The sequence below is a fragment of the Streptomyces sp. NPDC101194 genome, assembly GCF_044767885.1.
Classification (GTDB): Bacteria; Actinomycetota; Actinomycetes; order Streptomycetales; family Streptomycetaceae; genus Streptomyces.
On sequence record NZ_JBIWOS010000006.1, the window covers coordinates 113,192 to 170,587 of the forward strand.

At 71.4% G+C, this 57,396-nt stretch carries 48 protein-coding genes (1 of these 48 running past the window's edge); 24 read left to right on the top strand and 24 right to left on the bottom strand.

What is annotated here, in order from left to right; translation table 11 throughout:
• Window positions 1–199, bottom strand: partial view of an Lrp/AsnC family transcriptional regulator gene (locus ACIRP2_RS23030; protein WP_404253120.1) — the start only. Its footprint begins 278 nt before the window's first position; only the first 199 of its 477 coding nucleotides appear in the window; the start codon lies at window positions 197–199; its stop codon lies beyond the left edge, outside the window.
• Window positions 200–444: 245 nt separating this feature from the next.
• On the opposite strand from ACIRP2_RS23030, the gene ACIRP2_RS23035 reads away from it, so the two are divergent.
• The 7 genes from ACIRP2_RS23035 to ACIRP2_RS23065 all read left to right on the top strand — a co-directional run bounded on the left by ACIRP2_RS23035 (window position 445) and on the right by ACIRP2_RS23065 (window position 7,385).
• Entirely contained in the window at window positions 445–1,365 is a 921-nt protein-coding gene (locus ACIRP2_RS23035; protein ID WP_404253729.1) for a polysaccharide deacetylase, read from the top strand.
• Window positions 1,362–2,435, top strand: a complete 1,074-nt coding sequence (locus ACIRP2_RS23040) for a C45 family autoproteolytic acyltransferase/hydolase (protein ID WP_404253122.1) — start codon at window positions 1,362–1,364, stop codon at window positions 2,433–2,435. Before ACIRP2_RS23035 ends, ACIRP2_RS23040 begins: the two co-directional genes overlap by 4 nt.
• Window positions 2,436–2,455: 20 nt before the next feature.
• A complete protein-coding gene (locus ACIRP2_RS23045; RefSeq protein ID WP_404253124.1) occupies window positions 2,456–2,914 on the top strand; it encodes a VOC family protein in 459 nt (152 codons plus the stop codon).
• The gene (locus ACIRP2_RS23050) at window positions 2,911–3,699 is read left to right on the top strand and encodes an SDR family NAD(P)-dependent oxidoreductase (RefSeq protein ID WP_404253126.1); all 789 of its coding nucleotides are present in this window, start codon (window positions 2,911–2,913) and stop codon (window positions 3,697–3,699) included. The genes ACIRP2_RS23045 and ACIRP2_RS23050 overlap by 4 nt, the downstream gene beginning before the upstream one ends.
• 73 nt (window positions 3,700–3,772) lie before the next feature.
• Window positions 3,773–4,816 (top strand): Rieske 2Fe-2S domain-containing protein, encoded by a 1,044-nt coding sequence (locus ACIRP2_RS23055; protein WP_404253128.1) that lies wholly within the window; start codon window positions 3,773–3,775, stop codon window positions 4,814–4,816.
• Window positions 4,813–5,766, top strand: a complete 954-nt coding sequence (locus ACIRP2_RS23060) for a PDR/VanB family oxidoreductase (protein ID WP_404253130.1) — start codon at window positions 4,813–4,815, stop codon at window positions 5,764–5,766. Before ACIRP2_RS23055 ends, ACIRP2_RS23060 begins: the two co-directional genes overlap by 4 nt.
• A 125-nt stretch (window positions 5,767–5,891) precedes the next feature.
• Complete coding sequence (locus ACIRP2_RS23065) at window positions 5,892–7,385, top strand: APC family permease (RefSeq protein WP_404253132.1); 1,494 nt, start codon at window positions 5,892–5,894, stop codon at window positions 7,383–7,385.
• On the opposite strand, the gene ACIRP2_RS23070 is transcribed toward ACIRP2_RS23065, so the two are convergent.
• A complete protein-coding gene (locus ACIRP2_RS23070; RefSeq protein ID WP_404253134.1) occupies window positions 7,367–8,101 on the bottom strand; it encodes a siderophore-interacting protein in 735 nt (244 codons plus the stop codon). The genes ACIRP2_RS23065 and ACIRP2_RS23070 overlap by 19 nt on opposite strands.
• Window positions 8,102–8,198: 97 nt before the next feature.
• Between ACIRP2_RS23070 and ACIRP2_RS23075 the strand changes: the two genes are divergently transcribed.
• On the top strand, window positions 8,199–10,988 hold the full coding sequence (locus tag ACIRP2_RS23075; protein ID WP_404253136.1) for a GNAT family N-acetyltransferase: 2,790 nt from the start codon (window positions 8,199–8,201) through the stop codon (window positions 10,986–10,988).
• 24 nt (window positions 10,989–11,012) lie between these two features.
• Here the strand turns inward: ACIRP2_RS23075 and ACIRP2_RS23080 are convergent, their stop codons facing one another.
• Together ACIRP2_RS23080 and ACIRP2_RS23085 are read right to left on the bottom strand one after the other, a co-directional pair.
• On the bottom strand, window positions 11,013–11,735 hold the full coding sequence (locus tag ACIRP2_RS23080; RefSeq protein WP_404253731.1) for an endonuclease: 723 nt from the start codon (window positions 11,733–11,735) through the stop codon (window positions 11,013–11,015).
• Complete coding sequence (locus ACIRP2_RS23085) at window positions 11,726–12,370, bottom strand: DNA polymerase ligase N-terminal domain-containing protein (RefSeq protein ID WP_404253138.1); 645 nt, start codon at window positions 12,368–12,370, stop codon at window positions 11,726–11,728. The genes ACIRP2_RS23080 and ACIRP2_RS23085 overlap by 10 nt, the downstream gene beginning before the upstream one ends.
• A 228-nt stretch (window positions 12,371–12,598) precedes the next feature.
• Here ACIRP2_RS23085 and ACIRP2_RS23090 point away from each other — a divergent pair, with 228 nt between their 5' ends.
• Window positions 12,599–13,966, top strand: coding sequence for an MFS transporter (locus ACIRP2_RS23090; RefSeq protein WP_404253140.1), 1,368 nt, complete (start codon window positions 12,599–12,601; stop codon window positions 13,964–13,966).
• Window positions 13,967–14,226: 260 nt separating this feature from the next.
• Here the strand turns inward: ACIRP2_RS23090 and ACIRP2_RS23095 are convergent, their stop codons facing one another.
• Window positions 14,227–15,663, bottom strand: a complete 1,437-nt coding sequence (locus ACIRP2_RS23095) for an amidase (protein WP_404253142.1) — start codon at window positions 15,661–15,663, stop codon at window positions 14,227–14,229.
• A 91-nt stretch (window positions 15,664–15,754) separates the two neighbouring features.
• Here ACIRP2_RS23095 and ACIRP2_RS23100 point away from each other — a divergent pair, with 91 nt between their 5' ends.
• The gene (locus ACIRP2_RS23100; protein ID WP_404253144.1) at window positions 15,755–16,378 is read left to right on the top strand and encodes a TetR/AcrR family transcriptional regulator; all 624 of its coding nucleotides are present in this window, start codon (window positions 15,755–15,757) and stop codon (window positions 16,376–16,378) included.
• Window positions 16,379–16,430: 52 nt separating this feature from the next.
• Here ACIRP2_RS23100 and ACIRP2_RS23105 read toward each other — a convergent pair whose 3' ends face one another.
• Window positions 16,431–17,921: a CehA/McbA family metallohydrolase gene (locus tag ACIRP2_RS23105; RefSeq protein WP_404253733.1), complete on the bottom strand. Its 1,491-nt coding sequence runs from the start codon at window positions 17,919–17,921 to the stop codon at window positions 16,431–16,433.
• Window positions 17,922–18,135: 214 nt separating this feature from the next.
• Between ACIRP2_RS23105 and ACIRP2_RS23110 the strand changes: the two genes are divergently transcribed.
• Together ACIRP2_RS23110 and ACIRP2_RS23115 are read left to right on the top strand one after the other, a co-directional pair.
• Window positions 18,136–18,981 (top strand): LLM class F420-dependent oxidoreductase, encoded by an 846-nt coding sequence (locus tag ACIRP2_RS23110; RefSeq protein ID WP_404253146.1) that lies wholly within the window; start codon window positions 18,136–18,138, stop codon window positions 18,979–18,981.
• A gap of 73 nt (window positions 18,982–19,054) precedes the next feature.
• Entirely contained in the window at window positions 19,055–20,539 is a 1,485-nt protein-coding gene (locus ACIRP2_RS23115; RefSeq protein WP_404253148.1) for a peptidoglycan D,D-transpeptidase FtsI family protein, read from the top strand.
• A 162-nt stretch (window positions 20,540–20,701) separates the two neighbouring features.
• Here ACIRP2_RS23115 and ACIRP2_RS23120 read toward each other — a convergent pair whose 3' ends face one another.
• A complete protein-coding gene (locus tag ACIRP2_RS23120; protein WP_404253150.1) occupies window positions 20,702–21,487 on the bottom strand; it encodes a hypothetical protein in 786 nt (261 codons plus the stop codon).
• Between the two features lie 394 nt (window positions 21,488–21,881).
• Between ACIRP2_RS23120 and ACIRP2_RS23125 the strand changes: the two genes are divergently transcribed.
• A complete protein-coding gene (locus ACIRP2_RS23125; RefSeq protein ID WP_404253152.1) occupies window positions 21,882–25,379 on the top strand; it encodes a hypothetical protein in 3,498 nt (1,165 codons plus the stop codon).
• A 225-nt stretch (window positions 25,380–25,604) separates the two neighbouring features.
• Here ACIRP2_RS23125 and ACIRP2_RS23130 read toward each other — a convergent pair whose 3' ends face one another.
• Both ACIRP2_RS23130 and ACIRP2_RS23135 read right to left on the bottom strand, forming a co-directional pair.
• Complete coding sequence (locus ACIRP2_RS23130; protein ID WP_404253154.1) at window positions 25,605–28,376, bottom strand: hypothetical protein; 2,772 nt, start codon at window positions 28,374–28,376, stop codon at window positions 25,605–25,607.
• A gap of 320 nt (window positions 28,377–28,696) precedes the next feature.
• Window positions 28,697–29,368, bottom strand: coding sequence for an HAD family hydrolase (locus ACIRP2_RS23135; RefSeq protein ID WP_404253156.1), 672 nt, complete (start codon window positions 29,366–29,368; stop codon window positions 28,697–28,699).
• 180 nt (window positions 29,369–29,548) lie between these two features.
• On the opposite strand from ACIRP2_RS23135, the gene ACIRP2_RS23140 reads away from it, so the two are divergent.
• Window positions 29,549–30,403, top strand: a complete 855-nt coding sequence (locus ACIRP2_RS23140; RefSeq protein WP_404253158.1) for an NmrA family NAD(P)-binding protein — start codon at window positions 29,549–29,551, stop codon at window positions 30,401–30,403.
• A gap of 208 nt (window positions 30,404–30,611) precedes the next feature.
• Here ACIRP2_RS23140 and ACIRP2_RS23145 read toward each other — a convergent pair whose 3' ends face one another.
• The 10 genes from ACIRP2_RS23145 to ACIRP2_RS23190 all read right to left on the bottom strand — a co-directional run bounded on the left by ACIRP2_RS23145 (window position 30,612) and on the right by ACIRP2_RS23190 (window position 39,707).
• On the bottom strand, window positions 30,612–31,793 hold the full coding sequence (locus ACIRP2_RS23145) for a hypothetical protein (protein ID WP_404253160.1): 1,182 nt from the start codon (window positions 31,791–31,793) through the stop codon (window positions 30,612–30,614).
• 184 nt (window positions 31,794–31,977) lie between these two features.
• Entirely contained in the window at window positions 31,978–32,268 is a 291-nt protein-coding gene (locus ACIRP2_RS23150; RefSeq protein ID WP_404253162.1) for a DUF397 domain-containing protein, read from the bottom strand.
• Window positions 32,269–32,294: 26 nt separating this feature from the next.
• Window positions 32,295–32,711: an RNHCP domain-containing protein gene (locus ACIRP2_RS23155; protein WP_404253164.1), complete on the bottom strand. Its 417-nt coding sequence runs from the start codon at window positions 32,709–32,711 to the stop codon at window positions 32,295–32,297.
• Window positions 32,712–32,750: 39 nt separating this feature from the next.
• Complete coding sequence (locus tag ACIRP2_RS23160; protein WP_404253166.1) at window positions 32,751–33,152, bottom strand: RNHCP domain-containing protein; 402 nt, start codon at window positions 33,150–33,152, stop codon at window positions 32,751–32,753.
• A 455-nt stretch (window positions 33,153–33,607) separates the two neighbouring features.
• The gene (locus tag ACIRP2_RS23165; protein WP_404253168.1) at window positions 33,608–34,489 is read right to left on the bottom strand and encodes a phosphogluconate dehydrogenase C-terminal domain-containing protein; all 882 of its coding nucleotides are present in this window, start codon (window positions 34,487–34,489) and stop codon (window positions 33,608–33,610) included.
• Window positions 34,489–35,286 (bottom strand): sugar phosphate isomerase/epimerase family protein, encoded by a 798-nt coding sequence (locus tag ACIRP2_RS23170; RefSeq protein ID WP_404253170.1) that lies wholly within the window; start codon window positions 35,284–35,286, stop codon window positions 34,489–34,491. Before ACIRP2_RS23170 ends, ACIRP2_RS23165 begins: the two co-directional genes overlap by 1 nt.
• Window positions 35,286–36,107 (bottom strand): triose-phosphate isomerase, encoded by an 822-nt coding sequence (locus tag ACIRP2_RS23175; protein WP_404253172.1) that lies wholly within the window; start codon window positions 36,105–36,107, stop codon window positions 35,286–35,288. Before ACIRP2_RS23175 ends, ACIRP2_RS23170 begins: the two co-directional genes overlap by 1 nt.
• The gene (locus ACIRP2_RS23180) at window positions 36,107–36,583 is read right to left on the bottom strand and encodes a ribose-5-phosphate isomerase (RefSeq protein ID WP_404253735.1); all 477 of its coding nucleotides are present in this window, start codon (window positions 36,581–36,583) and stop codon (window positions 36,107–36,109) included. The genes ACIRP2_RS23175 and ACIRP2_RS23180 overlap by 1 nt, the downstream gene beginning before the upstream one ends.
• A gap of 14 nt (window positions 36,584–36,597) precedes the next feature.
• Window positions 36,598–38,334, bottom strand: a complete 1,737-nt coding sequence (locus tag ACIRP2_RS23185; protein WP_404253174.1) for a dihydroxyacetone kinase family protein — start codon at window positions 38,332–38,334, stop codon at window positions 36,598–36,600.
• Window positions 38,334–39,707 carry an MFS transporter gene (locus ACIRP2_RS23190; RefSeq protein WP_404253176.1) on the bottom strand — a complete coding sequence of 458 codons (1,374 nt, stop codon included), beginning with the start codon at window positions 39,705–39,707 and terminating at the stop codon, window positions 38,334–38,336. The genes ACIRP2_RS23185 and ACIRP2_RS23190 overlap by 1 nt, the downstream gene beginning before the upstream one ends.
• A 246-nt stretch (window positions 39,708–39,953) precedes the next feature.
• Here ACIRP2_RS23190 and ACIRP2_RS23195 point away from each other — a divergent pair, with 246 nt between their 5' ends.
• Together ACIRP2_RS23195 and ACIRP2_RS23200 are read left to right on the top strand one after the other, a co-directional pair.
• Window positions 39,954–40,697, top strand: coding sequence for a FadR/GntR family transcriptional regulator (locus ACIRP2_RS23195; protein ID WP_404253178.1), 744 nt, complete (start codon window positions 39,954–39,956; stop codon window positions 40,695–40,697).
• Between the two features lie 91 nt (window positions 40,698–40,788).
• The gene (locus tag ACIRP2_RS23200; RefSeq protein ID WP_404253180.1) at window positions 40,789–43,371 is read left to right on the top strand and encodes a bifunctional FO biosynthesis protein CofGH; all 2,583 of its coding nucleotides are present in this window, start codon (window positions 40,789–40,791) and stop codon (window positions 43,369–43,371) included.
• A gap of 116 nt (window positions 43,372–43,487) precedes the next feature.
• On the opposite strand, the gene ACIRP2_RS23205 is transcribed toward ACIRP2_RS23200, so the two are convergent.
• On the bottom strand, window positions 43,488–44,378 hold the full coding sequence (locus ACIRP2_RS23205; protein WP_404253182.1) for an alpha/beta fold hydrolase: 891 nt from the start codon (window positions 44,376–44,378) through the stop codon (window positions 43,488–43,490).
• A gap of 272 nt (window positions 44,379–44,650) precedes the next feature.
• Entirely contained in the window at window positions 44,651–45,037 is a 387-nt protein-coding gene (locus ACIRP2_RS23210; RefSeq protein ID WP_404253184.1) for a MerR family transcriptional regulator, read from the bottom strand.
• Between the two features lie 58 nt (window positions 45,038–45,095).
• Here ACIRP2_RS23210 and ACIRP2_RS23215 point away from each other — a divergent pair, with 58 nt between their 5' ends.
• The 7 genes from ACIRP2_RS23215 (at window position 45,096) to ACIRP2_RS23245 (ending at window position 53,001) form a co-directional block, all read left to right on the top strand.
• Window positions 45,096–46,199 (top strand): alkene reductase, encoded by a 1,104-nt coding sequence (locus ACIRP2_RS23215; RefSeq protein ID WP_404253186.1) that lies wholly within the window; start codon window positions 45,096–45,098, stop codon window positions 46,197–46,199.
• Window positions 46,200–46,554: 355 nt separating this feature from the next.
• Window positions 46,555–47,826 carry a hypothetical protein gene (locus ACIRP2_RS23220; RefSeq protein ID WP_404253188.1) on the top strand — a complete coding sequence of 424 codons (1,272 nt, stop codon included), beginning with the start codon at window positions 46,555–46,557 and terminating at the stop codon, window positions 47,824–47,826.
• A gap of 70 nt (window positions 47,827–47,896) precedes the next feature.
• Entirely contained in the window at window positions 47,897–49,162 is a 1,266-nt protein-coding gene (locus tag ACIRP2_RS23225; RefSeq protein ID WP_404253190.1) for a DUF4145 domain-containing protein, read from the top strand.
• Window positions 49,159–50,016 carry a carbohydrate kinase family protein gene (locus tag ACIRP2_RS23230; protein ID WP_404253192.1) on the top strand — a complete coding sequence of 286 codons (858 nt, stop codon included), beginning with the start codon at window positions 49,159–49,161 and terminating at the stop codon, window positions 50,014–50,016. Before ACIRP2_RS23225 ends, ACIRP2_RS23230 begins: the two co-directional genes overlap by 4 nt.
• Entirely contained in the window at window positions 50,013–50,639 is a 627-nt protein-coding gene (locus ACIRP2_RS23235; protein ID WP_404253194.1) for a 2'-5' RNA ligase family protein, read from the top strand. Before ACIRP2_RS23230 ends, ACIRP2_RS23235 begins: the two co-directional genes overlap by 4 nt.
• Window positions 50,640–50,734: 95 nt before the next feature.
• Window positions 50,735–51,409 carry an inositol monophosphatase family protein gene (locus tag ACIRP2_RS23240; protein ID WP_404253196.1) on the top strand — a complete coding sequence of 225 codons (675 nt, stop codon included), beginning with the start codon at window positions 50,735–50,737 and terminating at the stop codon, window positions 51,407–51,409.
• Between the two features lie 416 nt (window positions 51,410–51,825).
• A complete protein-coding gene (locus tag ACIRP2_RS23245) occupies window positions 51,826–53,001 on the top strand; it encodes a serine hydrolase domain-containing protein (protein ID WP_404253198.1) in 1,176 nt (391 codons plus the stop codon).
• A gap of 19 nt (window positions 53,002–53,020) precedes the next feature.
• Here the strand turns inward: ACIRP2_RS23245 and ACIRP2_RS23250 are convergent, their stop codons facing one another.
• The gene (locus tag ACIRP2_RS23250) at window positions 53,021–53,629 is read right to left on the bottom strand and encodes a MerR family transcriptional regulator (protein ID WP_404253200.1); all 609 of its coding nucleotides are present in this window, start codon (window positions 53,627–53,629) and stop codon (window positions 53,021–53,023) included.
• 105 nt (window positions 53,630–53,734) lie between these two features.
• Here ACIRP2_RS23250 and ACIRP2_RS23255 point away from each other — a divergent pair, with 105 nt between their 5' ends.
• The gene (locus ACIRP2_RS23255; protein ID WP_404253201.1) at window positions 53,735–54,994 is read left to right on the top strand and encodes an MFS transporter; all 1,260 of its coding nucleotides are present in this window, start codon (window positions 53,735–53,737) and stop codon (window positions 54,992–54,994) included.
• Between the two features lie 237 nt (window positions 54,995–55,231).
• On the opposite strand, the gene ACIRP2_RS23260 is transcribed toward ACIRP2_RS23255, so the two are convergent.
• Both ACIRP2_RS23260 and ACIRP2_RS23265 read right to left on the bottom strand, forming a co-directional pair.
• Window positions 55,232–56,503, bottom strand: a complete 1,272-nt coding sequence (locus ACIRP2_RS23260; protein WP_404253203.1) for an MFS transporter — start codon at window positions 56,501–56,503, stop codon at window positions 55,232–55,234.
• Window positions 56,500–57,084 carry a winged helix-turn-helix domain-containing protein gene (locus tag ACIRP2_RS23265; protein WP_404253205.1) on the bottom strand — a complete coding sequence of 195 codons (585 nt, stop codon included), beginning with the start codon at window positions 57,082–57,084 and terminating at the stop codon, window positions 56,500–56,502. Before ACIRP2_RS23265 ends, ACIRP2_RS23260 begins: the two co-directional genes overlap by 4 nt.
• Window positions 57,085–57,396 lie beyond the last annotated feature (312 nt).

Genomic DNA, 57,396 nt, shown 5'->3' on the forward strand with positions numbered 1-57,396 from the left:
CCAGGCGGCCGGCGCGCAGGCGGCCCGGGTCCGCGAACGCGGCGATCTTGAGTACGCCGGTCTCCTCCAGGCGGCGGAACCGGGCCCGTACGGTCCCTTCGGAGACGTTCAATGAGCGGGCGATCTCGCGGAAAGCGCGGCGTCCGTCCTCTTCCAGGGCCGCGATGATCGCGTGATCGAGGTCGTCCAGGTCGGTCATGGTGTCGATCCTAGGCACTCCCGGCGCGGCGGTCTGCCGCGCATTGCGCAGGGATGAGACGCGTGCGGTCGCGCAATGCGTAACCCCACATGAACATCCTCTGTATTTCGCGCCCCTCAACCTCTTGTGGTGCTGTATTGCGCACCGTACATTGGCTCGCGCATGGCAACGCGTAGTCATGCCTCTTCAGAGCTACGCGATGCGTAGTTGTCCGTTGTGGTCGCGTACGAAAGCGAGTCGTGACGATGCATCCGGCAGATCAGGCCCCAGGGCCGTACGAATTCCCCCGGCCCGAGGCCCCCGGGCTCGCGGAGTCCCCGGACTTCGCCTGGCCCGGCGGCGCCGATGCGGCGGTGTCCCTCACCTTCGACGTCGACGCCGAGGCCGGCTGGCTCGGCGAGGGGCCCTCGTACGCCCGCCGGCTGACCACCCTCTCCGAGGGGCGCTACGGCGTGGTCCGGGGCGTGCCCAGGATCCTGCGGCTGCTGGCCGCGCACTCCATCCGGTCCACGTTCTTCGTGCCGGGCCACACCGCCGAGCTGTACCCGGACACCGTCCGCGCGATCCTGGACGGCGGTCACGAGGTGGCGCACCACGGGCATCTGCATCTGCGCAGCGACAAGGTGGGCGCCGAGGAGCAGCGCCTGGAGATCGAACGCGGTCTGGACGCGCTGGACCGGGCCGGCGCACCCGTACCGACCGGGTACCGCTCCACCTCGTGGGAGATGACCCCGGAGACCTTCGAACTGCTGCTGGAGCACGGCTTCGGCTACGACTCGTCCTGCATGGGCGACGACCGCCCGTACTGGGAGAGCTGGGAGGGCCGCTCGCTCCTCGAACTTCCCGTCCACTGGTCGCTGGACGACTGGCCGCGCTACGGCTGGAACATCGACACCGGCGGCAACACCGCGGCCCCCGGCGAGCTGTACACCTCATGGCTCACCGAGTACATCTGCGCCCGCGCCGAACGCCGCCATGTCACGTACACCATGCATCCCGAGGTCATCGGGCGCCCGCAGCGCTTCGCCGAACTGGTGCGGCTGGTCGAGGAGATCGAGCGGCAGGGCGGCGCCTGGCACACCACGCTCGCGGACGTCGCCGCCCATGTCCGCCCGCTGCTCCCGGCCCCGCCGCAGTCGGCCCGGCCGGTCCAGGACCCGCGGTGAACGCCGTGCCCGCGCGGACCGCGCACACCCGGTTCACCTCCGCCGTCGCCGGATCCCGGGAGCGGGGGCGGGAGTTCGGCGAGACCTGGCGCGAGCGGGTACGGTCCACCGCCGACGCCTACGGCGAGCTGTTCGGCCGGGCGGGAGTGCCCGACACCGACGCCTCCGGCGCGCTGGCCCTGGCCCGGATCCACACCTGGGCGCCGGAGCTCGCCGACGAGATCCGGGGCATCGCGGACGGCGCCGGACTGCCGGTCAACGGGGTCGCCGCGCTCAACGCCCGTACGGAGATCCTCGCTTCGGGCGGTCGGCCGGGTCCCGGGGAGTGCACCACTCTCGTGGCGCTCGGCGGCCCCGGCGCGGAGCCCGTCGCCGCACAGAACTGGGACTGGTACGCGTCGCTGGCCGACCACTGGCTGGAATGGGAGATCCCGCACCCCGACGGGCGCGTCACGCGCACCCTCACCGAGTTCGGTGTCGTCGGCAAGATCGGCGTCAACGACCGGGGTGTGGGCTGCCTGTTCAACATCCTGCACCACCGGCGCGACGGCTCCGGCATGGGCGTGCCCGTCCATGTGGTGGCCCGCAGACTCCTCGACGAGGCGGCCACCGTCACCGACGCCCTGAGGATCGCCGGGAGCGCCGGGTCCGTGGGCACCACCGGATCGACCACGCTCACCGTCGTCGGCGCCCTCGCCGCGGGCAAGACGGCCGTCTCCGCCGAGCTGTGGCCCGGCGGCATCGGGCACGTGCTGCCCGATCCGGACGGTCTGCTGCTGCACACCAACCACTTCCTGACCCGTCCCGCCGCCGACGGCGACACCGAACCGGTCACCGACCCCGACACGATCGTGCGGTACGAGGTGCTGCGCCGAAGGCTCCACGGCCGGGGCGCCGACCTCGCCGCGGCCGAGGCGCTCGCCGCGCTGGCCGATCACACCGGTGGCGTGTGTGTGCATCCCGCCACCGAAGGACCCCATGAGTTCCGGACCCTGGCGACCGTCTTCCTCGACACCGCCGCCCGCGCCCTGCGCGTGCTCCCCGGACCGCCCTGTACCCACCCGCAGTGAACCGACGAAGGAGTGCTCCCGTGCTGCGACTGAAGCGCATCGACAACATGGACATCCTCAGCCACGACGTGCCGCGACTCGCGGACTTCTACCACGGCGTCCTGGGCCTGCCCTTCCATCTCCCCTACGAACCGGAGGAGGGCTGGGCCGCCATCGACCTGGGCAACGTCACGCTCTACCTCTTCACCTCCGAGACCGGCGAGCACGCCCCGCGCCGCACCGAGATCAACGCCGAGAACGCGCCCGGTCTGGACTCCTTCGCCTTCGAGGTCGACGACCTCGACGCGGCCGTCGCCGAGCTGGACGGCAAGGTCGAGTGGGTCACCGAGGAGCAGATCGTCTGGAAGCACCCCAGCGGTGTCTGGTACCGCTACCGGCCGTTCTACGACCCCGACGGCAACATGCTGTACGTCACCGAGCCGCACCCGCAGGACGGCGCTGACGCGCGGACCGCCTCGGACCCGGAGACCGCCGCGTGAGCGCCGCCGCCCACGGGGAGGTCCGGGCCCCCGCGTCCGTGCACGATCTGACCGGCCGGGCCGCGCTGATCACCGGCGCCGCCCGCGGCATGGGCCGCGCCCACGCGCTCACCCTGGCCGGCCGGGGCGCCAAGGTCGCCCTCGCCGACCTCGACGCGACCGAGCTGGCCGAGACCGCCGCCGCCGTCGAGAAGGCGGGCGGCGAGGCGTACCCCTTCACCGTCGACATCACGTCCCGCGAGGGCGCCGAGACGCTGATCGAGTCCGCCGCGGCGGCGCTCGGCGGACTCGACGTCCTGGTCCACAACGCGGGCCTGATGTTCTCCATGACCGGCCTCGCCGACACCGACGACGCCGACTTCGACCGGCTGCTCGCCGTCAACGTACGGGCCCCGCTGTACCTGACCCGGGCCGCCCTGCCCCATCTGCGTCGCAGCGCCGCCGCGCGGGTGGTGTTCGTGTCCTCGCAGTGGGGCCAGGTCCCCGACGGGCACAGCTACGGCTACATGGTGTCCAAGGCGGGGCAGCTGGGACTGATGAAGACCCTGGCCAAGGAGTTCGCGGCCGAGCGGATCACCGTCAACGCGGTGACCCCCGGTGCCGTCGCCACGCGCATGGTCCCGGCCGAGAACTACGAGGCCGAGGTCGCCGCCGTGCCCGTCGGCAGGCTCGCCCAGCCGTACGAGATCGCGGAGGCGGTCGCGTTCCTGGCCGCGGACACCGGGGCGTTCGTCACCGGGCAGACCATCCCCGTCAACGGCGGCGCACTCCTCGTCGGCATCTGATCCGGCGTCGTCCCCCTCCCGACCATGTTTCCGGGCCGCTGTTCGGCTCCCTCGCGAATCAGGACGTTGCCTCATGTCCACTTCCCCCCTCACCACCCAGACCCCCGCGACCAAACGGGAACAGGCCGAACGCGCCATGCGTCACAGCTGGTTCCCGGTGGCCCGGTCCGTCGATCTGGACACCCCTGAGCCCGCCGTGCTCCTCGGCGAACAGCTCGTCGTGTTCCGGGACGCCGACGGCGTCGCCCGGGTGACCGCGCGTCGATGTCCGCACCGCGGCGCCGACCTGTCGCAGGGCGCGGTCACCGGCGGATCGATCGGCTGCCCGTACCACGGCTGGCGGTTCGACGGCGCCGACGGCGGCTGCACCTACGTGCCCTCGCTGCCCGACCAGTCGAAGATCCCGCCGAAGGCGGCGATCCGCACCTACCCGGCCGTGGAGCGGTTCGGGCATGTGTGGACCGTGCTGGAGAAGCCGGTCGCCGAGCTGTACGACCCGCCGGAGTGGCACGGCCACGACCTGGTCTGGCTGGCCGCGAACCCGCTGAACTCGCCGACCGGGGTCGCCGCCGCGATCGAGAACTTCCGCGACGTCGCCCACTTCCCGTTCGTCCACCAGGTGTCGATGGGCCCGACCCCGGAGGTCGTCGAGCCGCTCCAGGTGCGGCGCGACGGCATCGACGTCCGCATGGAGCGTCCGCTGGACGCCGGTGAGGGCGACTGGGCGAACCAGGGCGACTGCATGATGTCGTACCACTGCACGGCCCCCGGCTTCGCGAGCATCAGCTACCACTACGAGCAGGCCGGGCTGCGCGTCGTCGCGGGCTTCCCCTCACCCGTCGACTACGAACAGGTCAAGATCTTCTGGGGCGTCGCCAACGACCGCGACTTCAAGGGCGACTCCCTGGAGGAGTGCCTGCGGGTCGAGGAGATGGTGTACCTGGAGGACATGCCGGTCGTCGAGAACCTCTCGCCGCGCGAGGTCCCGTGGGACGCGGAGGTGCCGGAGTTCTCCGTGCCGGCCGATCTGTTCACCCTCAACTACCGTCGCGCGTTCGTCGAGTTGATGAACCGCACGGCGGAGCAGGCCGAGTCGGCGGGCGGCACGCCGTCATGACCGGGGTGCGCGACGCGGCGGCGCCGCCCGGCACCCGGGTGCTGGAGGTGCGGGAGGCGGAGACCGTCGCCGACGGGGTGCTGTCCCTGACGCTCGCCGACCCCTCCGGCGCACCACTGCCGCCCTGGACGCCCGGCGCCCATGTGGATCTCCACGTGGCGCCGGGGCTCGTACGGCAGTACTCCCTGTGCTCGGACCCGCAGGACACCGGCCACTACCGGATCGCGGTGCTCCGGGTGCCGGACGGGCGCGGTGGCTCGGCGGCGGTGCACGAGACGCTGCGGGCGGGCGGCAGGGTCGCGGTCTCGGCGCCCCGCAACCACTTCGAACTGGTCGACGCCCCCGAGTACCTGCTGGTGGCGGGCGGTATCGGGATCACCCCGCTGCTGGCGATGGCCCGTCGGCTGACCGCCGTGGGCAAACCGTGGCGGATGCTGTACGGCGGCCGTTCCCGAGCCACGATGGCGTTTCTCGGCGAACTCCCTGCGGACCGGGTCACCGTCGTCCCGCAGGACGAGGCCGGCCACCCGGACCTGGCCGGATACCTGGCCGCGGCTCCGGCCGCCACGGTGTACGCGTGCGGGCCCGGCGGGCTGCTCGACGCCGTACGCGAACTGCATCCGGGGCCGGTCCACACCGAACGCTTCACCGCACCGGACCCGGCCGGGAACCCGGAAGTCGACCACGCCTTCGACGTACGCCTGGCGCGCAGCGGCCTCGACGTGCGCGTGCCCGCGGACACCAGCGTCCTGGACGCGGTCCGGGCAGCCGGGGCCGAGGTGCCGTCCTCCTGCGAGGCGGGCATCTGCGGCACGTGCGAGACCCGGGTGATCGACGGGGATCCCGACCACCGCGACACGTTGCTCACGCCCGAGGAGCAGCAAACCGGCACCACCATGATGATTTGCGTCTCCCGCTGCCGCGGGACACGGCTCGTCCTCGACCTCTGACCCGGTCGACACGCCTGCCCGCAGCTTGCCGGACGGCTCCGGCCTGCGCACCCGTGCGGTGCGCCCGCGGGGCCGTCGGCCCCCTTATCCCACCGCACTCCGTGTGCTCTCCCGAGGGGTCACCCATGTCCCACCCCGTTCCGCAGCCGTCCACGGACGTCGCCGGCCCGGCCGGTGTCACGCAGGCCGGGCAGGAGCAGCCGGTCCTCGCCAAACGCATGCGCTGGTACGACGGCTTCGCCATGTCGCTGACGATGCCCGCCGCCCTGGTCGCCTCGCTCGGCGCGTCGATCGGCGGTCTCGGCGCCTGGGGAGCCGTCGCCCTGTGGGCGGCCTCCATGGTGCTGGCCACGGCCACCAACTGGATCTACACCGAGCTCGCCGCGATGTTCCCCGAATCGTCCGGTGGCATAGCCCACTACGCCACCGAGGGCTGGAAGTCCCGGGCCCCCGTCGTCGGCCCGCTGGCCAGCGTCGGCTACTGGTTCCCGTGGACGACCTCGCTCGCCATCTACGCGGGCATCATCGGCTCCTTCGTCCGGGCCCAGTGGTTCCCCGGCCAGAACTGGACCGTCGAACTCGGCCCCGCACAGCTCAGTTTCCCCATCGTCGTGGGCCTGGCCGTCATCGTGCTGCTGTTCTGCGCCGCCATGATCGGGCTTCATGTCGCGATGTGGGTGATCTATCTGACCGGCGCCATGCTGATGGTGCCGCTCGCGGTCTTCCTCGTGATGCCGTTCCTCAGCGGCGACTGGTCCACGGCCGGCCTGCACTGGGAGCTGCACGGGCTGAACGGCGTCCGTGAGGCGCTGGTCTGGCTGTACGTCATGGCGTGGACGTCCTTCGGAGTGGAGGTCTGCGCCACCTTCGCCCCCGAGTACAAGGACACCGTCCGCGACACCTCCCGGGCCCTGCGGGCCGGGGTGCTCTTCTCCCTCGGGGTGTTCGTCCTGCTGCCGCTCGCCCTCTCCGGCTATCTGGGCGAGCAGCGGATCGGCGCGGAACCGACCACGTTCTATGTCGACGCGTTCCGGCAACTCGTCGGCGGCGCGGGCGGGTTGATGACCGTGTTCCTCATCGCCTCGCTGCTGCTCATCATGATCACGGGACTGGCCGACGGCTCGCGCGTGCTGTTCAACATGGGCAGGGAGGGCACCACGATCCGGCAGATGGGTGTCCTCGACCGGCGCGGCGTCCCGGCCCGTGCCCTGGTGGTCGCCCTCGTCGTCAACGTGCTGGTGCTGGTGGTCCTGAGGACTCCGCTCGCCATTCTCGTCACCGGGAACCTGGGCTACATCCTCACGCACATCCTGGCCGTCTCCGGCTTCGCGCTGCTGCGCAAGGACCGCCCGGACCTGCCCAGGCCCATTCGCCTGCCCGGCTTCTTCGTCCCGCTGGCCTGGCTGCTGGCCGGGTTCATGACGCTGGTCCTGGTCGTCGGCGCCACCGGGTTCTCGGTCACCGGATACGGCGGCTACAAGGAACTCGGCATCGCGCTGGCGGTGCTGACGACGGGCGTGCTGCTGTGGGTGTACCGCACCAGGGTGCAGGACCGGCGCCCGCGGGAGGGCGGTCTCCCGCGGGAGGAGCCGGAGCCGGCTCAGCCCGCGCGCCAGTAACCCAGCGCGTGGACCCGTTCCCTGGCGACGGCCAGGTCCTTGCGCACGTACGCGGCGAGGGTCCTGGTCGTCGCCGTGTCGCAGGCGATCCAGACGTACGCGTCGGACGGGTCGCCGCCCAGCAGGCCGGGCAGTGCGGACTTCACCTCGGCGACCAGCCCGGCGCCCCCGTCGCGGCGCGGCACTCGGTGCAGGGTGTGGTGGGCCGGGTCCAGACGGAACGGAAGCTTCTCGTCCGAGGCGTGCGTCGTCTCGAACCAGATGGTCGCCGGGGTGCGCGGAACGGCGTCCAGCAGGGAGTTGATCGCCGGCAGCGAGGCCGGGTCGCCGATCACGAAGAGCCGGGCCGGCGCCGGTTCGGGCAGGTCGAAGCCGGTGCCCTGGAGGGTCGCCTCGATCGTGTCGCCCGGCTCGGCCCGGCGGGCCCAGTCGCTCGCGGCGCCGTCGTGCAGGGCGAACTCCAGGCTGAACGTGCCGGCGGCCGGGTCCGGGTCGACCAGGGTGTAGGCGCGCTGGTGCGGTCTGCCGCCGTTCCGCTCGAACCAGATCCTGACCCACATCGTCGGGTGCGCGCCGCCGGTCGCGGCGAGCAGCCCGCCGTCGGTGAGGTGCACCCGGTGGAAGTCCTCGGTGACCCGTTCGGTCCCGGTCACGGTGAACGTGAAGTCCCGTCCCCGCATCAGCTTGAGGACGACGCCCTCCCAGCCGTGCCCCACAGCTGTCCCTCCCCGCTCCGAAGAATTATTTAGGTTAGGCTAACCTAAATTTTAAGGGGGCGGGAATACGGCGATCGAGCAAGAGGCGGGATGCGGCATGCGTGGAGACGTCTACCGGGACGACTGGGGCATACCTCATCTGCGGGCGGACGACGTCCTCGAACTCGCCCGTGCCCAGGGCCACAACGCGGCCCGGGACCGCGCCTGGCAGATCGAGGTCGAACGGCACCGGGTGTGCGGTACCACCGCCGCGTTCCTCGGCGCGGACGCGGTGGACTGGGACCGGTTCGCCCGCCGGGCCCGGCTGGCCGACACCGCGCGGCGCTGCTTCGACCGGCTGGAGCGTGTCGCGCCGCGCACCGCCGAGTGGGTCGTCGCGTATGTCGAGGGCGTCAACGAGGGTCTGGCCGAAGGGGCCGCCGCCGCACCGGAGTTCACGGCCGCCGGGACCGGCCCGGGGCGATGGGAGTCCTGGACCCCGCTGGGCGTCTGGCTCTCCACCCACATCCTGTTCGCGGGCTTCCCCGCCAAGCTCTGGCGCGAGGAGGTCGCCCGCCGGCTCGGACCGGAGGCGATCGAGCTCTTCGCCACCGACGGCCCCGGCACCGCCGGTTCCAACGGCTGGCTGCTGACCGGCGACCGCACCGCCACCGGGTCACCGCTCGTCGCGGGCGATCCGCACCGCTTCATCGAGGATCCGGGCGTCTACCAGCAGATCCGGCTGGCCTGCCCCGAGTTCGACGTGGTGGGCCTCGCCGTCCCCGGCGTGCCCGGCATCGCGCACTTCGGGCACACGGGCGGCGTCGCCTGGGCGATCACCAACGCGATGGCCGACTACCAGGACCTGTACCGGGAGCGGTTGCGGCGCACGGCGGCGGGCGGGGTCGAGGCGCTGGGCCCCGGAGGCTGGGAACCGGCCGCCGTCCACACCGAGACGATCGAGGTGGCGGGCGCCGATCCGGTCGTGGTCGAGATCATCGAGACCGGACGCGGGCCGGTGATCATCGGCGGCCCGGACCGCGGCCCGGGCGGCGGGCCGGACGGCGGCCCGGGCGGCGGGCCGGACGGCGGCCCGGGCGGCGGGCCGGACGGCGGCCCGGGCGGCGGGCCGGACGGTGCTGTGGGCGGTGACGCGGACGGCATCAGTCTCCGCTGTCCGCCCCGCGTCACGCACGAGCTGGGCTTCGAGGCGCTGCCCGCCCTGCTCCGGGCCCGTACCGTCGCCGATCTGGACACCGCCCTGGACCTCTGGGCGGAGCCGGTCAACGTCGTCCTCGCCGCCGACACCGGCGGCGCCACCCTGCACCGGGTCGCCGGGCACGTTCCGCTGCGCCCGCGCGAGAACCGGCTGCGCGTCGTACCGGCACACGATCCCGCGTACGCCTGGCGGGGGCGCCATGCGCCGATGCCGCGTGCCGAGGTCGAGGGGGCGGAGGTGATGGCCAACGCGCGCGGCCTCGCCGCCCCGCTCGGTGTCGAGTTCGCGCCCCCGCACCGGGCGGCGCGCATACGGGAACTGCTCGGCCGGTCCGACCACTGGTCCGCCAAGGGCATGGCGGACATCCACACCGACACCCGTCTCGCCTCCGCCCGTCCGTTGCTGGAGCTGCTGGCCGGGGCGACGGGGCTCAGCCCCGGGGCCGCCCGGCTGCGGGACCGGCTGCTGTGCTGGGACCGTCACATGGAGGCCGACAGCACGGAAGCCGCGCTCTACGCGGCCGTGCGCGCCGATCTCGTCCACCGGCTGGCCGGTCACCCCGCCCTGGCCGCCGTCACCGGCTCCGCCGACCCGGCCCGCTCACCCGCGTACCCGGCGATGTTCCGCCCCTGGCTGGCGGCGGTGCCGAGAATCGCGTACGCCCTGGAGACCCTGCTGACGCGCGGCCCGCTGCCGCACGCCGACCGGCAGTCGGCCGTCGCGGCGGCGGCCGAGGCGGTGGCGGCTCGCTGCGCGGCGGGCACCGGGCCGCGCGCCTGGGGCGAGGCGCACCGCGCGGCTCCCTGGCAGGCGCTCCCGGGCCCCGAGGAGGTCTGGCCGGGCCTGGCCGGCGACCACGACTGCGTGCTCTCCACCTCCAGCGTTCCCGGCATCACCGACCGCTTCGCCCGGGGCCCCGCCGCCCGATGCGTCTGGGACCTCGCCCGGCGCGAGGACAGCCTGTGGGTGGTCCCGCTCGGGGCGTCCGGGATCCGCGGCGACGCCCACCACCGTGACCAACTGCCGCTGTGGGCACGGGGCGAGCTCGCGCCCGTGGTCACCGACTGGAACAAGCTGTGCCGAACGGAGAAGAGAACCGCGATGACCGCCGACCCCGCCGTGCGCACCCCCGTCCACGAGCAGCAGGTCCCCGGTTTCGGGACCGTCCGCATCGTCCCCGTGGACCCGGCCGCGGACCTCGATCTGATCCACGGCTGGGTCACCGAGGAGCGCGCCCGGTTCTGGGGCATGGGCGACGCAAGCCGTGAAGAGGTCCTGGAGACCTACGAGTTCCTGGACTCGCTCACCACGCACCACGCTCACCTGGCCCTGCGCGACGGCGTCCCGGTCGCCCTCTTCCAGACGTACGAACCGGCCGCCGACCCGCTGGCCGACTGCTACGACGTCCGCCCCGGGGACTTCGGTGTCCACCTTCTGATCGGCCCCGGCGACACCACCGAACACGGCTTCACGGCCGCCCTGCTCTCGGTGCTCATCGGCTACGTCTTCAGCGACCCGGCGCACCTGCGCATCGTGGTGGAGCCGGACGCCCGCAACGAGAAGGCCCTGGCACGGATGGTCCGGGCGGGCTTCGAACTCGGCCCGGAGATCGACAAGCCGGAGAAGCGGGCCCGGCTGGCATTCCTGAGCCGGGCGGCCACCGCGGGGGTGACTGCGGTGGGGGCGTAGGGGGCGGGTGCGGACGGGCCGGCCTCAGGCGGCCCGTTCCCTGACGTCGTCCACGACGTGCCGGTCCAGTGCCGCGCGCACCAGGGCGGCCGCGAGCACGGCGGGCCCGTGACCGTCCGCCGGCTCGGCCTGCTCGTCCCGCCCGGCCGGTTCGTCCCGCCCGGCCTCTCCGGCCTCTCCGGCCTGCTCCGCGAGCCGTGCGAGCTTCGACGGTGAGGCGGGCAGTCCGAGTCTCTCGGCGCCCTGCAGTGCCTTGCCGTCCAGGAACGGCGCCGTCTCCGGCCACACCGCCTGTACCTCGCGCACGAAGATGTCCGCACCGGCCGGGCCCATGCCCGGGGTCCTGCGCAGCCCGGCGCGCAGGACGTCCAGATCGCCGTCGGCCTCCCCGCGCAGCCGCCGCAGATCGCCCCCGTACTCCACCAGCAGGAGCTGCGCCCCGTCGCCGAGTTGGGTGGCGGTCCGTTCGTCGTAGCGCCGGTAGCCGCCCTCGCCGAGCGCGTCGACGCGCTCCTGCCAGGTCGCCCCGATCATCCGGTCCGGGGTCAGCAGGCCGTGGCGGAACAGCGCACGCGCCGCCGCCACCGCCACGGACGCCCGGATGCGGGCGCTCAACAGATCGCTGAGGACGAGAAGTTGGTACAGGGGCTGCGGAGTGTTCCGCAACCGGATGCCGGCCTCGGCGGCATACGTGGTGCCGTAACGGCTGAGCAGAACCTCCACGGTGCTGCGGGCGGTCACCGGGATCCGCCCCCTTCCTCGGCCGCGACCTGCTGGAGCGTGCGCCCCGTCCGGGCCGACCGCGCCCGGTACGGGTCGGGTGTGCCCGGCCCGTCATGGGTGGCGCGCCCGTCCTTGGCCTTGATCAGCAGCCATATCTCCGCGCCCGGCGTGTCGCCCTCGTCGCGCCCCTTGAAGCGCGTGAGGGCGAACTCGCCGTGCAGCTTGGTGCCGTCGAGCCAGAAGGTCGCGTGCCCGTCCTCCAGCGACTGTTCGAACGGCACCGGTCTGCCCCGGCGGTCGTGGCTGAGCGGACGGTAGGTGCCCTGGTCCCACACGATCACCGTGCCGCCGCCGTACTCGCCCTTGGCGATGACGCCCTCGAACGTGCGGTACTCCAGCGGATGGTCCTCGGTGGGGACGGCCAGCCGCCGCTCGCGGGGATTCTCCGAAGGCCCGCGAGGCACCGCCCAGGACTTCAGTACGCCGCCGACTTCCAGCCGGAAATCGAAGTGCATGCGGCGCGCCTGATGGATCTGTACGACGAAGCAGGGCGCCGCGCCCGTCCGCTCGCCGTCGCCGCGTGGCTCCGCCGTCGCGTCGAAGTGCCGTTTGCCGCGATAGTCCCGGAGCCGGTCGTCGTTTCCGCCGGTCACAGCCATGCGGACACCTCCTCCGGCAGCCCCGCCCGGTGCCCCTCTTCCACTGTGACGCTGCCGGCGGCGAAGCGCACAGGGACGTACGGGGACGCGCGGGGACGAGAGCGCGTCGGCGGCACCGACGGGAGGTATGTCGACATCAAGTATCTTGACATCGAGATGACATCCCTGCAGGCTTCCCTCTCGGTCCATTGATCTCTTGATGTCGAGACATCTCGGAGGGGGCGTGCGATGCGGCGCGGCAGGGGCGGCGGAGAACCGGACACCTCGCAGGGCGGAGAGGGGCTGCTCGCTCAGCTGCGCAATCCGCCGGGCGGGCGGAACGCGCGGATCATGCTGCTCGCGCTGGCCCTGGACCGGACCGGCTCGGGGCTGTGGGCCGCTTCCTCGGCCCTGTATCTCACCTTCGTGACAGGGCTCAGCGCTCAGCAGATCGGTGTGCTGCTGGGCGTGGCCGGAGTGGCGGGCATCGCGGGATCACCGTTGGCCGGACGCCTGGCCGGTCGCTTCCCGGTGCGCCCGCTGCTGATCGGCTGTCATCTGCTGCGCCTGGTGACGCTCGTCCTGGTGCTGGTGTGCGGCAGCTTCGAGGCGCTGCTGCCCGTCGTCGCCGTCACGTACCTGGGGGACAGGGCGGCGAAGATGCTGGAGATGCTGTTCGCCACCCGGGCGGCGGGCGAGCGGCGCGCGGCCTACCAGGCGCTGTCGCGCAGTGCGTCCAACGCGGGATTCGGCCTCGGCGCCGGCATCGCGGCGATCGGCCTGGCCGTGGGAACCGCCGACGCCTACCGGGCTCTGATCCTGGGCAACGCGCTGTCCTTCGTCGCCGCGGCGGCCCTGGTGTGGCGTACGAAGGAGCCGCGGGAGCAGGCCGTCGAGGTGACCGGGGCTCCGGCGGGCGCGGCACCGGTCGTCGCGTCACCGGTGTCGGAGCGGCCGTCCGCCCGCAGGGCCAACCCGTGGCGGGACCGCGGCTACCTCACCTTCGTGCTGCTGGACATCCCGATGAACCTGGACGACTCGATCATCGGAGTCGGCCTGCCGCTGTGGCTGGTGAACAGCACCTCGGCGCCGCGCGCGCTCGTCCCGGCCTTCCTGGTCATCAACACCGTGATGGTCGTGGTGCTGCAGATCAGCGTGTCGAAGCGGGCCGAGGGGCCGCGCCGGGCCACCCGGGCGGTGCTGCTGTACGGGGCCCTGATGTTCGTGTGCTGCGCCTTCCTGGCGGCGGCCACCCTGGGCGGGACCGGGGTGGCCACGGCTGTGCTGCTCGCCGCGGCGCTGGTGGTCACCCTGGCGGAGCTGATGCGTTCGGTCAGTTCCTGGGAACTGGCGGTCCTCCTCGCACCCCAGGACGCCCGCGCCGCGTATCTGGGAGTGGCGGGGATGTCCCAGTCCATCCAGAAGTCCGCCGGTCCGCCGCTGCTGACCGGCGCGGTGATGGCGGCCGGACCGGCGGGCTGGCTGGTGCTGGGCACGCTGGTCGCCGGGGCCTCGGTCGTCCAGCGACGCGCCTGCGTGCGACGGCTCCGCACCCTCTCCCCGTCCGCCGAGGAGGGGGCCGCCCCCGCACCGGCCTCTCACACGGCAACCGCATGACGAGGTCGAGCCCCGCCCGGGACGCCTTCGCGCCACCGGCAACGTCGACAGGGCCGTCGTCGCGTCCACTCCGTGGCGCAGCAGGGCCTCTACCTGATGATCGTGTCCCCCGGTGTCGGCAGACGGGTCGTCTGCCGACACTCGCCAGTCGATGCGGTCGGCCGGCAGGAAGGTTCTGTGGTCAGGACTCCGCCGGCACTCGCCCCTCGTGGCCGCCCGGCCGGTCCTGACCGTCTTGCCGCTCGGTGCGGTGGCGCCGTCTACCGTCCGGCAGCCGGGACTTCGGAGCGTGGGTCGACCGGTGTGAGCACGCCGAGGCGGTCCTCGACCTCCTGGGCAGCGGCCAGGCACAGGTCCTCCCGGAAGGCGCGCCCGATGATCTGCACGCCGGACGGCAGCCCGTCGGCCACTCCGGTCGGCACGGCGACGCCGGGCACGCCCACGAAGCTGGTCGCCGTGCACAGGCGCATGCCCGCGCCGACCCGTTCCTGTCCTTCGCGGTCGCGTGACTCCAGGCCCGGCTCGACGGGCGGCTCGGTGAACACCGGCCCGAGCAGCAGCGGGTACTCGTCGAGGAACTCCGCCCAGGAACGGCGGATGCCCAGCCAGGCTCCCATCAGCTTCATGAACTCCGCGGCGGTCGCGGGCGGGGTCCTCTCCATCGCCATCTCGATGTAGCGGTCTCCGCCTTCGCCGAGCAGTGTGCGCACGACCGGCCACGTCGGGGCGAATTCGGTGACGGTGATCCGGCCGTACGCCTGGAGTGCCTCGTCCAGCCGCGGAACGTCCGCCACCTCCCGCACGTCGTATCCGGCGTCCCGCAGCGCGTCGGCCGCGGTGGCAACGGCCTCGCGGACCGTGGGGTGGACACCGTGACCGCCGGGGTCGGCGACGACCGCGACCTTCATCGGCCCCGCCGGCGGCTCGCCGTGGACGGGCACCGGTACGGCACGCGGGTCCCGCGGGTCGGTACCGGCCAGTGCCTCGTAGGCCAGTCGCAGGTCGGCGACCCTGCGGGCCAGGGGCCCGTCGGTGACCAGCATCTGCGAGGCCGGCCCAGGGTCGTCGGGGCCGAGTACGCGGTGGTCGGCGGGGAACCGTCCGGCGGTCGGCTTCAGCCCGGCCACGCCGCAGAACGAAGCCGGGATCCGTACCGATCCGCCCGAGTCGTTGCCGAGCCCGAGAGCGGCCATGCCGGTGGCCACGGCCACCCCGTCGCCACCGCTGGTGCCCCCTGGTGTCCGGTTCGGGTCCCAGGGGTTGACGGTGTCGCCGAACAACTCGCTGCGGGTGTGCATCCCCGCCAGGATCAGGGTGGGCATGTTGCTGTGGCCGATGGGAATGGCTCCGGCCGCACGGAGCCGGGCCACCGGCAGCGCGTCCGCGGTTGCCACCAGGTCGCGGAAGCGCGGCGATCCGAATGTGGTCGGCACACCTTCGATGGGGGTGGACTCCTTCACCGTGAACGGCACGCCGGCCAGCGGCCCGAGCTCTTCGCCGGAGGCCCGCCGCCGGTCCGTCTGCGCCGCGGCCTCACGGGCGCGTTCGGCCAGCAGCTGGGTGACGGCGTTGACCTGCGGGTTGACCTCGCCGATGCGTTCCAGGTGGCTGTCGACCAGTTCGACCGCGGATATCTCTCCGTCTCGGACGGCCTTCGCCTGGGCGGCGGCCGGCAGCTTCCACAGGGCGTCCTGCATGATCCTTGTGCTCCCCATCCACGTGTCGACGTGCTTGTATCGGAACCGTACCCCGGAAGCGATACGCATGTATCGGAATAAGGAGGCAAGCATGCCCAAGCAGGTGGACTACGAAGGCCGACGCCGCCGGATCGCCGAGGCCGTTTGCCTCCTCGTCGACGAACACGGACCGGAGGGGGTGACCATGCGCGACGTCGCCGCCCGCGCGCAGGTCTCCCTGGGTGCGGTTCAGCGCTGCTTCCGAGGCAAGGAGGAAATGCTCCTGTTCGCCGTCGACCACGTCGGCGAGCGCATCACCGAACGCGCGCGGGCCCGACTGGCCCGGAGCCCGGACCGGTCGGCCGCCACCGCCCTGGGCGACACGGCCACCGAGATCGCCCTGCTCCGCGAAGAACACCGCGCCGAAGCACGGGTCTGGCTCGCGTTCGTCGCCCAGGCCGCCGTCAGCGAGCCGCTCGCCGGCCGGCTGAGAACCAGCTACGCGGCCCTCGAGGACCTCCTCGCCCGCCTCGTCACGGAGGCCGCCGAGAGCACCCCGGCCGACGACGGCGCCGCACCGCCCGACCCGCGGCGCGAGGCTCGCACCCTGCTCGCCCTCGCCGACGGCCTCACCAGCCACCTGCTCATGGGCCACCTGACCGCAGCGGAAGCCGAAGACGTGCTGCGCGCGCATCTGGCCGGCCTCCGGGCGCGCCTCCACACCACCGGCCGGTGAGGTCAGGTCAGGGCCTCTCGCCCGGATCGCGCCGGGGATCACGGGACAGCCTTCAGCCCTCCAGGAACACCGGATTGGTGAGCGCCGCCAGTGCCCCCGGCAGCCCCGGTACCGTCGCCGGGTGCCGGACCTCGGCCCGCACATAGGCGGCGTAGGCCGGCGTCGTACGCCACTGGACCGTCCCCGCCCCCGACTCCGGCAACGCGGCCGTGAACAGCGTGCCCTGGTCGGTGACGAAGTGCGCGGTGCAGCCGGGCGCCCCGGTCACCTCCAGCCGCACGGTGACCGGGGTGTCGTCCCCGTCCACCCGCAGCCGCTCACCGATCCCGGCGTGCTGTCCGCGCCCGCCCGAGGCGCCGAACGACAGGGTGACGGCGGACGACTCGGCGATGTACGAGCGACCCGCCCGGATCCCGGCCGTGATCGCCCCGCGCGACAAGTCGTCGGCGAGGACCACGGTCTGCGGCAGCCCCACCCTGTCCGGCTCCCGGTGCGCGTCGCTGTTGCCCATCGCCGGAACCCACGGCTTCGACGAACGGACGGCGGCGACGAGGGAGTTGTCCCATTCGGCGAGGGCGACCTCGTCCTCCGGGGTGTAGGCCCCGTTCCACACCTCCACCGCGTCCGCCTCACCGAAGCCGAACTTCCAGTGGCAGCCGATGCAGGTGGCGTGCGGATGCGCGGGCACGACCAGACCACCGGCCCGCCGCACGGCCTTCGCGTGGTGCCCGAACCGGTTGTCGCGGGCCCGGTAGCGCCAGTCGACGAACGTGCCCGGGTCGGTGCCGAGCGCGATCACATGCCCGTTGCGGGTGGTGACCTCCTCGCCCGTGAGGACGAGCAGGTCGTCACCCCACAGCCCGTCCCACGCGCCGTGCGCGGAGTACGTGTTGTGCTCGCTGCTGTTGATGAAGTCGAGCCCGGCCGCGCGAGCGGCGGCGGCGATCTCGGCCGGGGTGCGCCTGCCGTCCGAGTGGACGGAGTGGAGATGGCAGTCCCCGCGGTACCAGGCGCGCCCGCGCCCCTTCGCCCGCTCCGGCGGGTACACGGGCTTCGGCGTGGACCCGGCGGGCCCGAAGCGCAGGGTGATCGTCACCTCGTACGGGAGCCCCTCCGGGGCGACGGTGTACGGCCCGAGGGCGATGTGCCAGGTCCCGGCCCGTACCGGACCGGCGATGTAGCCGGGCGTCGCCTCGTCGGCCCGGATGAAGAAGCCGCTGCGCGCGCCGCCGGACCAGCCCCGGAACCCACGCCCGCCCAGCTCCGTGCCGCGCTCGTCGAAGATGCCGATGTCGAGGGCGTTGCCCTGCGTCCCGGCCGGGACGGGCGTCTTCTCGTACGTGTACGAGACGGCGATCTCCCGTACTCCGCGCGGTACTTCGACCGGCAGGTACACATAGTCGGGCGACCCGGTCGGCAGCGTGCCGCGCACGGTAGCGGTCCGGTCGGGGGCGTCGTTGCCGGTCGCGGCGTCGGCGAAGCTCACGGTGCCCAACGTTAGAGCGGTGGCCGCCGTCCCGACGAGAAGGCCGCGCCTGGCCATCGGACGGCCGTGGGCGGATTGCGATGAGGACATACGAGTGACTCCCCGGGGTGTCGTGGTGGCGAGGATGACGTACTCGACCCTGGCGGGAAGCCGTGAACTCCGGAAGAACGCCGAGAGGCACGAACGGGGCCCGTGCTCCGCGACACTCGGCTTTCCGCACCGCACGGCATACGTTGGGGCCGTCACCGGACCACGACGGAGGTGTCCTCGTATGCGGATCGCCACAACGATCTTCCTCACCGATGAGACGATCACGCCGCTGCGGCTCGCCCGCGAGCTCGAACAGCGCGGTTTCGCCGGGCTCTACCTGCCCGAACACACTCACATCCCGGTGAGCAGGGACACCCCCTATCCGGCCGGTGGCGAGCTCCCGCCCGAATACGGCCGTACCCTCGACCCCTTCGTCGCCCTCGCCCAGGCCGCCGCGGTCACCGAACGCCTCGCTCTCGGCACCGGCATCACGCTCGTCGCCCAGCACGATCCGATCGACCTGGCGAAGCGGATCGCCACCCTCGACCACCTCTCCGGAGGTCGGTTCACGCTGGGCCTCGGCTACGGCTGGAACGTCGAGGAAGCCGCGGACCACGGCGTGGACTGGTCGACGCGCCGTGACCTCACCCGCGACCGGATGGCCCTGATGCGCGCCCTGTGGGCGGCCGAACCGACGGCGTACGAGGGCGAGTTCGGCTCGGTGCGGGCCAGTCACGCGTACCCGAAGCCGGTCCAGGAACCCCGCGGCCCGGTGAACGGCCCCCGCACCCTGATCGGCGGCGCGGCGGGTCCGAAGCTGTTCGCGCACATCACGCAGTACGCGGACGGCTGGCTCCCGATCGGCGGCCGCGGTCTGACGGAGTCCGTACCGAAGCTGCGCGAGGTGTGGGAGGCGGCCGGCCGGGACCCGAAGCAACTCCAGGTGGTGCCGTACGCGGTACTTCCGAGCCCGGGAAAGCTGGCGCACTACGCCGAGCTGGGCATCGAGGAGGTCGTGCTCCAGCTGCCCCCGGCGGGGGAGGGCGAGGTGCTGCGCGCACTGGACGGCTACGCGGAATATCTGTGAGCGGTGCAACCGCCTGACCGGTACGTGCATCTTCCCCAGTCAGAGATCGATCGGGGCCGGGGACGGGAGCACGATGAACAGGCCGGTGCGGCATGTGGCCATCTTCTGCGGAATGCTGGTGCTGGCCCTGCTGCTGCGGGCGAACTGGCTCCAGCACGTCCGCAGCGAGTCACTGGCCACCGACGAGCACAACCGCCGGGTGAAGATCACCCAGTTCGCCACCCCGCGCGGCGACATCATCGTGGGCAGCCGGGCGATCACCGGCTCCAAGGCGGTCGACGGCACCGACTTCAAGTACCGGCGGACCTTCCGGCAGGGCGCGATGTACGCCCCGGTCACCGGCTACGCCTCCCAGGCGCAGGGCATGTCCCTGCTGGAGAAGACGTACGACACCGTCCTCAGCGGCCAGGACGCCCGGTTCGCGTTCCGGCACGCCAAGGACATCCTCACCGGCGAGAAGCGGCGCGGCGGCGACGTGATCACCACGATCGACCCGAAGGCGCAGAAGGCCGGCTACCAGGGGCTGACCGCTCTCGGCGCACGGGGCGCGGTGGTCGCTCTCGACCCGCGTACGGGAAAGGTCCTGGCCCTCGTCTCCACGCCCTCGTACGACCCCACCGTCTTCGCCGGGAACTCGTTCAAGGAGGGCGACCGCTTCCAGGCCCTCGTCAAGGACAAGCGCAAGCCGCTGGCGAACCGCCCGCTGCGCGAGACCTTCCCGCCCGGCTCGACGTTCAAGATCCTGACGGCGGCCGCGGCCCTGGAGAACGGCGTGGTCACCGATGTCGACGCGGCGTCCGACGCCGTCTCCCCGTACCCCCTGCCGCTCTCCACGAACAAGATCAGCAGCGAGGCCGGCGACGCGGTGTGCAACAAGGCGTCCATGAAGACCGCGATGCAGTACTCCTGCAACAACGTCTTCCTCGACGCGGCGTCCAAGGTCGGTGCCGACAAGATGCGCGAGACGGCGGAGAACTTCGGCTTCAACTCCGATGTGTACTCGGACGACTTCGGAGACATGCTCGCCACCAGGAGCCTCTACCCGAAGGAACTGGACAAGCCCGGAACGGCGCTGACCGGCATGGGCCAGGGCAGTCTCACCAGCACGCCGATGCAGATGGCGATGGTGACGGCCGCCCTCGCCAACGACGGCAAGCTGATGCAGCCGTACATCGTCGACGAGCTGCGCGGCCCCGACCTGTCGGTCCTGGAGAAGAACGAGCCGAAGCTCAAGAGCCAGGCCGTGTCCGAGGAGACGGCAAAGAAGGTCCAGGAAATGATGGAGTTCACGGCCAAGGAGGGCAGCGCCCAGCGGGCCCTGATCGACGGCGTCACGGTCGGCGGCAAGACCGGTACGGCGCAGCGCGGCGTGAACGTGAAGGACGAGGTGCCGTACGGCTGGTTCGTCTCGTACGGAAAGAAGGCCGACGGCCGGTCGGTGGCGGTCGCGGTGTTCATCGACCCGACGGACATGGACATCTCGCGCCAGGACATCTCGGGCGGACGCCTCGGCGCTCCGATCGCGAAGAACGTGATGCGGGCCGTGCTGGGGGAGTAGCCGCACCGCACGTCCCGACGGGTGCCCGCCGCCTCTCGCCGACGGACGTGGTGTGCACCGGTCCGCCCCCTCCCTGCGCCCACGGACGACGCCCCGGGCGGAAGCGGCCGGTCCGCGCGGGGCCGTGACCCGTCGGCGGGCCGTTCCCGGCCCGCCGCGAGATCACTTCACCGTGACGGCATCGCCGGTGGAGACGACCTTCATGGTCGTGGTCGTACCGAGGAACGCCCAGCGCCAGCTGCCCGAGGCGGTGGCCTTCACCGTCGTGCGCAGATGGCCCTTGCTGTCGGTCGTCGCCGTCTTCACGGTGCTGTAGGAGCCGCCGGGCTTCTTGTACTGCAGCTTCACCACCTGCCGGGTGAACGCGTGGTACTTGAGGTCCGTCCAGTTGGCCCGCGACAGCTTCCCGGTGACGGTCAGGGTGCCGCCCTTCCCGACCGGCTCGGGCGTGGCGTCCGTGGTCAGGGTCGCGGCGCGCTTCACCTTGAACAAGGCGATGCGGTCGGAGATCCAGTAGTCGCGGTCGTTCGCCTGGACCGTGGCGTTGACCTGCCAGTTCCCCGCGACCGAGTTGGCGTCCCAGCCCTCGTTGCCGCTTCCGTACGAGTCGATCCACGCCGGGTCGATCTGCATCGTCGCCGTGCACACGGACGTGGTCGTGCTGACCTTCCTGCACGTCGTGCCGAGGTGGTCGACCGGTCCGTGGGCGTTGGTCGTGTTGAACGCGGACACATCGGAGACCCCCTTCACCCCCGAGTTGTCCTTGATCGTCATGGTGATCGGGAACCGCTTGATGTCCTTGACCCCGACGATCACGTTGCTGCCGCCGTTCACGACGGTCTTGGTGACCCGGATGTCACCACGCCCCTCCGCGTGAGCGGCCGGAGCCACCGCGATCCCCGTGGCCACCGCCCCGACCACGCATGCCGCAGCGATTCTTCCGCGCATGTCCCACCCCTGTTCTCCCCTGCCTCGTGACAGCGGGGGAACAGGGTAGCGATGCCCGGATCCGCCTTGCCCGTAAGGATCCTGAGACGACGTGCGGTCGGGTCTCCAGCAGCCGCCCGACGGCGTGCGCACGTCGGCGGTGTGTGAGGCGGGCCGTTCGCCGGTCCGATGACGGGGCGGTGGCCTGCCGTTCGCCGCCGGTGGCGGGGCGCTTCTCCGGGCGTGCGTCGGCTGCCCAGGATGGAGACCTGTTCGACGAGCATCCGTGCAGTTATCATGTGCGTTCTTTACGTTTTGCGCACATGTTGCTTGCGTTTCGGGTCGCACGGCGTTCGTGCCTCGTCCCTGAAGTCCCTGCGCGCATCCTTCACTTCACCGGTCCGGGGGGAACGGAATGTCGTCCAGCCACCCACGTACGGCCGCGAGATCCGGGGCGTACACCGCTCTGCTGCTCACGCTGTCGGTCCTGCTCTCGTTGCTGATTCCCGCGACCGTCGCCCATGCGTATGCCGGTGCGGCCCCCGCGGCAGCGGCAGCCGCTCCGGCCGACGAGGACTGTTCCGTTCTGCCGCTCTCGGCCTTCGGCGAAGCCGCCCCGGCGGAAGGCGCCGTGACCGTTCCCGCGGACGGGACGGCCTGCCTCACCATCACGGCCGACGCGCCCGGTCTGCACAAGGTCGTGCTCATCGACAACGCGGCGAACACGTACGCCCATGTCTTCGACGGCGACACGGAGATCGACTGCTACGACCCCGAGTGGGGTGCCGACTGGTGCCGGCTGCCCCGCGCGGGCGACTTCACGCTCCGGCTGACGAACAACTGGCCCGAGCCGAGCAAGCCCACCGTCGCGGTCGTCCCCCTCGGCACCACCAAGGGCTGCGCCCCGGAGATCAGCACCGCCTGGGACACCGCACCCGTCGTCGGCTCGGCGACCGGAGCGAACGCCATCCAGTGCCAGCCGTTCGCGGGCAAGCCGGGCGAGCGGATCACCCATAAGATCAGGACGACCGTGTACGGCCAGAGCCTGTCCTGGATCACCGACGAGACCGGCGCCCGGATCTGCCCGCACTTCAACGAGGACGGCAGCGAGGGCTGCGTACTGCCCGGCAACGGTCCCTACCGGGTCCTCTCGCAGGTCAGCGAGGCCGAGCACGGCTTCCCCGCCGAGTACACCCTCGCCGTCCGCCGCATCTCCGACCCGGCCGGCTGCACCCACGTCCCGCTGAACGGATACAACTCCGCACCGACGACCGCAGTCCCGGCCTCCGGCTGCAAGACGTTCACCGCCCCGGCCGCCGGACGGTACGACGTGTACTACGTCCACGACGGCGCCCGTTCTGCGCTCGCCGTGTACGACCGGGACGGCAAGACCGTCTGTGCCACCTGGAACAGCTGCGACCTCCCCGTCGCCGGTGAGTACACCGTCTTCACCGACGACCCCACCCTGATCCTCGAAAGCTCCGCAACCACCGGCTGCGAGCCCGTCGAACTGGGCCTGTATCGTTCCGCGTTCACTACGGCCGGTGAGATCGACTGCCTGTCCCTGCCGCTTCCCGCGGACGCCCGGCTGGCTGTGCTGAAGGACCTCAGCGGGTCCGGGCCGCGCCCCGAAGTGACCGTCGTCGACGCCGACGGTGTACAGCGGTGCGACTGGACGGACCTCTCGGCAGGTACGTGCTCACTCACCGGCAAGGCCCCGTTCCGAGCCCTGGTCTCCACCGACAGCCAGTCGAATCCGACCGGCCCGTATGCCCTCGCCCTGCACCGCACCGACACGGCGAGCGACTGCGCGGCCATCCCGGCGGGCGACTTCACCGCGACGAGCCCGGCGGCCCGGTTCTCCACCGGCGACGGTGTCTTCTCGCACTGCCTGACCATCCCGGCCGACGACCACAGCGTCTACGAGAACCTTCAGCTCCAGGCGGCCCCCGGCACCACCTCCACCGCCGACTTCACCGTCCTCGACCCCCACGGCAAGCGGGTCTGCTCCATATACGCGTCCCTCTCCACCTGGACCACGTGCGAACTGGCCCCCGGCGTCGCCCACACCGTGCTCGTCACGGGCCGTGACACCGCTGCCGACTACACCCTGACCCGCCGCGATGTCACCGCGACGGCCAAGGGCTGCACCCCGAACCCGGCGACGAAGGTCGGCGGTCCGTCCACCGGCGGCGCCATGGGAGCCCCCGGCGAGCTGCGCTGCCGTCAGGTCACCACCGCCGACGCCAAGGACATCCTGCACATGGATGTCCGTGACGCGCTCGGCACCGCGAACGTGGTGGTGTACGGCGCGGACGGCACCGCCCTCTGCAACAAGAACCAGGCGTGCGCCGTCACCGGCTCCACCCACTACCAGGTTCTGGTCACCGTCCGGTCCGGGCTGAAGGCCGCCGACTCGTACCGCTTCGACGCCCTGCGCATCGCCGGCGCGGAAGGACCGGCCGCCGAGTGCGAGAAGGTCCCCAACGTCGCCTTCGGATACGGCCCGGTCACCGGCACCCTCGACGAGCAGCACACCGCCGTCTGCGCCGCACTGCCCACCGCGTACCGCGACTACTTCAAGATGGAGATCAGCGACACGACGGGCGCCACCGAGACGGCGGTACCCGCGCTGTACGACCCGAGCCTCGACAACGGCTGCATTCGCTACATCCCGACCGGCTACGACTGCGCCGTGAACGAGCCGTACACCAAGGAGACCACCCCGAGCATCCTCGTCCTTTCGCTGCCGGAGAAGGCATCGAAGACCTCGTACGAGGCCGAGGCGGTCTGCACGTCCGTCCTCTGCGGCACGGAGCAGGTGACCATCGGGCAGATCACTCCGGCCACCGGGGCCAGTGGCACGAAGGCGACGGTTCGGCTGAGCGGTACATCCCTGCACAAGGACGACCGGATCGTGCTGTCCCTCAACGGCAAACAGATCACGTCGACCACCACCGCGGTTTCGGCGGACCGGCGGACCTTGACGGCCGTACTCGACCTGACCGGGGCCGCCGTCGGCACCTGGAACGTCGGCGTCAACACCCACAACGGATGGGGGTACCAGCTCGGCAGCTTCACCGTCACCGGGGCCCCGCTCAGGAACGACGCGCCCCCGGCCATCACCGGCACCGCGAAGGTGGGTGAGCGGCTCACCGTCTCCACCGGCACCTGGACCCCCGCCCCGGCCTCGTACGCCTACCAGTGGAACGCCGACGGCAAGACGGTGTCCGGCGCGACCGCGTCCACGTACACCGTCCCCGCCGCGCTGCTCGGCAAGAAAGTCACTGTCACCGTCACGGCCCGCCGCGCCGGCACCCCGGACGTCCCGGCCACCTCGGCGGCGCTCACGGTCGCCAAGGGCGCGGCGCCCGGGGTGACGACCACCCCGAAGATCACCGGCACCGTGAAGGTCGGCGCCAAGCTGACCACCACGAGCGGAAGCTGGACGCCGTCCGCCACCTCCTACGGCTACCAGTGGAAGGCCGACGGCAAGGCCGTCAAGGGGGCGACGGCGTCGACGTACACCGTCCCGGCGTCGCTGCTCGGCAAGTACATCACCGTCACCGTCACGGCCCACCGCACCGGTCACGCCGACGGTTCCGCGACGCCCGCCTCCGTGAAGGTCGCCAAGGGCAGCGCGCCCAAGGCCACCAAGCAGCCCACGATCTCCGGCACCGCGAAGGTGGGCCGCACCCTCAAGGCCGCCCACGGCACCTGGTCGCCCGCCCCGACCTCGTACGGCTACCAGTGGTACGCGAACGGCAAGGCGATCTCCGGCGCGACCAAGTCCTCGCTGACGCTCAAGTCCGCCCAGCGCGGCAAGAAGATCACCGTGAAAGTGACCGCCCGCCGCACCGGCCACGCCAGTGGTTCCGCCACCAGCAAGGCGACCAAGGCGGTCGCCCGCTGACGCGGGTGAGGTGAACACAAGGGCCACGAGTCCCCCGAATACCCGCCGTCCGGAATGCGACCCCGTCGCCCCGGCGCGAGCCGTGGTGGCCGTCGAGGGGAAGCGGGTTTCCGTGGCCTCCGTGTGGCCCCTCACGCCGATGGCACCGGTCCCCGTGGCGGGGCCGGTGCCATCGTCCAGGTGGTGCGCTCAGGCACCGTCAGCGCGGGGCGCGGACCCCGGGCGTCAGCCCTGGCGCGCGTCCGTGACCTTCCCCGTGAGGAGGGGGCCCTCCAACCACTCGTTCTCCTTGAGGATGTACACCTGCATCCGCAGGGACTTCTCCGACCCGGTCAGCGCGTCGGCGACCGTGGGCACGGACACTTCGGTGCTCGTCCCGCCCTTGGGGACGGACACCCAGAGGGAGGGGCCGTTCGTGGACAGGGGCCGCTCCGGGTCGGCGGACTCGCCGAGCTCGGAGAGCCATTCCTCGTCGACGTCCTTCGTGGACAGTTCCGTGCCCTCAAGCACCGGCAGGAGGTCGAACCGCGTCTCGATGTTGACGTCGGCGGGCTCCGAGAGCTCCACCTTCCAGGTGAGCTTCTGGCCCTTGGTGACCGAGTCGGCGACCGGGGTCACGGTGATCGTGGGCATGGGGTCGTCGTTCTCGACGAGCACGCCCCCGAAGGCGCCGCCGACCGCCGTGCCGCGCACGGCCTTGGCCGCGACCTCGTATCGGAGGTCGTAGTTGTAGCGGGAGTTGCCCTTGACCGTGATCGGCACGTCCACGGACCCACCGGCCTTCACCGTCACGGTGCGGACGGTGGACCTGTAGGTCTCCGGGTCGCGGACGGCGAGCTTGATCACGCCGGTGCCCTTGCCGGTGACCTGGACGGGTACGCGGTAGGTACGGGTGCCGGAGTCGCCCTCCTTGACCGTCAGCCTGCCGATGTCGACACGCGGGAGCGCGACGGGGCGTACCGCCGGGGTGCCGGGGCGCCAGCCCCAGGCGTCCATCAGCCAGAGCTCGCCGGAGCCGCTGCGCGGGGTGAGCTCCAGCGACTGCGTCCGCTTCAGGTCGACACCGGCGGTGACGGCGGCCTTCAGCGGGACGCGGACCTCACGCGCCCAGTGCGCGGCCGTCGAGTCGGAGCCGGGAAGGCCGTCGACGGTGACCTGACCGAGCCTCACCCGCTTGCCGGAGGTGTCGGTGAGGGCGACGTCGAGCCGGGTGCCCTGGGTGTTCGGCGGCACTATCACCCGCAGAGCCAGCGCGTCGGAGCCCGCCAGTGAGAAGGCACGCTCAGGCGTCAGCCGGACCGGGGTGCCCGGCTTGGTCCAGCGAGCGGTGACCGCGTTGCGGCCCGGTTCACTGTCGGTGTCCGCCCAGGACGCGAAGTGCGGCGACCGGCCGGGGTCGGAGTCGGGCCTGCAGGCCCGGCCGGCGCTCGTCGTGATCTGCCGGCACACGCGCCCGTTCGTCACCGAGAGCGGGTCGTCGGGCCGGATCGCCGGGGTCCGGTTGCCGCCGACGGCGTGGGTCAGCACCCGGGCGGGGCCGGCCGAGGGCGCGCGCCGGTCGGAGCCGTCGAGCAGCGGGCGGACCCGGTCGTCGCCCGCGAGGAAGAGCCGTGCGGCGGCGGCGATGTAGGTGATGCCCGCCGTCTGCTGCTGCTCGGCGCTCAGCCGGGTCTTGGCCCCTGCCGAGCAGACCGGGTCCGGGTTGTTCTTGTCGTCCCAGAAGTCGTCGGCGGCCGGGGCCTCGGCCTGGCCGGGCGTCCACTCCGTGTTGAAGAAGTTGTGGTTGGCGCCGACCATGTACACCGCGCTGTGCAGCGCCGTGCCCCGGCCGATGCCCCGGGTGCCGTCGAGGTAGATCTGGCCCTGAAGATCGCTCACATCGCCGTCACAGCCCGGCAGGATGGTCATGGAGGGCACGTCGGGCGTGGGGTTCTGGCCGAAGAGGGTGGGGCCGATCAGGACAGTGCCGCGGATCCGCCAGCTCACCGGCCCCCGGTAGCCGTCCTCGGCGGGCGGCGGCGGGGAGACGCTGTCGAGGGCCGCCCGGTTGACGCCCTCACCGCCCCGGGAGTGGCCGACCAGGAGCACCTTCGAGAGGTCCGCGGGCTCCGTCGCGCGCACGGCCTTGGGAGCCTTCGCGGGGTCCGCGCCCCACTCCGCCCAGCGGGCGAGGTGCCGGCGCACCAGGGACGAACGGGCTTGCGCCCCGAAGTCGGCCGCGCGGCCGTCCTGCGCGTTGACACCGTTCGCGGAGATGGAGACCGTCACATAGCCCTGGGAAGCCAGGCGCTTCTGGTCGTGCAGAAAGCCGCGGTAGCTCGGGACCGCCTTGTTGCCCGGCTTGCACGGCCACTGCATGCCCGCGCTGTTCTTGCCGGGCTCGTAGCAGGTGGCGCTGCGGCCGTGGAGGAAGAGCGCCAGCGGTCGCTTCCCCGGCGCGTCCGTCGGACCGACGACCGTGGCGCGCATCTCCACGGGCTCGGCGTAGCCCGGCAGCCTGACCGACTTCAGGACGTACTCACCGCTGACGGTTCGGTACGTACCGGCGACACCGGGGTCGACCGGGTTGGCGGGGAACGGGTCCTGGGGCGCCGCCAGGGCCGACGAGCGCCGCTTGCCGGACGCCCGGTCGGCCCCTGCGGCATCCAGCCGCCGCGAACCGGCGACGACCTGGAGTTCGCTCAACGGTCCGACCCCCGCCCCGCCGAGGCGGAGCCGGAAGGTGCGTTGGTCGGGGGAGGGCTTCGGGACGCCGAGGGTCCGCTCCCCCGAGCGGAACTCGACCAGGGCGCCGCCCATGCCCACGGGCTCGGGCGAACTCCAGATCAGCTCCCCGCCCTCGACACGCCACCCCTCCGGCAGCCGCTCCCCGGAGGCGCCCGGTGGCGCGCCGGGTATGGAATCGGCGGCCGGCTGCGCGTGCGCCGGCCCTGGTGCACCCGCCGCCAGCGCCACGGCCGCCAGGGCAGCCGCCAGCGCGCGTGAGACCTGTCTCACGATGGTGTCTCCTCGTCGTTGCTCGTGCTTCAGCGCCCCAGGAATCCCAGGAGCACCCCCCGCACCGGGGAGAGGATGACGCATCGTCACCGGTTGTCCGCATCGGGAAATCTGACAGGAATCTGACAGGTGTCGAACAGGAAGCCAACAGGCCCTGGACGGGCGTCATGGGGCCGGTCCACTGATCGAGGGACCCTGGCCGGGAGCGGTGGTCCGACGTCCGTGCGGCGAACCGTGACCTCCCCGGTCAGCACGGACATCGGACTCATGCGCCTGGAACCCGAGGTGGGGCGCCCGGCCCTTCCGCGTGCCGCCGCCGGTCAGAGCGAGGGGCAGAGTCCGGACAGCAGCGCCGGCAGCTTGCGCATGTCGTCGAAGACCACGGTGTCCGGGCCCTCCAGCCAGTGCGCCGGGGTGAGACCGCCGGCGTAGCCCAGCGACCGCATCCCCGCCGAACGGGCTGCCTGGACGCCGTACTTGCTGTCCTCGACGACGACGCAGGCGGCCGGCTCGACCCCCATCTGCCGGGCGGCGTGGAGGAAGAGATCGGGGGCGGGCTTGCCGTGCGCGACCTCGCTCGCGCTGAAGATCCGGCCCTCGAAGTGGGAGTGGAGCCGGGTGTGGCCCAGGGTGTGCCGCATCTTCTCGTGGCTGCCGCTCGACGCCACACAGCTGGGGAGCGTGAGAGCGGCCAGCGCCTCGTGGATGCCGTCGACCGCGACGAGTTCGGTGTCCACCGCGTCGCGGTGGAGTTGCTCGAACCGCGTCTGCCAGGCCGGGGCCCGGCCCGGCAGACGGGCATCGACCAGTTCGCCGATGGACGCGTTCGACCGGCCCACGAACTTCTCGACGACCTCGTCCTCCGTCAGCGCCCACCCCAGTTCGGCACCCACTTGGACCTGGACGCGCACGGCGATCTTCTCGCTGTCGACGAGCACGCCGTCGCAGTCGAATATGACGAGTTCAAGGGGAGGCGCAGCCGTCGTGGTCATCCGGACAGGATAGGGAAACCGGTGGTCCGGCGGAGGCGCGAGCAGCAGGGGGCGGGGAGGACGGGGAGGGGCGGGCGCGGTGCGTCGGGCATGCGGTTTCCGGGGGCCGCCCGGTGGCAGGCCCAGCCACCACGCTGGTAAGCATGGGCGGGACACATGCCCCTCGATCAGGGAGAACCCATGTCCATCGCGGTACTCGGAGCGACCGGAGGCCAGGGCGGCGCGGTGGCCGCCGCCCTGCTGGAGGCCGGGCACGGGGTGCGCGCCGTGGTGCGCGATCCCGGCAGCGGACGGGCCAAGGCGCTGGCGGTGGCCGGAGCGGAGGTCGTCGCCGGGGACCTGTTCGACGCGGTCTCGCTCGCCGAGGCGTTCCGGGGCACGACGGCCGCGTTCGCCGTCACCACCCCGTTCCAGGACGGTCTGGACGCGGAGGTGGCCCAGGGCGCGGCGATCGTCCGGGCGGCCGCGGACGCCGCACTGCCGCATCTGGTGCTGGCCTCCGTCGCCAGTGCGGACCGGGACACCGGGGTCCCGCACTTCGAGACCAAGGCCAGGACCGAGGAACTGCTCGCCGACTCCGGGCTTCCGGCGACGGTGGTGGCACCGACCTACTTCTACGACAACGCGCTGGGAGCCATGGACGAGGTCGCCGCCGGCCTCCTCACCATGCCGCTCCCCGGCGACACCCCGCTCCAGCAGGTGGCTCGGCAGGACCTGGGCCGTGTCGTGGCCGCGGTCGTGGCCGATCCGGACCGCTGGATCGGGCAGCGGATCGAGGTGGCGGGCGACGACCCCACACCGGTCCGGATGGCCGAGGAGATCGGCCGGGCCGCCGGGGGCACGGTCGCGTTCCGGCGGACGCCGCTGGAGGACCTGCGCACCGTCAACCCCGACATGTTCGCCATGTACAGATTCCTGACGGACACCGGATACCAGGTGGACCTGGAGGCCCTGCGGGCGCAGTTCCCCGGCATTGCCTGGACCTCGTACGCGGCGTGGGCGGACACCCAGAACTGGCCGACACCCCGCCCGTGACCCGAGGCGCTCGCTCCGAGCGCCTCGGCCCCCTCGGTGCGCGTCGGCCCGACAGTCGCGGCAGAGGCCCGGGGCAGGGGTCGGGGTCCACCGAGTCACGGTCGGCCGTGTCGCACTGCACCGAGTCGGGGGTGGCCTGATCCGGTGCAGTGCCGGTGTGGCTCAGCCCTGCTGCGCGTACGCCACGAAGGTTGACCGGGCGACGTCATCACGCGGGCGGGTCCGGCAGGGCGGCAGGCGGGGCGGGGGCCATGGCGTCGGTGGTTTCCGTGCGACCTGCGGTCAACCGCAGTGTCGCGACAGCCGCGACGCCCGCCACCAGACCGCAGGTCAGGGCAGCCGGGACGCCGCCGCCGATGGCGGCTGACAGGTGTACGAGCCCCCAGCGCATGCCCGAGTCCGACGCGCTCGTCACGATCTGCAGCAACTGGCTCGCCAGCAGTCCGACAACGGTCGCACAGACCGTGCCGACCGCCATCGCAGGAACGGTGGCCCGGGTCAGCAGTGCGGGCAGCCACCGCAGCGACCACCACACCACGGCGAGCAGCAGTGCATCGGCGGCGCGGTGCAGGAGCCAGTCGCCGATCGGCGCACCTGCCGGGCCCGCCCAGGCGCCGAGCAGCAGCCACTGGCGCAGGAGATCGCCCGGTTCGGAGAGGAGCCGACCGGACAGGGGGATGCTCTGGAGGGTCGCGGCGACCGGCTGGTACGAGAGGACCACCAAGGACAGCGCGACGACGAGGGTCCCGGAGGTGGCGGCCAGGCGGGCGGCGCGCGCCGGAACGTTCTGCCTCGGCAGCACACCGGCACCCTTGGCGGTGACCCATGCCGCGAGCACGGTGGCCGCCGCCGAGACGAGCGCGATCACCGCCAGGATCTGCCGTCCGGAGGAGATCGCCCCCGCCAACTGGGGCAGGAAGCGGTAACTGCCGCGCCCCTGCGAGGCGATCAGCCACGGGGCGGAGACGGTCACCGCCAGGGTCCCGGCCACCAGGCCCCAGGCCCACACCGCGAGCAGTGCGGCCACCATCCGGCCGCGTACCGGCGGCAGCCTGCGTACCAGGAGCAGCGCCCCGGGTACGAAGAAGGCGAAGACCGCGACGAACCTCATCTGCATCCCGGTCGCGTACAGCGAGAGGTAGCGGCTGCTGTCGGTCACGGCTGTGTCCCCGATCCCGCCGGACACCGCGGCGCCGAGCCGGACCGAATCCGGGGGATCGTACGACCAGGGGATGAGCCAGTATTCGAGATCGGCGGCTGCCCGGCCGCCGATCACGTCGGCGGTGCCCGGCAGGTGCAGCGCGTTCACGCTTGCCCCCGCCCACCACAGAAGCGCCGTGAGCAACAGTCCTCCGGCCAGTGCCGGTATCGCTGCGCGCCGGTATGTCATGTCCTGCCCCGTCTCGATCGCGTACCCCGCCCGTCCCCTGGCCGATGGGAGGCTACGGGGCGGGAATCACGCGGGGATCACGGTCGTGCATGGGCTTGTACCGTCGGGGGAATTGAGCCGTCGGGACAGCCGGTTCGTCCGGCTTCGGCGGCCACAACGTCGCCCCGGCCTTCTCCAGGGCGGACTACCCCAGCTGCGCGTACGCCACGAACGCCGACCAGGTGGCGGGGGCGACGTCGAGGTGGGGGCCTTGGGCGATCTTGGAGTCGCGGATGTGGACGGTGGTGGGACAGGTCGCGACCTCGACGCAATTGCCGTCTTCGCCCGTGCTGTAACCGGACTTGCGCCAGTCGTAGGCGACCTCGATGCAGTTGCCGCCTTCACCGTCGCTGTGGCTGCTCTTGAACCAGTGCAGTTGCTCGGTGTTCCTAGCGGACGGCGCGCACCACACTCGGCGCCCGGTCGCCGTCGCCATCACGACGGTGACCGGGCGCCCCCGTGTCAGAGCGTGAGCAGTGCTCGTACGGGGATGGCGGTGTCCGACAGCGGGCGTACCGCCATCCGCATCAGGACGAGGGCGTTGTCGTCCCCCGCGATGCGGTTGGCGCTCAGCTCGCCGCAGACCAGGCACTCGTGGATGACAGCCCACTCACCGTCCTGCCTCACGGACAGGCTGAGTGCCGTCATCCGCCCGCGGCAGTCGGCGGCCCGGTCGCCCGGTATCCGCAGATCGACGTGCAGGCTGGTCAGGCAGTGCGGGCAGTGATTGCGGTGCCCGGTGCCCGGTGCGTTCAGCGGAACGTCGAGCCGGCAGCCGACGCAGCGGAACGCGTCGCCGTGTGCGCCGCCCGGTCCGTGCAGGACGTCCTTGCGCCGCTGCGGGCGGTGGGCCGGTCGGCGGGGTCTACGTCGTGGCACGGTGCGGCCTCCGTCCTGTTCTCGGTCGTCTTCGGCGGGTCACAGAGCACCGAACGCTTCGAGAGGGAAGGGAGGTTGGGCCAGTGGTCGCACGGCCATCCGCATCAGGATCAGCTGGTTGTCGTCCCCGCAGGCCGGGTTCGAGGTCAGCTCGTCGCAGCGGGTGCAGCGGTGGATGACCATCCAGTCGCCGGTACGGAGCACCGCGATGGAGATCGGGGTCATACGCGCCCCGCAGTCGGACGGGCCGCCCTCGACGTGGTCGAGGCAGTGCTGCGAGTGCAGGCAGCTGGGGCAGTGGTTGCGGCGGCTGCCGTCGGGCGCGAGCGTGGCGACGGTCAGCCCGCACCACAGGCAGGTGAAGGTGTCGGTCCTCAGGAAGGCACTGGCGCCGTGGGCGGAGGACTTGGTGGGACGGTGCTGGGGGTTGTCGGTGGACACCCGGTTTTCTCCTTGCCGAAGAGGATGAGCAATGCAGCAGGGAAGTACCGAGCAGCCCTCGGGGGCATGGGTCGGAGCGGCGTGAGTCGTCAGCCGGGATCACGTACCGGCGAGCGGGAAACGCTCACCGGTCAGGGCACGCGGGTCAGCGCGATGCCGCGGGCGTGCGCATGCACGCAGCTCCGATCGCCCCGGCGCGGACGAAGGCGCGACGAGGGAGACTCGGAACCACTGGCCGGGGCATACATCAACTTCTTTCCAGGGCGGAGCCCATAGTTCGCCGACGTTCGACACGGCGATCGGAGTCCGAGCACCGTAACAACGCCCTGGGTACGGGGCCAGCGATTAATTCGACGGCAGGCAGCCGATCGCCGATGCCGCGGAAACGTACGGGCCGGGCCCGCCCCCATCCGTGGTGGGTCGGCCCGGCCCGTACGGGTGCCGGAAGCGCGAAGTCAGCGCTTGATCTCCTTGATCTTGAGCATCCGCGTGATGACCTTGTCCAGCTCGGCGTCGTCGAAGACGTTCTTCCAGTCGTCGCGGACGATCGACTCGCGGCCGTAGTCCATCGCGATCAGGCACGCGTCGGAGAACGGGTTCGAGCCCTTGAGGGTGTTGGCCAGCGCCACCTGGGTGTGGCCGAGCAGCATCGCGCGGGCGGCCTTCTCCGGGACGCCCACCGTGTGGACGGTCTCGTGCAGGGCCTCGGTCAGCAGGGCGCCGACCATGCAGGCGATCGTCTCGACGAGCGTCGGCTCCAGGACGGCGAGCTGCTTGACGGTCACCCAGTGGACCTCGACGACCGGCGCGTACATCGTGGAGATGACGGCCTCCGCCAGTTCCTGGGCCTTCGGGTCGGCGGCCTCGGCGGCGGGCTCGAAGGAGGCGACGACCTCCTGCGGGGCGGCGATGCCGCCGAAGGTGTCGGCCCACTCCTCCTTCGTCGTGCGCTCCAGGAACACCGACGGGTGGCAGGGGTGCGCCACCGCGTTGTGCACATCCGCGCGGCGGGTCAGCAGGCCGGCGTACGCGGCGGCCGGGTCCAGGGTCAGCAGGATCGCGCCCGGCTTCATGACCGGGACGAGCTGCTCGGAGACCTTGCCGAGGACGACGTCCGGCACGGCGAGGATCACGACATCGGCCCGCGCCGCGGCCTCGGCGCCGTCGGTCAGCTCGCGGCCGAGCTCGCGGATCAGCTCCTGGCCCTTCGGCGAGTTCTCGGCGAAGAGGGTGGTGAAGTCGCTCTTGACCAGGTTGTTGGAGACGCGCTGGCCCATCTTGCCGGCGGCCCCGATGACGGCAACGGTGGTGGATGCGGTCGTGGTTTCGGTGGCCATTACTTGCTCCTCATGAGGGTGTTGATGCTGTGCCGGGTCCACTGGTCCTCCAGGCGGGCGGTCTCGGTGAAATCGCCCTGCCAGGGGAGCCAGTGCTCGACGATCTGGTTGATGCCCTTCTCGGCCGGCCGGACCTTTTCGATCATGTGGTCGTAGTCCAGGAGGCCCTCGCCGAGGAGGCAGCCGGCGAAGGTGAAGCCGACCCAGCCGTCACGGCGGGAGAACGAGAAGTCCTTGACGTGGATGTTCACCACGTGGGGGGCGGTGGCGTCGACGACGTCCACCGGACGTTCGAGCCGCGCGACGCTGTTGCCCGGGTCCAGGACGACGCCCAGGTGCGGGCTGTCGACGCCGCGGACGACGGCCAACAGGTCGTCGGTGGAGACCTGTTCGTACGTCTCCAGGCCGAGCGTCACACCGGCGGCGGCGTACGCGGGGACGGCCTCGCGGAGCAGGGCCGTGGCCTCCGCCACCGTCGGCCGGTGGTCGGCCGTGTTCAGCATCGAGCGGACCAGGGTGACGCCCAGGCGCCGCGCGATACGGAGGTAGTCGGTCAGGTGCTCGGTGCGCACGCCTCGCGTGCCCAGCTCCAGCGTGATGCCGTACGCGGCGGCCGTGGCGCGCACCGCGTCCAGCTGCGCGTCGTCGAACGTCTCGATCCGCGGGTAGTCGCAGATCTGGAAGACCTCGCCACCCAGATCGCGGGTCTGCGCCAGCATTTCGTGGACGGTGAGCGGCTGCGGGGCCTGCTCGGAGATCCGCCAGAAGAAGGCGTACGTACTCAGTCCGTAAGCCATCAGACCGCTCCTTCCGGGGAGTTCGCCGCGGTGGAGGCATGCAGGGACCACACCTCGTCGAGGATCTGCTCCACCGCCGCCGGGTCGTGCGCGAAGCGGCCCAGGAAGAGCCCGCCGACGCCGGTGCCCAGCTCCGTCAGCAGGCCGGGGCCCGCGCTGCCGCCGTAGATCACCCGGCTGCCGGTCAGCGACGGCTGCGTTGCCAGCCAGGCCGTCAGGGCCTCGCAGACCGTGCGGATGTGCTCGGGGGACGCCGGTTCGGGTGCGCCGATCGCCCACTGCGGTTCGTACGCGATGACGACCGGGGCGGGCGCGCCGTCGTGGGCGGCCGTGGCCAGGACGCGTTCGGCCTCCGCGACCGTGCGGGCCGCCGCCTCGGCGGGGGCGACCGGGTCGAGCTCGCCGACACAGAGGACCGGGGTGAGGCCGTTGCGCAGCGCTGCCGCCGTCTTCGCGGCCACCACCGTGTCGCCCTCGCCGAAGAGGCGGCGGCGCTCGGCGTGTCCGACCTCGGCGTAGCTCGTGCCGATCTCCTTCAGGTGGGTGCCGCTGACCTCGCCCGTGTACGGGCCGGTGTCCTCGGTCGCCAGGTCCTGCGCCCCGGTGCGGACCTTTGTCCCGGCGAGGATGCCGGCCACCGGGACGATCGCCGGGAACGCGGGCAGCACGAACAGCTCGGCGGTACCGCTCGTCACGGCGGGGTGGCGGGCGGCCGCGGCGGCGATCCGGCGCGCCCAGTTCAGGGTCTCGTGGTGGCCGAAGTACATCTTCAGGCTCACCCCGATCGTGACCCGGGGGTGGTTCTTCGGAGCGGCGGACATCAGGCTGCGGCTTCCTGCTGGTTCTCGTAGTCGTTCATCAGCGCGACCTTGGCGGCCGACGCCGATGTCTCGTCGAAGCGGTACGTCAGCCACTCGGCGGCCAGCCGACGGGCCAGCTCCAGGCCCACGACCCGCTGGCCGAAGGTGAGGACCTGGGCGTTGTTGGAGAGGACCGCGCGCTCGACGGAGAACGAGTCGTGGGCGGTGACGGCCCGGATGCCCTTGACCTTGTTGGCGGCGATGGCGACGCCGAGGCCGGTGCCGCAGACCAGCAGGGCGCGGTCCGCCTCGCCGCGCGCGACCATCTCCGCGGCGGCGATGGCGACCTTCGGGTACGCGGTGTGCCCTTCGGCGTCGACGCCCACATCGATGACGTCGGCGACGAGGCCGCTGGCCTCCAGGTCCCTCTTGAGGGCTTCCTTGTAGGCGTAACCGGCGTCGTCGGAACCGACGACGATGCGGAGCCTGTCGGACATCGGCTGGTCGGACATCAGTGCTTCTCCAGGGTCGTTGCGAGAACGGGGTGGACTGCGCGGACGATCAGCGCCAGGGAGTGGGCTCCGGCGTCCGGGGTGCCGAGACTCTTCTCGGCGTGCGGACGGGCCCGGCCCATCCGGGGGAGCAGATCGGCGGTGGCCTTCGCGGCGGCCTCGGCGGTGCTCGCCGCCGCGTCCCAGGCGGCTGTCAGGGGCCTGCCCTCACCGGTGGCGGAGCTCAGGGCCGCGGCGAAGGGGACGAGGACGTCGACCATCGTCTTGTCGCCGACCTCGGCCCCGCCCAGCCGCATGACGCCCGCCGACGCCTCGGTGATCCCGGCGGCGACCGCGGCGGCCGTGGGCCGGCCGGTGTCGCCGAGAGCCGTGCCGAGCGCTCGCAGGCCGACGCCCCACAGGGCGCCGGAGGTGCCGCCCGCCCGGTCGGCCCAGGCATCGGCGGCCCGCAGGAGGACGGTTCCCGCCCCCGCACCCAGCCGCTGGGCGCGGACCGCGGCCTCGTACGCGCCGGTGGAACCGCGCTGCATGCCGATGCCGTGGTCGCCGTCACCCGCGACCGCGTCGATCCGGCCCAGCTCGTCGGCGTGCGCGTCGACGGTGTCCTTGAGGGCGCGCAGGGCGGCGACGACGGTACGGGCCGCCTCGCGGGACTCGTCCACCGCGGCCGGGACGGTGTCGTCGACGGCCTGCTCCTGGACGTCCGCGGTGACGAGGTCCGCTGCCTCGACGACGCCCTTGCGGTACGCGGGGGCGTCCGCCGGCGCCGTCCACAGAGGTTCGAGCTCATCGGTCAGCCAGCACAGGGTGAGCGAGACGCCCGCCATGTCGAAGCTGGTCACCAGCTCACCGACCTCGGGGTCGACGATCTGCACACCGGCCTCGTCGAGGAGTCGGGCGACCCGCCGGTAGACGACGAACAACTCCTCGTACTTCACCGAGCCGAGCCCGTTGAGGATGACGGCCGCGCGCTGTCCGCGCGGGCTGTCCACGCCCTCGGGCAGTTCGCCGAGCACGGTCCCCACCAGCAGTTCGGCGGCTTCGTCGGCGCTCGGGACGGACTGTTCGCCCATGCCGGGCTCGCCGTGGATGCCGAGCCCGACGGCCATCCGGCCGTCCGGGACGGTGAACAGCGGGTGGTCGGCGCCGGGCAGAGTGCAGCCGGAGAACGCCACCCCGAACGAGCGGGTGCGGGCATTGGCCAGCTCGGCGACGCGGGTCACCTCGGCCAGGTCGTACCCGGCCTCGGCGGCGGCCGCGGCCGCCTTGAAGACCACCAGGTCACCGGCGACCCCGCGGCGCTTGTGGGCCTCGGAGGGGGAGGCGCTGGACATGTCGTCGGTGACGCCGAGCGTGCGGGTGGGTATGCCCTCGGCGGTCAACTGCCCTGCGGCCTGTCCGAAGTGGAGGACGTCGCCCGCGTAGTTCCCGTACGCGAGGAGGACCCCGCCACCGGTCTGCGCGGCCTTCGCGACCTGTTGCACCTGATGGGCGGAGGGCGAGGCGAAGACATTGCCGACCGCGGCGCCGTGGGCGAGGCCCTGGCCGACCAGGCCGGAGAAGGCCGGGTAGTGGCCGGAGCCGCCGCCCACGACGACGGCGACCTGGCCGGGGGAGGTGCGGGTGGCGCGGACCACGCCGCCGGGGACCTTCCGTACCCGGCGCGGGTGGGCGGCGACGAAGCCTTCGAGCGCCTCGTCGGCGAAGGCGGCGGGGTCGTTGAACAGGCGGGTCATCAGTGGGCCTCCACGAGGGGCCGGCCCTGGCCCGCGGCCTGGCCCTTGGACCGGTTCGCGAGCCACAGCATCAGCGCGGCGGACATGAGCATGAAGGCGCCGACCAGGAACAGCGGCAGGTAGTAGTCGCCGCTGAAGTCCTTCAGCCAGCCGGTGACGTACCCGGCGGCGAAACCGGCCACGTTGCCCGCGGTGTTGATCAGAGCGATGCCGGCCGCCGCCGCGGCACCGGTGAGGAACTGCGACGGCACCGACCAGAAGACCGGCAGCGCGGCGAAGATCGCACACGCGGTGACCGTGATGACCGCGACGGTGGCGGCGGGCGAGCCCATGTAGAGGGCGATCGGGATCGAGACACCGCCGACGACGGCCGGGCCCGCGATGTGCCACTTGTCGACGCCGTGCCTGGTGGCGTGCCGTGACCAGAAGAACAGGACGACCGCGGCCGGGAGGTACGGGATCGCCGTGATCAGGGCCTTGTCCATGACGCTGAACGAGGTGTCGAACTGCTCCTGGAAGCCGTTGATGATCGTCGGCAGGAAGAACGCGAGGGCGTACAGGCCGTAGATGAAGCCGAAGTAGATCAGCGCCAGGGTCCAGACGCGGCTGTTGGTGAAGGCGGTCTTCAGGGCCTCGCGGCCGTGGCTCGTCCTCTCGTCCGCGCCCGTCTTCTCGGCGTTCTCGGCGGCCAGCTCGGCGGTCAGCCACTGCTTCTCGGAGGCCGTCAGCCACTTCGCGTCCGCCGGCCGGTCGATCAGGTAGAACCAGGCGATGATCCCGAGCAGGATCGCCGGGACGGACACGCCGAGGAACATCACGCGCCAGCCTTCGAGTCCGAAGAGCCCGTGCTGGTTGATCAACCAGCCTGCGAGCGGGGCGCCGATCACGGTGGTCAGCGGCTGGGCGAGGTAGAAGAGGCCGAGCACCTTCGTACGGTGCCGGGAGGGCACCCACTGGCTCAGGAAGAGGATCGCGCCGGGGAAGAAACCGGCCTCCGCGACACCGAGCAGGAACCGCAGCGTGTAGAGCTGCTCGCTGTTCTGCACCCAGGTGAACAGCAGCGCGACGATGCCCCAGGTGACCATGATCCGGGCCAGCCACCGGCGGGCGCCGAACTTGTGCAGCGCCATGTTGCTGGGCACTTCGAGAATGATGTAGCCGATGAAGAAGACGCCCGAGGCGAAGCCGAACTGTGCCGCGGACAGCGCGAGGTCCTGGCCCATCCCGTTCGGCTCGGCGAAGGAGACGGCCGTCCGGTCCAGATAGTTCACGAAGAACATCAGGGCCACGAAGGGGACGAGCCGGATCGAAACCTTCTTGATCGCTGATCTCTCGACGGCTGATCTCTCGACTGAATGCGCAGTGGCGCCCATGGAGACTCCTCGATTCCCGGACCGCTTTGTCCGGCTCTGTGCCACATATCGGCAACGGGTAGGTAAACCGGAAATGACCACGTCCGACCCACCGACGGTGCTCACGCTAGCCCCGAAAACAAAATTGGTCACCAATTAACCAAAGTGACGTACGTCGCTCCGACGAGCGGGTTGATATGGCCGATGAGCGGCGCTACCGTGCTCCCGGCCCACCCGGAAGCGGCGACGTCTGATGTACTTGGCGACGTGTCCACGCAGCCCGAAGAGCCCGATTTGACGTCACTTCTGCGCCCGGTCGTGCGGGAGTCCTCGGTCAGCGAGGTGGCCAAGCGGCTCCTCGACCACCTCTCCGAGGGCAACCTGAAGCCGGGTACGCGGCTGCCCGCCGAACGGCAGCTCGCCGACGCGCTCGGGGTCGCTCGCTCCAGCGTGCGCGGGGCGCTCTCCGCGCTGGACGTGCTGGGCATCATCGAGATCCGGCCGGGATCGGGCTCGTACGTGCGCGAGGGGACGTCGGAATTCCTGCCTCGGGCGATCAACTGGGGGCTGATGCTCGGTCAGCGGCGGACGCGGGACCTGGTGGAGGTCCGTACGTTCATGGAGGGCATGTCGGCGCGGCTCGCCGCGGACCGGGCCTCCGCGGAGGACGTCGAGCGGCTCGCCGGTCATCTGGAACGGATGAGGGAGGCGGGAACGGACGTCAAGGCGTTCGTCGACGCCGACATCGCCTTCCACCTGGAGACGGCGAACATCGCCCGCAACAGCGTGCTGAGCGACATCCTCCACTCGATCCGGGCGCTGCTCCAGGTGTGGATGGAGCGGGCCGGGGACATCGAGGGCACGGTGAGCGGAACCCTCCATGAGCACGGGGCGGTGCTCGACGCGATCCGGGCCGGTGACCCGGAGGCGGCGGACGCGGCCATGGCGGAGCACATGCGGTTGGCGAGCGAGCGGCTGAACCTGTCGCTCCGCGAGGACCGGCCGAACTAGCGCGACCGTCGGTACGGCACGTCCGGCCCGGGGTGTCCTGCCTGCTGGAGGCCCCGGTCCGGGGCGCGGGCCTCGCTCGTATGCTCGCTCCATGACCGATCCTCAGCGCGGACGCCCGACCACCAACTCCATGCGGCGGGCCCTCAAGCGGGCCCGCGACGGTGTCGCTCTCGATGTGACCGAGGCCGCCGTGCTGCTCCAGGCGCGAGGAGACGACCTGACGGATCTGGCGGCCTCGGCCGCCCGGGTGCGCGAGGCAGGTCTCGAAGCCGCAGGCCGGCCGGGCGTCATCACGTACTCCCGCAAGGTCTTCATCCCGCTGACCCGGCTCTGCCGGGACACGTGCCACTACTGCACCTTCGTCACCGTCCCCGGCAAGCTCCGCCGTGAGGGCCACGGCATGTTCCTCTCGCCCGACGAGGTGCTCGACATCGCCCGCAAGGGTGCGGCCATGGGCTGCAAGGAAGCCCTGTTCACGCTCGGCGACCGGCCCGAGGACCGCTGGCCCGAGGCACGGGAGTGGCTGGAGGCCGAGGGGTACGACGACACCCTCGCGTACGTACGCGCCATGGCGATCCGGGTCCTGGAGGAGACCGGCCTCCTTCCGCACCTCAACCCGGGCGTGCTGACCTGGACCGACCTCCAGCGCCTCAAGCCCGTCGCCCCGTCCATGGGCATGATGCTGGAGACGACCGCCACCCGCCTGTGGTCCGAACCGGGCGGCCCGCACCACGGCTCCCCGGACAAGGAACCTGCCGTGCGTCTGCGGGTGCTGGAGGACGCGGGCCGTTCCAACGTTCCGTTCACGACCGGCATCCTGATCGGGATCGGCGAGTCCTACGAGGAACGCGCCGACTCCCTCTTCGAGCTCCGCAGGACCGCCCGCGCCTACCACGGCATCCAGGAAGTCATCGTCCAGAACTTCCGCGCCAAGCCGGACACGGCGATGCGCGGCATGCCGGACGCCGAACTGGAGGAACTGGCCGCGGCCGTCGCCGTCGCCCGGCACGTCCTCGGTCCGTCCGCCCGCATCCAGGCCCCGCCGAACCTCGTCGACGCCGAGTACGCGCTGCTCATCGGCGCCGGCATCGACGACTGGGGCGGCGTCTCCCCGCTCACCCCCGACCATGTGAACCCCGAACGGCCCTGGCCGCACATCGACGAACTCGCCGCGAAGACAGCCGAGTCGGGCTTCACGCTCCGCGAACGCCTCACCATCTACCCGGAGTTCATCCGGCGCGGCGAGCCCTGGCTCGATCCCCGCCTGCTCCCGCACGTCCGCGCCCTCGCCGACCCGGAGACGGGCCTCGCGAAGGAGGGGGCCGTCCCCGTCGGCCTGCCCTGGCAGGAACCCGACGAGGAGTTCGGCGCCAGTGGCCGCACCGATCTGCACCGCACGATCGACACCCGGGGCCGTACCGGCGACCGCCGCGAGGACTTCGACGAGGTGTACGGGGACTGGGAGGCGCTGCGCGAGGCCGCGGCCCCCGGCATGGTCCCGTCCCGCATCGACGCCGATGTGCGCCAGGCGCTCGGCCAGGCCGCCGACGACCCGACGAAGATCACCGACGACCAGGCGCTCGCCCTGCTCCACGCGGACGGCCCGGCGCTCGACGAACTCTGCCGGATCGCGGACGCCCTGCGCCGCGACGTGGTCGGTGACGACGTCACGTACATCGTCACCAGGAACATCAACTTCACCAACGTCTGCTACACCGGCTGCCGTTTCTGCGCCTTCGCCCAGCGGCGCACCGACGCCGACGCGTACACCCTCTCCCTGGACCAGGTCGCCGACCGCGCGGCCCAGGCGTGGGACGTCGGCGCGGTCGAGGTCTGCATGCAGGGCGGCATCCACCCCGATCTGCCCGGCACCGCGTACTTCGACATCGCGCGTGCGGTGAAGGAACGCGTCCCCGGCATCCATGTGCACGCCTTCTCGCCGATGGAGGTCGTCAACGGGGCGACCCGCACCGGTATGTCCATCCGCGACTGGCTGATCGCCGCGAAGGAGGCCGGGCTCGGCTCGATCCCCGGCACGGCGGCCGAGATCCTGGACGACGAGGTCCGCTGGGTCCTCACCAAGGGCAAGCTGCCCACGGCGACCTGGCTGGAGGTCATCCGCACCGCCCACGAGGTGGGCCTGCGCTCCTCGTCGACGATGATGTACGGCCATGTCGACCAGCCCCGCCACTGGCTCGGCCACCTTCGGACGCTGGCGAACCTCCAGCAGGAGACGGGCGGCTTCACGGAGTTCGTCACCCTCCCGTTCATCCACACCAACGCCCCCGTCTACCTGGCCGGCATCTCCCGCCCCGGCCCGACCGACCGCGACAACCGGGCCGTCACCGCCATGGCCCGGCTGCTGCTCCACCCGCACATCACCAACATCCAGACCAGTTGGGTGAAGCTCGGTACGGAGGGCGCCGCCGAGATGCTGCGCTCGGGCGCCAACGACCTGGGCGGCACGCTGATGGAGGAGACCATCTCCCGGATGGCGGGGTCGAGTTACGGCTCGTACCGCTCCGTCCAGGACCTGATCGCCATCGCGGAACTCGCGGGCCGCCCGGCGAAGCCCCGTACGACGCTGTACGGGGAGGTGCCCGAGGAACGGGTGTCGGCGGCGAGGGCGTCCGACGGACACCTGCCGGAGCTGCTGCCCGTGCTGCCGGACTGAGCCGTGTGCCGGCCCCGGCCGGACCGTTCGGTTCCCACGGCAACGGGGGAGGGGGCGCGGCAGCCGGGCCGGGCCCGCGGCGCCCGCGCTGTCTCCTCCGCCCGGCGCCGGGGTGCTCAGGCCGGTTCGGTGACGCCGGCGAGGAAGCCGCGCATCAGGTCGGCCACGGTGTGCAGCCGGCTCTCCAGCAGGAAGTGGCCGCCGGACAGGAGATGCACCCGGGCCGCCGGCAGGTCGCGGCGGAAGGCCTCCGCGCCGGCCGGGCCGAAGATCTCGTCGTTGCGCCCCCAGACGGCGAGCAGGGGCACCTGGCTGGTGCGGAAGTACTCCTGCACCGCCGGGTACTGACGTGCGTTGGAGGGGTAGTCGGCGTAGAGCCTGAGCTGGATCTCGGGGTTGCCCGGCCGGTTCACCATCGCGTGGTCGTGGTGCCAGGTGTCGGGACTGACCGTCTCGGGGTCCGCCACCCCGTGGAGGTACTGCCAGCGGATCATGTCGAGGTCCAGGCTGCGTCGCAGCGGCCCGGCCAGCGACTCGTCGTCCGGGTTCCTCGCATACGTCCACAGCGGATCCCAGAAGGAGGGGACGAAGCCCTCCTCGTAGGCGTTTCCGTTCTGGCTGACGATCGCGGTGATCCGGTCGGGGTCGCGCAGGGCGAGCCGCCAGCCCATGGGGGCACCGTAGTCCTGGACGTACAGGGAGCACGTCTCGATGCCCAGCTCGTCGAGGAGCCGGTGCTCCATCTCGGCCAGGGAGTCGAAGGTGTAGTCGAAGGCGTCGGGAGCCGGTGCCGACGAGAACCCGAAGCCGATCATGTCGGGAGCCACGACGTGATAGCGGTCCGACAGGAGCGGGATCAGGTTGCGGAACATGAAGGAACTGGTGGGCATGCCGTGGAGCAGGACGACGGTCGGTGCCGCCGGGTCGCCCGCCTCCCGGTAGAAGACGTCGAGTCCGTCGATCCGCGCCGTGCGGTGGTGGACGGTGTCCGGAGCGCAGGAATTCACGGGGTCTCCAAGGCTGAGGGGCGTTCTGCCGACGCGGCGGGACGGGGACGGAGCGCCGCGGTGGCGCGAAGGGAGACCCGATCGCCCCGGCGGCCGGGCGGGCCCTTTCTGGTCACCGTAGGTGCGGGACTCCCGGCCCGCACCTCGGCGCCCGCACCGGGGCGAGAGGCCTCCCCCGGGAGGGGCGAGCGCATGGGCCGGCCGTGGCCGCGAGGCGTACCGGCCCGCTGGTGGCGGCCGGGCCGGTGGCGGTGACGGCGCCTGCCGAGTCGTCAGCGGTCGGCTCGTCCGTCCCGCGCGACACGTCCCTCCGCCGTGGCGATCACGTCGTCCAGTACGTCCCGGGAGCGCAGCAGCTCGCTGATCTTCCGGTCGATGCGGTCGCGCTCCAGGGTGAGGTCGCCGACCAGACGCGGAGTGGCGATCTCGGACGGCCCGCCGTCCGCGTCCCGCACGCACGGCAGCAGCTCGGCGATCTTCGAGCTGCACAGCCCGGCCGCGTAGAACTCCTGGATGCGGATCACCCGGTCGACCGCCCAGTCCGGGTAGTCGCGGTGGCCGCCCGGTGTACGGTCGGCGGTCAGCAGTCCCTGGGTCTCGTAGTAACGCAGGGAGCGCTCGCTCACGCCCGTGCGCCGGGCCAGCTCGCCGATCCGCATGGGATTCCTCGCCTCCGGGCTTGAACCTGACACCGGTGTCAATTCTTACCGTTCCGGCATGACGAACACAGCGGTTTCCCACAGCCTCTTCGAACCCGTCGGACTCGGCCCCCTGACCCTTCCCCACCGTCTCGTGATGGCGCCGCTGACCCGCAACCGTGCCACCGCCGACGGAGTGCCGACCCCGCTCATGGCCACGTACTACGCCGAGCGCGCCTCGGCGGCGCTGATCATCGCCGAGGCGTCCACGCCGAACGCCCAGGGGCAGACGTACCCGAACATCACGGCGATCCACGGCCCCGCCCATGTCGAGGGTTGGCGCCGGGTCACCGAGGCGGTGCGGGCGGAGGGCGGCCGGATGTTCCTCCAGCTCCAGCACGGCGGGCGCGTCGGCCACCCGGACACCAGCGGTCTGCTGCCCGTCGCCCCGTCGCCGATCGCGCTGCCCGAGACGATCCACACCCCGGCCGGGCGCCGCCCCGCGGTCGTCCCCCGGGAGATGACCGCCGAGGACATCCGGTCGACGGCGGCCGACTTCGCCGCGGCCGCCCGCAACGCGATCGAGGCGGGATTCGAAGGGGTCGAGGTGCACGGCGCCAACGGGCACCTGCTCCACCAGTTCCTGGCCCGCGGGACCAACCGGCGCGCCGACGCCTACGGAGGCTCCGTGACCAACCGCATCCGCTTCGTCGTCGAGGTGGTCGAGGCCGTCGCGGAGGCGATCGGCCCCGAGCGGGTGGGCCTGCGTGTCTCGCCGGGAAACACGGTGAACGGCATCGACGAGGGCGACACCGCGGAGATCTACCCCGCGCTCGTCACGGCCCTGGCCGACAGCGGTCTCGCCTATCTGCACATCGTGCACGCCGATCCGGAGAACCCCGTCCACCAGCGGATCCGGAAGGACTGGCCGGGCACACTGATCGCCAACCCGGTGCTGCCCCAGGACCGCATCCCCGACGACGGCGGCCTCGCCCAGGGCGAGCGGCTGCTGGCCGCCGGAGCCGACCTGATCGCCCTGGGCCGCCCCTTCCTCGCCAACCCCGACCTGATCCGCCGCATGCGCACCGGCGCCCCGATGAACCAGGTCCGGGACGCGTACCTGATGTACGTGGGCGGGCCGACGGGCTACACGGACTACCCGTCGCTGCCCACCGACGACTGAAGACGCGCGGGGCGGGGGCGGGGTGAGGAGGGCCGGGGCCGGTCGCGGGACCGCCGACAGCGTGGTCCGGCCGACGGGCCGTCCATCCGCCCGGGTAGTCGCCGGCACCCGAGGGCGGGCGGTCCGATGGGAGGTGTTCGCCCTCCTCGCCGTGCCGGTGGTCGTCGCCCCGCGTTCCCCTGAACGCGGCGAGTCGTCGCGGTGGATGTCGGCCGGAGAAGTACCTGCCCGATGGGATGCCGATCCGGGTAATCTTGCTCGACGTCGTACTGCGAAAGCTGAACACGGGGGTGTCGGTGCGCGAACACCGGAGGCACGGTGCGTACAGGTATCGCCTTACCGAGGCGGGGCGTTCATGACCACCGAAATCGGTTCCGCAATAGGTGTACGGCAGTCGGTCAGTCTCATCATCCCGATCCGCCTCCCCGCCGCTCCCGCGTCGTGGACCGAAGGCCCCCTTCCCTTCGAAGCCGGCGGGCACCGCACGGACGTGGCCACGCGGCAGACATACTTCGCGCATGCCGCAGGACGGGCCCTGTACGGAACGCCCGAGCGACCGCGCCGCTGGCACCGGTTCATCGATGTCGCTCACGAATCCCTGCACCTCCACGGCATGGAGGTCCTGCACACCCCGACCGCCGTGCACCCCCGGCATGCCCTGGCAGTCCTGCATTTCACCGTGCGTTCAGCAGTGCTGCTCGATGTACTGAGGGCGATCGGGCACCGAACCGGAGCCGGATCCGATCCGCTCACAGGGCCTCTTGCTCCCGACACCCTGCTCTCCGGTATCGCCTCACCACTCACGGCGAACTCACCCTTTGCCACGGCGCACCCCTATACCGTCGCGTTCCTGACCCCCGGAAGCACCGAATCGTCGGCACTGCGCTCCGGCGGAGTCCTGTCGTCCGTGGCGGACCGATGGCTCTGGGCCCTCGCGTCCCGGTCCAACGAGGCGGACTTCCCCACGGCCCCGGAGCAGTTGCCGACCCAGACCGAGCACGCGGTCCGGATCTCGGCGGACTGGAGTGCTCTCGTCCTGCGGCACGGGGCCGCCTTCCTCGGCCATCGCCCGGATCGAGGCGACGGCGATTTCTATGACTTCGCAGCCCTTCACGTGCGCTCCGTCTATCTGGACGCCCTGCTCCTGGGCATCGTTCAACGCGACCACATCGACGAACTGACCGACGAACTCTCTGGAGTCTTCGACGGTCCCGGGCTCGCACGCCGGGTCACTGCTCTGGAGCGGAACATCGCCGGCTTCCGCAGCACCTACTGGCGACAGCACCTCACGGCGCACGGCCCGGCCAATGAGCTGCTCCTCGCCTACCACGCGCAGTACCGACTGCCGACCAGGTTCGAGGAGATCCTCGCGGAGGCCGCCGACTACTCCCGGCTCGTTCAGACTCAGGACGGGCAGCAGATCGCCGGAGCTCTCGGCGTGCTCGCCATTCTCGGTCTGCCGCTCGGTACCGCATTGAGCATTCTCCAGGTACTCGGCGACGACGATCCCGGTCATCTCCTGGTCGCCCTGGGCGTCGCTCTCGTCGCGACGGCGGCGGCCTTCACCACTCGGTACGGGCGTCTGGTGCTCGCCTCGCTGCGCGGCGGTCCGACGCCTGGAGAATGACGGACAACTGAACTGTACAGAAGCCGGATTGTTAGCATCAGTACGAGCTGCCGAACAGGACACGGTCGACGTGACGGTCAACGAGGGCGAGTCGCTCCGACTTTACAAAAAGGCGCTGAGATACGCCGAATCAGATCCAGAGGTGTTTCTCAGTACGGCACGACGAGCGGCGGAGTCGATTCTTTTGGACATTGCCATGCAGGAGGCGGTCGGCTCCAAACCGACGCTCGAATCCCTGCTCACGGTGCTCACCACCAAGGGGATTTTGCCGCAGAAAATGGTTCTGGCCGTCCGTACCATTCAGAATTACGGCAACTACGGCAGCCACGCCCATGACACGTCGGGTGAGGAGATCTCCGCGGAGGACGTGCAACCCTGCCTCAACGCCCTCACACAGCTGGCTGTTTGGTACGGACGCACCGTCACGTCGTTCGCGGAGAACGAAGGGCATGAGGCACTGACCGCCATGCAGCCCTCCGCAGGGACGACGCGCCTGGCCGATTCGACCCTGATCGTCGTGAAGGCCCTGCTGCTGGGCTGTGGCTTCGAAGAGGTGATGGCAAGGCACAACCACCGGGTCGTGCCCATACAGCTGCCCTGGTCGGACCAACTGGTCCGCGATGTGGCGCAGGGGCGGCTGGACCTCGCCATCTACAACGAACTGCGGCTGCGCAGAATGATGGAGGACGAGGAGGACCTGAAGGCCCGAGTGGTTCCCATCGGCCGTGTCGGTCACTCGATGGGCGGCCGGAACTTCTATCTCCTCGCCGCACGAGGCGGCCGCTGGGGTGGGGCGACGGCCGAGGAGTTCTTGGCGGATCCGGCCGGTGCCGAAATCGCCGTACCGAAGCACAGCGACATGTTCGCCAATGTCCTCACAGCCTTCTCCACCGACGAGGCCGGCCTCCACGAGATGGGTGTCCGGATTCTCGACGTGCCGCACCATCTGGGTCTTGAACTCTTCCATCTGAACCGGGACGTGCTGGCTGTCGGCGGACAGAATCTGCGCATGCACGCCCGCGACGAGGACGACTATTTCGAACTGCTCAATTCCGAGGTGCTGCCGCCCGCGACGCAGGCACGTTTACGTTCCGCCGCGGCCAATGTCCTCGTCGCCGGCCGGGCCTGGCTCTCCGCGATCGGTACGCGACCGAACGACCTGTACCGGGAACTGATGCGCCGGTTCCACGACCTGGGTGCCGACCAGGGCCGCTTCGAGGCCGTCGTGGACGACTTGGTCGCCCATGCCTCGTTCCCCCTCCAGAGCAGCCCGGCCAGCCGTGAACGGCTGGTACGCCATGTCCTGTTCGAGAGCTATCGCCTGGGGGATCCGTGACCGCCGCCAAGCGCGTTCTCGTCCTGGGGGGAACCAACTTCGACATCATCGTGCAGGCGGAGAAGTTTCCCGAGGAGCACGAGAAGGTCCGAGGCAACGAGTGCGCGGCGCTTCCTGGAGGTTCTGCGGCCAATACCGCTCTGGGGCTCGCCCGACAGGGTTGCGAGGTCCGGCTCGTCTCGGCGGTGGGGGACGACGCGCTCGGCAGACTGTGCCTGGACGATCTCCGAGCCGGTGGCGTGGACACGGGGTTGATACGTGTGGACAACGTCATGAGGACCAGCCTGGCGATCGTGATGTCGTCCGGGACGGGCAAACGGATGATGACTTTCCCGGGGGCGGACCGTGACCTGGCGTTCCGTGCGGTCACGGAGGGCGACATGCACACGGTGGACCATGTGCATGTGGTCGGGGAGCCGACGCCGGCCCTGAGCCGTGTGGTCGGCCTGGCACGCCGATGCGGTCGCTCCGTCTCGCTCGAATGGAACGGCCGGGACATGAGCCCGCTCGCGCAGGGTTCTGGGCTGAATCTGATGAATGCCGACGAGGCGGGGCGTCTGCCCCATGCCTCCTCGGGCGATGCCACTGCCACTGCGCGTTGGTACGCCAGGCAACTGGCGGGAGATGTGATTCTGACACTCGGCGCCGACGGCGCGCTGTGGGCCGCCGCGTCCGGCGCGGTGGTCCACGAGCCGACCACGGCCGTGGAACCGGTTGACCGGACCGGAGGCGGTGACGCCTTCAACGCCGGAGTCATCGCCGGACGGCTGTTCGGTGAGACGCCGTCGGAATGTCTGCGCAGAGGGCTCGACGCGGCGTTGCATGTGATCACGAAGATAGGAGCTCATCCATGACCAGATGGCTTGGTGTCGCGCTGCTTCCGCGTGCGGACCACACACGCGCGGCGATCCAGCTGCAGGGAAACCTGGGCGGCGACAGCCCCCTTCGCCCTCCGCTCAGCGAGGCGGGCAACCTGCCTCATCTGACGGTGTTCCAGGGGCCCTTCGTCGATGCTCTCGAACCCGAGCAGGAGCTGGCGAGGATCAGTGCTTCGGTGAACCTGCCCGACGAACTGTCCCTCGCGTCCGTCGGGATCGTCCACCAGCCGACCGGCTGGCTCTTCATGTCTGTCGAAAGACCGGTGCTTCTCCAGAAACTGCAGGAAACGGTCGTTGACCGCCTGGCACCCCATCTCGACCGTGAGGCGTTCGACGCGTCGAAGGACACGTCGAGGTTCACGGAGGCCGAGCGGGCGAGTTTCGCGCAGTACGGATACCGCTACACCGGCGATGCCTACGCCCCCCACATCACGCTGGGCCGGACAGAAGAGGACACGGCCCTGGAGCTGGTTCGGACCGCACCGGAGCGCATTCACGTCCCCGTGGAGTGGACCTTCGACCGGCTCAGCTTCTACGTCATGGGTGAACACGGCGCCCACGCGGAGAAGGTCGCCGAGTTGCCGCTGGCCTCCGCGTGAACCAGCGGCCCGCCCTTCACGACGCCGCTCAGGCCGCTGTGGACGCGGGGGTGGGATGGTTGGCCGGAGAAGGAACGACGGACCTGTGGACGCACGTGCGATTGAAACCTTCCGGTGAGGAGGTAACGGCCGCCGATGTCGAGGTCGAGCGCCGAGTCACGGAGGTTTTGGCGGACCGCACGCCAGACATCCCCGTCATCGGAGAGGAGTCGGCCACCGAGGGGCCGCTGCCGGCCAGATGCTGGCTGCTGGATCCCATCGACGGCACGATGAACTTCGCCCGCGGATCTCCGGGGTACGCCCTGTCGCTCGCGTACATGGAGGAGGGCTTGCCGCTGTTGGGCGTGGTCCATGCGCCGGTCCTCCGGCGTCGATGGAGCACTGGGGCCACAGCGCGGAAGACCACGCAGCCGCTGGCCGGTGCCGAGGCGCTCTCCCGGGCGGTCGTCGGACTGACGGGGACCGGCCGCGCGAATCCGCAGGCTGCACGGCTCATCGGCCACCTCTACAACGAGGCATACCGCATCAGGGTGCAGGGCGCGATGAGTCTTGATCTGGTCGGAGTGGCCGAGGGCTGGCTGGACGCCTGTGTATGCCTCCGCCCCAAGCCGTGGGATGTGGCGGCAGGGGCTGCCCTGGTTCGCGAGCGTGGCGCGGCGGTGCTGGGTTCGGGCGGGCGGGAGTTCACGCCGGATTCATCGGTTCTGGTCGCGGGCACCCCGTCGCTCGCCCGCGACCTGATCACTGTTTGGGAATCGCTCGTGGTCTGAAACTCCTGCCGCGGTCCTCCCACCCCGCACGGCATCAGGCGAGTCCTGCATCGCCGACGCCCCCGCGAGGGATGGGGTGGGGCGGGCCGGGGCCGGTTGTCGCGCGGAGCGGGGGTTCAGCGCTCGGCGGCGAGGCCACGAAGGCAGGACGGGCCGACCCGGCCCGCTCGACGCGGACCACTTCTGAAGGAGGGCCGACCCGTCGGCGACGCCGAGGGCCGCCGTGTCTGCGCATGTGCCGTGCGGGGCACCGGATGCCGGCAGCCCTCCCGCTCGCGCGCCTCGTCGGGCGAGCACGCCCGGGGGGTACCCCCACCTGGAAATGGGCGGGTAGCGGGATCACTCCGGGCGGCCGCGTCCGGAGATGCTGGGCCGTGCACACAGCCGATTCCCCTCGATTCCGCAGGAGTTGTTTCGTGCACGAGCAGGCATGGCAGAAGTTCCGTTCTCGCGCCGGGAAGCAGAGCGTTCGGCGCAGGGCTGTGTCGATCGCGGTCGTGGTGGCCGCCGGCGTCATGACGGTCGGCGCGTCGGCACCGCCGCCGGCATCCGCGACGACCCGGCCGGACACCGTCCAGCGGAGCCTGAGCGCGATGGTGCACAGCGACGGCATGCCTGCCGCGCTGGCGAGCGTCAGGGGCCGCGACGGCCGTACCCGTACCTACACCGCAGGGGTCGGCGACCTGGCCACCGGCTCGAAGGTGCCCAGGGACGGGCAGGTACGGATCGGCAGCGACACCAAGACGTTCACCGCCGTGGTCATGCTGCAGCTGGTCGGCGAGGGAAAGGTCGGCCTCGACACCGCGGTCGACACCTATCTGCCGGGCCTCGTACGCGGGGACGGGACGGACGGGCGCCGCATCACCGTCCGTCAACTGCTCCAGCACACCAGCGGACTTCCCGAGTACACCGACGACCTGGACATCGCCACCCTCCAGCACCGCTACTCCGAACCCCGCGAACTTCTCGACATCGCCCTCAAGCAGAAGGCCGACTTCCCCCCGGGCGCGAAATGGGAGTACAGCAACACGAACTACGTGGTGGCCGGTCTGATCATCCAGAAGGTCACGGGCCGGCCCGTGGGCGAGGAGATCACCCGGCGCGTCATCGACCGCGCCGGGCTGCGCCACACGTACTTCCCCGCCCCCGGCGACATGACCATCCACGAGCCCCATCCCAAGGGCTACTTCAGGGATTCGGCGGACGGGCCGCTGCGCGACTACACGGAAATGGACCCGTCCTGGGGCTGGGCGGCAGGCGCGATGGTCTCCACCAACACCGACCTCAACCGGTTCCACGCCGCGCTCCTCGGGGGCCGCCTCCTCCCGGCGGCCCAGCTCGCCGAGATGCGCACCACGGTTCCCGCCGACGACCTCGGCGACGGCGTCCGCTACGGACTGGGTCTGGCGAGCAGGCCACTGTCGTGCGGCGGTGTGTACTGGGGCCACGGCGGCGACATTCCGGGATACGAGACCCGGGGCGGTGCCACCGACGACGGACGCGCCGCCGGTGTCGCCGTGACCACCCAGCCGAACGACGAGGCAGCCAGGCGGAGGGTGGAGGACACCGTGGACACCGCTCTGTGCCGCTGAACCGACCACGGGACACCCGTCAGGAAGGTTCGGCCGAGCCTTCCGGGCGGGCTCCCCGGTACTCGTCCGGCTCGTTCAACTCGCCTGGATCGACCGGCTCGTTCGGTTCATGCGGCTCGCTCGGCTCACTCAACTCGCCCGGTTCGCCAAACCCGTTCAGCCCGTTCAGCTCGTGCGGCTCGTGCGGCTCGTCGGGCGGGAAGAAGTCCGTGATGTGTGGCGTGCCGCTCAGCGCGGCGTCGACCCGGCCCCGGATGTAGTCGCCCGTCATCGGGCAGGCGAGAGCATCGTCGGTGCGGCAGCCGAGCATGTGGTTCAGGACCGCAACGGCACGGTCGAGCTTCTCGATGCGCCGACGCATCGCGTCCCGCTGGGCGGTGATGAGCCCGAGGCGGTCCTCGACCTTCTCGCTGTCGACGATCGCGCTCGTCTCCGCGAGGGTGAGCATGCCGTCGTCGTGCCAGAGCTGCGCGTAGGCGAGCCGGGCGAGATCCTCGCGGGTGTAGTAGCGGACGCGCCCCCGGCGCACGCTGTGCCGGACGAGCCCGCGCTCCTCGTAGAACCGGAGCGCCGGGACCGTGAGCCCGAACGCGTCGGCGGCCTCGCTGATCGAGTACAGATCCTTCATGGGCACCTCCGCCGGGTTCCCCGGTCTGCCGCGGCCCCGCACGCTTGCGCTCAAGTTTACTTGAGCGTGAAAGCTGGCGGGGCAGCCGACCACAGGAAGGTTCCCGTGTCTGTTCCCGCGCCCGACCGCGCCGCCCAGCCCGCTTCGCCCGTCCAGGGTCCGCCGTCCCGAGGGACGTCCTCGGCCGCGGTCCTGGTGACCGGCTTCGTCCTCCTCAGCCTGAACACCCGCGTGGCGTTCGGGCAGCTCGGCCCGCTCGCGCCGGTGGCGGGCCTCGGGACCGGGACCGTCACCCTGCTCGGTCTGCTGCCACCGCTCTGCATGGGCGCGTTCGCGCCGCTCGCCTCACTGGTCCGGCGCCGGTTCGGGGAGGAGCGCGGCCTGTTCGCGGCCAGTGCCGTGCTGCTCGCCGGGGCGGTCGTCCGCGTGCTGGGACTGCCCGGCCTGTTCGTCGGCACGGTGATCGTCAGCATCGCCACAGCGGTGGTGAACGTGCTGGTACCGGTGTTCGTCCGCAGCCGCTTCGCCCACCGGCGGGTCGGCGTCATGATGGGTGTCTACGCCCTGTCCATGGGCGCCGGTTCGGCACTGATCGCGGCGCTGATGGTGCCGGTGTGGCAGGCGACCGGACATTCGTGGGAGACCGCGATGGGCCTCGCGGTGATCCCGGCGGCGCTCGCGGCGATCGGTGTCGCACCGCAACTGCGGGGATCCGCCGGTCCGGCACGGAAGACACAGCAGCCGACGGAGGCCCGGAGGGCCGAGGCAGCGGAACGGGGACGGGCCGGCGGTGTCCTGCGCACGCCGCTGGCCTGGAGCCTGGTCTCCTTCTTCGGCTTCCAGACGCTGCTCTTCTACACCACGCTCGCCTGGCTGCCCGCGATCCTGGTCGACGCGGGTGTCTCCGGGGCGACGGCCGGAAGCATGCAGTCGCTGTTCATCGTCGGAGTCGCCGTCGGTGGCTTCACCGTCCCGGTGCTGGCGGCCGCATGTACCGATCAGCGTCCGCACATCGTGGCGGTCATCCTGATCTGCGCGGTGGGTTACACGGGCCTGCTGACCGCGCCCGCGTCCGTCCCCGCCGTCTGGGCGCTGGTGCTCGGGGCCGGTCTCGGCGGCGGCCAGGCACTGGCCGGGGTGCTCTACGTCAAGCGGGGCAAGGACCACGACCATGTGGCGGCCCTGTCCACGGTCGCGCAGACCGGCGGCTATCTCCTCGCCGCCACGGGCCCGGCGACCGCGTCGCTGCTCCACGCGGTGACGGGGGCGTGGACCGTACCCCTCGTCACCGCCGTCGCCGTACTCGGACTGAGCCTCCTGGCGAGCCTGCACGCCGGTCACGACAGGCAGGCCGCGACGAGGTGAGGCGCCCCTCGCCCGGGTCCGGCGTTCGACCTTTGGCCGTGGTCGGCCCGTTGACCGCGTCCTTCGCCGTTCTTCGGACAGTGGGGCGGTCCTTGCGCGATCACGTCTTCTCGCCGAAGTCGACACCGATCACACCATGCACCCGCTGCTGGGCCCACGTTCGGCCTGGGCCGACCGCCCCGCCCCGTCCCGAAGAGTCCGCCCCGGCACGGGCCCCTGCAGGACCCATGCGGCGCGTCACGTCACAGCAGGACAATCGTTGCCCGACGCGGCACTACGAGCGGGCAGTTCTCGGATCCCGGCCACCGGGGAGCACAGGATCCACACCACGCTCAGCACCGCCCCGGCCGTGCCCACCCACAGCGCGGTCCGCAGCCCGGCCGCCTCCCCCAGCGCCCCGCCCGCCAGGGCTCCGAGGGGCCGGAAGCCATGGTTCAGAGTTCGGTAGGCGCCCGTCACGCGAGAGCGCAGCGTGTCGGGCACGAGCGCCGTCTGGAGCGAACCGGCCGCGATGTCGACGAGCATCACGCCGACGCAGGAGACGAATTCGGCGACGAAGAGCGTCCCGAGCACCACCGGCAACGCCCCGCCCGCGAGCGGCACCAGCATCAGCGGCACGGTGAAGAGGGCGAACCCCGCGACGATGGACGGTCCGACGCCGATCGCCCGGACGACCGCCCCGCTGACCACCGCCCCGATCAGCCCACCCACCGCAGCGACACTGAGCACGGCTCCGAACATGCCCGCGCTGAGGCCCAGTTGACGTGTCGCGTAGAGGACGAAGAGGGTGTGGAAGATGTAGTTGAAGAACTGCACGTTGCCCGACGCCATGAACATCGCGCGCATCGAGGGCTCCCGGAACACCCAGCGCATCCCCGCCGTGAAGTGCCCCTCGGCCCGCTCGACGGGCGGCGGCTCCACGGGCCGGATGCGCGCGAGCTGCCCGGCCGAGACGACGTACGTGAGTGCGTCCGCGAGTAGCGCCACCGGCGCGGTCAGGACCTGCACAAGCACGCCGCCCGCGCCGGGACCCGCGAGCCAGGCCATCGAGCGGCTGCCGTTGACCAGGGAGTTGCCGTCCACGTACTGCTCGGTCGGCACCAGCGACACGAACAGTGTCGCGTTGCACACCTCGAACAGCACCGTCAGCGAACCGATCCCGAAGGCCACGCCGTACAGCTGCCAGAGCGTGAGGGCGTCCAGCGCGTACGCCACCGGGAGCGAGACCAGCAGCACGGCTCGGGCCAGATCGGTGGCGATCATGACGTCCCTGCGCCGCCCGCAGCGGTCGGCCCAGGCCCCCGCCGGAAGGTTGAACAGCAGTGCGGGCAGCAGCTCGACGGCCTTCAGCCAGCCCATCTCCGCCGCGTCCGCCCCCAGGACGAGCACGGCGGCGAGCGGGATGGCGATCAGTGATATCTGGTCCCCCGCCAGCGAAACCGCCTGTCCCGTCCAGTACCGCCGGAACGCCCGGTCCCGCAGCAGCGCGGGTATCCGAGGCCGCTTCACGGCGCGTCCTCGGGAGCCACGTGGGCGATCCGCAGGAACTCCACGATGCGCGCGCCCTCGGGCCGCAGCGCCGGATCGTCGTTGCGGCCTTCGTACGTCTTCAGCAGTTCCCTGACGCGCTCGCGCAGCTCGACCAGTTCGCCGGCGGTCAGATACAGCTGGTGGTCGCCGAACTCCTCCGCCTCCCGCCACTCGGGCGGCAGCCGATGACGCTGTTCCATGGCACGCGTCAGGCGTTCGAAGTACAGCTCGGCCACCGTGGTGCTCAGCGCCACCGCCGCCTCGTCCACGGCCGTGTCGTCGGAGTGCGCCGGCCACGACGTGAACGTGGCCACGGCTCGCCACGGCTTCTCCCGGCCCTGCCCGCCGCCGGCCTGCTCGACCAGCCCGTACTTGGCGAGCATGCGCAGGTGGTAGGAGCAGCTGGCGACGGACTCGCCGATCAGCTCGGCGGCCCTGGTGGCCGTGGTGGGTCCCTCCCGGCGCAGCATTCCGACGAGCCGCATCCGCGTGGGGTGCGCATACGCGCGCAATGCGCGGGGGTCGCTGAGCACGGTCTCCCGCGCCGGCGCATCCGGCACGCCGGTGCGCTGCTCGTGGGGCTCAGGGGCTCCACATGATTCACGTGCCTGATCATTCTGGTCTCGACTCACCATCTAAAGGTATCTTTAGAAAGATTCCTTTGCCAAGGTTTCTTCCCCAACGCCTGCGCAGTCGGGACGAGCCCCCGCGTCACCGACGGCCATCGACGGTCCGGGGGTTGTCGAACGGGATGGGCCCGTGTACGACCGCTGTTCCGGCTGCTGTTCTGAGACTCGGAAATCCCCGGAGAATGCCGTTCAAAAGTGATCGCAGGATCTACTCCGTACATTCCGTTCAGGCTCACAACCGGT

Coding starts and splice junctions, on each gene's coding strand:
- ACIRP2_RS23035 (WP_404253729.1), top strand. CDS start 445: ATGCATCCGGCAGATCAGGCCCCAGGGCCGTACGAATTCCCCCGGCCC.
- ACIRP2_RS23055 (WP_404253128.1), top strand. CDS start 3,773: ATGTCCACTTCCCCCCTCACCACCCAGACCCCCGCGACCAAACGGGAA.
- ACIRP2_RS23060 (WP_404253130.1), top strand. CDS start 4,813: ATGACCGGGGTGCGCGACGCGGCGGCGCCGCCCGGCACCCGGGTGCTG.
- ACIRP2_RS23065 (WP_404253132.1), top strand. CDS start 5,892: ATGTCCCACCCCGTTCCGCAGCCGTCCACGGACGTCGCCGGCCCGGCC.
- ACIRP2_RS23075 (WP_404253136.1), top strand. CDS start 8,199: ATGCGTGGAGACGTCTACCGGGACGACTGGGGCATACCTCATCTGCGG.
- ACIRP2_RS23085 (WP_404253138.1), bottom strand. CDS start 12,370: ATGGCTGTGACCGGCGGAAACGACGACCGGCTCCGGGACTATCGCGGC.
- ACIRP2_RS23090 (WP_404253140.1), top strand. CDS start 12,599: ATGCGGCGCGGCAGGGGCGGCGGAGAACCGGACACCTCGCAGGGCGGA.
- ACIRP2_RS23095 (WP_404253142.1), bottom strand. CDS start 15,663: ATGCAGGACGCCCTGTGGAAGCTGCCGGCCGCCGCCCAGGCGAAGGCC.
- ACIRP2_RS23100 (WP_404253144.1), top strand. CDS start 15,755: ATGCCCAAGCAGGTGGACTACGAAGGCCGACGCCGCCGGATCGCCGAG.
- ACIRP2_RS23105 (WP_404253733.1), bottom strand. CDS start 17,921: ATGGCCAGGCGCGGCCTTCTCGTCGGGACGGCGGCCACCGCTCTAACG.
- ACIRP2_RS23110 (WP_404253146.1), top strand. CDS start 18,136: ATGCGGATCGCCACAACGATCTTCCTCACCGATGAGACGATCACGCCG.
- ACIRP2_RS23115 (WP_404253148.1), top strand. CDS start 19,055: ATGAACAGGCCGGTGCGGCATGTGGCCATCTTCTGCGGAATGCTGGTG.
- ACIRP2_RS23120 (WP_404253150.1), bottom strand. CDS start 21,487: ATGCGCGGAAGAATCGCTGCGGCATGCGTGGTCGGGGCGGTGGCCACG.
- ACIRP2_RS23125 (WP_404253152.1), top strand. CDS start 21,882: ATGTCGTCCAGCCACCCACGTACGGCCGCGAGATCCGGGGCGTACACC.
- ACIRP2_RS23135 (WP_404253156.1), bottom strand. CDS start 29,368: ATGACCACGACGGCTGCGCCTCCCCTTGAACTCGTCATATTCGACTGC.
- ACIRP2_RS23140 (WP_404253158.1), top strand. CDS start 29,549: ATGTCCATCGCGGTACTCGGAGCGACCGGAGGCCAGGGCGGCGCGGTG.
- ACIRP2_RS23145 (WP_404253160.1), bottom strand. CDS start 31,793: ATGACATACCGGCGCGCAGCGATACCGGCACTGGCCGGAGGACTGTTG.
- ACIRP2_RS23150 (WP_404253162.1), bottom strand. CDS start 32,268: ATGGCGACGGCGACCGGGCGCCGAGTGTGGTGCGCGCCGTCCGCTAGG.
- ACIRP2_RS23165 (WP_404253168.1), bottom strand. CDS start 34,489: ATGGCCACCGAAACCACGACCGCATCCACCACCGTTGCCGTCATCGGG.
- ACIRP2_RS23170 (WP_404253170.1), bottom strand. CDS start 35,286: ATGGCTTACGGACTGAGTACGTACGCCTTCTTCTGGCGGATCTCCGAG.
- ACIRP2_RS23175 (WP_404253172.1), bottom strand. CDS start 36,107: ATGTCCGCCGCTCCGAAGAACCACCCCCGGGTCACGATCGGGGTGAGC.
- ACIRP2_RS23180 (WP_404253735.1), bottom strand. CDS start 36,583: ATGTCCGACAGGCTCCGCATCGTCGTCGGTTCCGACGACGCCGGTTAC.
- ACIRP2_RS23185 (WP_404253174.1), bottom strand. CDS start 38,334: ATGACCCGCCTGTTCAACGACCCCGCCGCCTTCGCCGACGAGGCGCTC.
- ACIRP2_RS23190 (WP_404253176.1), bottom strand. CDS start 39,707: ATGGGCGCCACTGCGCATTCAGTCGAGAGATCAGCCGTCGAGAGATCA.
- ACIRP2_RS23200 (WP_404253180.1), top strand. CDS start 40,789: ATGACCGATCCTCAGCGCGGACGCCCGACCACCAACTCCATGCGGCGG.
- ACIRP2_RS23210 (WP_404253184.1), bottom strand. CDS start 45,037: ATGCGGATCGGCGAGCTGGCCCGGCGCACGGGCGTGAGCGAGCGCTCC.
- ACIRP2_RS23215 (WP_404253186.1), top strand. CDS start 45,096: ATGACGAACACAGCGGTTTCCCACAGCCTCTTCGAACCCGTCGGACTC.
- ACIRP2_RS23220 (WP_404253188.1), top strand. CDS start 46,555: ATGACCACCGAAATCGGTTCCGCAATAGGTGTACGGCAGTCGGTCAGT.
- ACIRP2_RS23235 (WP_404253194.1), top strand. CDS start 50,013: ATGACCAGATGGCTTGGTGTCGCGCTGCTTCCGCGTGCGGACCACACA.
- ACIRP2_RS23250 (WP_404253200.1), bottom strand. CDS start 53,629: ATGAAGGATCTGTACTCGATCAGCGAGGCCGCCGACGCGTTCGGGCTC.